Source organism: Hymenobacter cheonanensis (assembly GCF_030581075.1).
GTDB lineage: Bacteria > Bacteroidota > Bacteroidia > Cytophagales > Hymenobacteraceae > Hymenobacter.
Genome location: NZ_JAUQSW010000001.1, coordinates 225214 through 282377, shown reverse-complemented (window position 1 = coordinate 282377; position 57164 = coordinate 225214). Strand labels below are relative to the sequence as shown.

General features: G+C 62.9%; 47 protein-coding genes and 2 tRNA genes (2 of these 49 only partly in view). 18 read left to right on the top strand and 31 right to left on the bottom strand.

Features of this window, described 5'->3' with window-relative positions; translation table 11 throughout:
• From Q5H89_RS01265 to Q5H89_RS01205, 13 genes are all read right to left on the bottom strand, one after another.
• Positions 1 to 1868, bottom strand: the 5' portion of a protein-coding gene (locus Q5H89_RS01265; protein WP_305017471.1) for a baseplate J/gp47 family protein. 1807 nt of this gene lie to the left of the window's left edge; only the first 1868 of its 3675 coding nucleotides appear in the window; its start codon is at positions 1866 to 1868; its stop codon lies beyond the left edge, outside the window.
• A 12-nt stretch (positions 1869 to 1880) separates the two neighbouring features.
• Positions 1881 to 2312: a GPW/gp25 family protein gene (locus tag Q5H89_RS01260; RefSeq protein WP_305017470.1), complete on the bottom strand. Its 432-nt coding sequence runs from the start codon at positions 2310 to 2312 to the stop codon at positions 1881 to 1883.
• Positions 2313 to 2322: 10 nt separating this feature from the next.
• The gene (locus Q5H89_RS01255) at positions 2323 to 2625 is read right to left on the bottom strand and encodes a PAAR domain-containing protein (protein ID WP_305017469.1); all 303 of its coding nucleotides are present in this window, start codon (positions 2623 to 2625) and stop codon (positions 2323 to 2325) included.
• 29 nt (positions 2626 to 2654) lie between these two features.
• On the bottom strand, positions 2655 to 4718 hold the full coding sequence (locus tag Q5H89_RS01250; RefSeq protein ID WP_305017468.1) for a phage baseplate assembly protein V: 2064 nt from the start codon (positions 4716 to 4718) through the stop codon (positions 2655 to 2657).
• A 15-nt stretch (positions 4719 to 4733) separates the two neighbouring features.
• Positions 4734 to 5396 (bottom strand): CIS tube protein, encoded by a 663-nt coding sequence (locus Q5H89_RS01245; protein ID WP_305017467.1) that lies wholly within the window; start codon positions 5394 to 5396, stop codon positions 4734 to 4736.
• A 13-nt stretch (positions 5397 to 5409) separates the two neighbouring features.
• Positions 5410 to 5595, bottom strand: coding sequence for a DUF5908 family protein (locus Q5H89_RS01240; RefSeq protein WP_305017466.1), 186 nt, complete (start codon positions 5593 to 5595; stop codon positions 5410 to 5412).
• 12 nt (positions 5596 to 5607) lie between these two features.
• Positions 5608 to 6060, bottom strand: coding sequence for a phage tail protein (locus Q5H89_RS01235; RefSeq protein WP_305017465.1), 453 nt, complete (start codon positions 6058 to 6060; stop codon positions 5608 to 5610).
• A gap of 2 nt (positions 6061 to 6062) precedes the next feature.
• Entirely contained in the window at positions 6063 to 6527 is a 465-nt protein-coding gene (locus tag Q5H89_RS01230; RefSeq protein WP_305017464.1) for a phage tail protein, read from the bottom strand.
• 48 nt (positions 6528 to 6575) lie between these two features.
• On the bottom strand, positions 6576 to 8591 hold the full coding sequence (locus tag Q5H89_RS01225; RefSeq protein ID WP_305017463.1) for a phage tail sheath C-terminal domain-containing protein: 2016 nt from the start codon (positions 8589 to 8591) through the stop codon (positions 6576 to 6578).
• 59 nt (positions 8592 to 8650) lie between these two features.
• The gene (locus tag Q5H89_RS01220; RefSeq protein WP_305017462.1) at positions 8651 to 9649 is read right to left on the bottom strand and encodes a hypothetical protein; all 999 of its coding nucleotides are present in this window, start codon (positions 9647 to 9649) and stop codon (positions 8651 to 8653) included.
• Positions 9646 to 10236, bottom strand: coding sequence for a DUF4255 domain-containing protein (locus Q5H89_RS01215; RefSeq protein WP_305017461.1), 591 nt, complete (start codon positions 10234 to 10236; stop codon positions 9646 to 9648). The genes Q5H89_RS01220 and Q5H89_RS01215 overlap by 4 nt, the downstream gene beginning before the upstream one ends.
• A gap of 884 nt (positions 10237 to 11120) precedes the next feature.
• Complete coding sequence (locus Q5H89_RS01210) at positions 11121 to 11372, bottom strand: hypothetical protein (RefSeq protein ID WP_305017460.1); 252 nt, start codon at positions 11370 to 11372, stop codon at positions 11121 to 11123.
• Positions 11373 to 11462: 90 nt separating this feature from the next.
• Positions 11463 to 11534 (bottom strand) — tRNA-Glu (locus tag Q5H89_RS01205).
• Positions 11535 to 11794: 260 nt separating this feature from the next.
• Between Q5H89_RS01205 and gap the strand changes: the two genes are divergently transcribed.
• The 4 genes from gap (at position 11795) to Q5H89_RS01185 (ending at position 15107) form a co-directional block, all read left to right on the top strand.
• Complete coding sequence (gap, locus tag Q5H89_RS01200; protein ID WP_305017459.1) at positions 11795 to 12802, top strand: type I glyceraldehyde-3-phosphate dehydrogenase; 1008 nt, start codon at positions 11795 to 11797, stop codon at positions 12800 to 12802.
• A 155-nt stretch (positions 12803 to 12957) separates the two neighbouring features.
• Positions 12958 to 13833: a diacylglycerol/lipid kinase family protein gene (locus Q5H89_RS01195; RefSeq protein WP_305017458.1), complete on the top strand. Its 876-nt coding sequence runs from the start codon at positions 12958 to 12960 to the stop codon at positions 13831 to 13833.
• Between the two features lie 127 nt (positions 13834 to 13960).
• Positions 13961 to 14749 (top strand): DUF3050 domain-containing protein, encoded by a 789-nt coding sequence (locus Q5H89_RS01190; RefSeq protein WP_305017457.1) that lies wholly within the window; start codon positions 13961 to 13963, stop codon positions 14747 to 14749.
• Between the two features lie 13 nt (positions 14750 to 14762).
• Positions 14763 to 15107, top strand: a complete 345-nt coding sequence (locus tag Q5H89_RS01185) for a translation initiation factor (RefSeq protein WP_305017456.1) — start codon at positions 14763 to 14765, stop codon at positions 15105 to 15107.
• 222 nt (positions 15108 to 15329) lie between these two features.
• Here the strand turns inward: Q5H89_RS01185 and Q5H89_RS01180 are convergent, their stop codons facing one another.
• Together Q5H89_RS01180 and Q5H89_RS01175 are read right to left on the bottom strand one after the other, a co-directional pair.
• Complete coding sequence (locus tag Q5H89_RS01180; protein WP_305017455.1) at positions 15330 to 17975, bottom strand: GIN domain-containing protein; 2646 nt, start codon at positions 17973 to 17975, stop codon at positions 15330 to 15332.
• A gap of 76 nt (positions 17976 to 18051) precedes the next feature.
• The gene (locus Q5H89_RS01175) at positions 18052 to 18387 is read right to left on the bottom strand and encodes a PadR family transcriptional regulator (protein ID WP_305017454.1); all 336 of its coding nucleotides are present in this window, start codon (positions 18385 to 18387) and stop codon (positions 18052 to 18054) included.
• Between the two features lie 297 nt (positions 18388 to 18684).
• Between Q5H89_RS01175 and Q5H89_RS01170 the strand changes: the two genes are divergently transcribed.
• Both Q5H89_RS01170 and porU2 read left to right on the top strand, forming a co-directional pair.
• Entirely contained in the window at positions 18685 to 19818 is a 1134-nt protein-coding gene (locus tag Q5H89_RS01170) for a putative type IX sorting system protein PorV2 (RefSeq protein ID WP_305017453.1), read from the top strand.
• A gap of 48 nt (positions 19819 to 19866) precedes the next feature.
• Positions 19867 to 25164 (top strand): putative type IX secretion system sortase PorU2, encoded by a 5298-nt coding sequence (gene porU2 / locus Q5H89_RS01165; RefSeq protein WP_305017452.1) that lies wholly within the window; start codon positions 19867 to 19869, stop codon positions 25162 to 25164.
• A 72-nt stretch (positions 25165 to 25236) separates the two neighbouring features.
• Here porU2 and Q5H89_RS01160 read toward each other — a convergent pair whose 3' ends face one another.
• From Q5H89_RS01160 to Q5H89_RS01150, 3 genes are all read right to left on the bottom strand, one after another.
• Positions 25237 to 25734, bottom strand: a complete 498-nt coding sequence (locus Q5H89_RS01160) for a dihydrofolate reductase (RefSeq protein ID WP_305017451.1) — start codon at positions 25732 to 25734, stop codon at positions 25237 to 25239.
• 43 nt (positions 25735 to 25777) lie between these two features.
• Positions 25778 to 26722 (bottom strand): methionyl-tRNA formyltransferase, encoded by a 945-nt coding sequence (fmt, locus tag Q5H89_RS01155; RefSeq protein ID WP_305017450.1) that lies wholly within the window; start codon positions 26720 to 26722, stop codon positions 25778 to 25780.
• 283 nt (positions 26723 to 27005) lie between these two features.
• The gene (locus Q5H89_RS01150; RefSeq protein ID WP_305017449.1) at positions 27006 to 28211 is read right to left on the bottom strand and encodes an exo-beta-N-acetylmuramidase NamZ family protein; all 1206 of its coding nucleotides are present in this window, start codon (positions 28209 to 28211) and stop codon (positions 27006 to 27008) included.
• 82 nt (positions 28212 to 28293) lie between these two features.
• On the opposite strand from Q5H89_RS01150, the gene Q5H89_RS01145 reads away from it, so the two are divergent.
• The 4 genes from Q5H89_RS01145 (at position 28294) to Q5H89_RS01130 (ending at position 32955) form a co-directional block, all read left to right on the top strand.
• On the top strand, positions 28294 to 29508 hold the full coding sequence (locus Q5H89_RS01145) for an ABC transporter permease (protein ID WP_305017448.1): 1215 nt from the start codon (positions 28294 to 28296) through the stop codon (positions 29506 to 29508).
• 194 nt (positions 29509 to 29702) lie between these two features.
• Entirely contained in the window at positions 29703 to 30770 is a 1068-nt protein-coding gene (locus Q5H89_RS01140; RefSeq protein ID WP_305017447.1) for a Kelch repeat-containing protein, read from the top strand.
• Positions 30754 to 32118 (top strand): DUF4270 family protein, encoded by a 1365-nt coding sequence (locus Q5H89_RS01135; protein ID WP_305017446.1) that lies wholly within the window; start codon positions 30754 to 30756, stop codon positions 32116 to 32118. Before Q5H89_RS01140 ends, Q5H89_RS01135 begins: the two co-directional genes overlap by 17 nt.
• Before the next feature lie 129 nt (positions 32119 to 32247).
• Positions 32248 to 32955, top strand: coding sequence for a PD-(D/E)XK nuclease-like domain-containing protein (locus Q5H89_RS01130; protein WP_305017445.1), 708 nt, complete (start codon positions 32248 to 32250; stop codon positions 32953 to 32955).
• A 132-nt stretch (positions 32956 to 33087) separates the two neighbouring features.
• On the opposite strand, the gene Q5H89_RS01125 is transcribed toward Q5H89_RS01130, so the two are convergent.
• Positions 33088 to 34092: a hypothetical protein gene (locus Q5H89_RS01125; RefSeq protein WP_305017444.1), complete on the bottom strand. Its 1005-nt coding sequence runs from the start codon at positions 34090 to 34092 to the stop codon at positions 33088 to 33090.
• Positions 34093 to 34763: 671 nt separating this feature from the next.
• On the opposite strand from Q5H89_RS01125, the gene Q5H89_RS01120 reads away from it, so the two are divergent.
• The 4 genes from Q5H89_RS01120 to Q5H89_RS01105 all read left to right on the top strand — a co-directional run bounded on the left by Q5H89_RS01120 (position 34764) and on the right by Q5H89_RS01105 (position 42155).
• Positions 34764 to 36293 carry a TROVE domain-containing protein gene (locus Q5H89_RS01120; protein WP_305017443.1) on the top strand — a complete coding sequence of 510 codons (1530 nt, stop codon included), beginning with the start codon at positions 34764 to 34766 and terminating at the stop codon, positions 36291 to 36293.
• 324 nt (positions 36294 to 36617) lie between these two features.
• Positions 36618 to 37466, top strand: coding sequence for a TIGR02452 family protein (locus tag Q5H89_RS01115; protein WP_305017442.1), 849 nt, complete (start codon positions 36618 to 36620; stop codon positions 37464 to 37466).
• Between the two features lie 1589 nt (positions 37467 to 39055).
• Complete coding sequence (locus tag Q5H89_RS01110; protein WP_305017441.1) at positions 39056 to 40354, top strand: PcfJ domain-containing protein; 1299 nt, start codon at positions 39056 to 39058, stop codon at positions 40352 to 40354.
• 400 nt (positions 40355 to 40754) lie between these two features.
• On the top strand, positions 40755 to 42155 hold the full coding sequence (locus Q5H89_RS01105) for an RtcB family protein (RefSeq protein ID WP_305017440.1): 1401 nt from the start codon (positions 40755 to 40757) through the stop codon (positions 42153 to 42155).
• Between the two features lie 80 nt (positions 42156 to 42235).
• Here the strand turns inward: Q5H89_RS01105 and Q5H89_RS01100 are convergent, their stop codons facing one another.
• The 3 genes from Q5H89_RS01100 to Q5H89_RS01090 all read right to left on the bottom strand — a co-directional run bounded on the left by Q5H89_RS01100 (position 42236) and on the right by Q5H89_RS01090 (position 43907).
• Entirely contained in the window at positions 42236 to 42814 is a 579-nt protein-coding gene (locus Q5H89_RS01100) for an MOSC domain-containing protein (protein WP_305017439.1), read from the bottom strand.
• 98 nt (positions 42815 to 42912) lie between these two features.
• A complete protein-coding gene (locus Q5H89_RS01095) occupies positions 42913 to 43377 on the bottom strand; it encodes a hypothetical protein (protein WP_305017438.1) in 465 nt (154 codons plus the stop codon).
• A gap of 59 nt (positions 43378 to 43436) precedes the next feature.
• A complete protein-coding gene (locus Q5H89_RS01090; RefSeq protein ID WP_305017437.1) occupies positions 43437 to 43907 on the bottom strand; it encodes a low affinity iron permease family protein in 471 nt (156 codons plus the stop codon).
• A gap of 209 nt (positions 43908 to 44116) precedes the next feature.
• On the opposite strand from Q5H89_RS01090, the gene Q5H89_RS01085 reads away from it, so the two are divergent.
• Positions 44117 to 44198: transfer RNA gene (locus Q5H89_RS01085), tRNA-Leu, on the top strand.
• 63 nt (positions 44199 to 44261) lie between these two features.
• Here Q5H89_RS01085 and Q5H89_RS01080 read toward each other — a convergent pair.
• The 5 genes from Q5H89_RS01080 to Q5H89_RS01060 all read right to left on the bottom strand — a co-directional run bounded on the left by Q5H89_RS01080 (position 44262) and on the right by Q5H89_RS01060 (position 51320).
• A complete protein-coding gene (locus Q5H89_RS01080) occupies positions 44262 to 45833 on the bottom strand; it encodes an NFACT RNA binding domain-containing protein (protein ID WP_305017436.1) in 1572 nt (523 codons plus the stop codon).
• 27 nt (positions 45834 to 45860) lie between these two features.
• Positions 45861 to 46088, bottom strand: coding sequence for a hypothetical protein (locus Q5H89_RS01075; protein ID WP_305017435.1), 228 nt, complete (start codon positions 46086 to 46088; stop codon positions 45861 to 45863).
• 298 nt (positions 46089 to 46386) lie between these two features.
• Entirely contained in the window at positions 46387 to 47154 is a 768-nt protein-coding gene (locus tag Q5H89_RS01070) for an MBL fold metallo-hydrolase (RefSeq protein ID WP_305017434.1), read from the bottom strand.
• A gap of 110 nt (positions 47155 to 47264) precedes the next feature.
• A complete protein-coding gene (locus tag Q5H89_RS01065) occupies positions 47265 to 47651 on the bottom strand; it encodes a response regulator (protein ID WP_305017433.1) in 387 nt (128 codons plus the stop codon).
• A 93-nt stretch (positions 47652 to 47744) separates the two neighbouring features.
• A complete protein-coding gene (locus tag Q5H89_RS01060) occupies positions 47745 to 51320 on the bottom strand; it encodes a PAS domain S-box protein (protein ID WP_305017432.1) in 3576 nt (1191 codons plus the stop codon).
• A 102-nt stretch (positions 51321 to 51422) separates the two neighbouring features.
• On the opposite strand from Q5H89_RS01060, the gene Q5H89_RS01055 reads away from it, so the two are divergent.
• Together Q5H89_RS01055 and miaA are read left to right on the top strand one after the other, a co-directional pair.
• The gene (locus tag Q5H89_RS01055) at positions 51423 to 52556 is read left to right on the top strand and encodes a glycosyltransferase (RefSeq protein WP_305017431.1); all 1134 of its coding nucleotides are present in this window, start codon (positions 51423 to 51425) and stop codon (positions 52554 to 52556) included.
• Positions 52557 to 52564: 8 nt separating this feature from the next.
• Positions 52565 to 53500 (top strand): tRNA (adenosine(37)-N6)-dimethylallyltransferase MiaA, encoded by a 936-nt coding sequence (miaA, locus tag Q5H89_RS01050; RefSeq protein ID WP_305017430.1) that lies wholly within the window; start codon positions 52565 to 52567, stop codon positions 53498 to 53500.
• A gap of 63 nt (positions 53501 to 53563) precedes the next feature.
• On the opposite strand, the gene pfkA is transcribed toward miaA, so the two are convergent.
• A complete protein-coding gene (gene pfkA, locus Q5H89_RS01045; protein WP_305017429.1) occupies positions 53564 to 54535 on the bottom strand; it encodes a 6-phosphofructokinase in 972 nt (323 codons plus the stop codon).
• 222 nt (positions 54536 to 54757) lie between these two features.
• On the opposite strand from pfkA, the gene Q5H89_RS01040 reads away from it, so the two are divergent.
• Complete coding sequence (locus Q5H89_RS01040; protein WP_305017428.1) at positions 54758 to 55204, top strand: tellurite resistance TerB family protein; 447 nt, start codon at positions 54758 to 54760, stop codon at positions 55202 to 55204.
• Positions 55205 to 55321: 117 nt separating this feature from the next.
• Here the strand turns inward: Q5H89_RS01040 and Q5H89_RS01035 are convergent, their stop codons facing one another.
• The 3 genes in view from Q5H89_RS01035 to Q5H89_RS01025 are tightly spaced (at most 39 nt apart) and all read right to left on the bottom strand, a layout consistent with a single transcriptional unit that may run on beyond the window.
• Positions 55322 to 56509 (bottom strand): aspartate aminotransferase family protein, encoded by a 1188-nt coding sequence (locus tag Q5H89_RS01035; RefSeq protein ID WP_305017427.1) that lies wholly within the window; start codon positions 56507 to 56509, stop codon positions 55322 to 55324.
• 39 nt (positions 56510 to 56548) lie between these two features.
• Entirely contained in the window at positions 56549 to 57040 is a 492-nt protein-coding gene (locus tag Q5H89_RS01030; RefSeq protein WP_305017426.1) for a hypothetical protein, read from the bottom strand.
• Positions 57041 to 57056: 16 nt separating this feature from the next.
• Positions 57057 to 57164, bottom strand: partial view of a hypothetical protein gene (locus Q5H89_RS01025; protein WP_305017425.1) — the 3' end only. The gene runs 342 nt beyond the window's last position; 108 of the gene's 450 nt are visible here — the last part of the coding sequence; its start codon lies off the right edge, out of view — the gene reads right to left on this strand; it ends in the stop codon at positions 57057 to 57059.

The window sequence follows — 57164 nt, the reverse complement described above, 5'->3', positions numbered from 1 at the left end:
CCGGGTGGCAGGCTTTGCCAGGTCAGGGCCACGCTCAGGTGGGTCAGGTGCTTGTGAAGCAGTTCCGGTACGCCTATCAGCAGGTAGTCGCCGGGCAGGGCACTCGACCCGAAAGGATAAAACGGAGTTCGCGGGTCAAGCTGCCCCACCTGATTGCTCAGCTGCACGTCGTGCAGGTGCTCTACCATCACCTGCAAGTCAATGGCCACGGGTTGGAGCAGCACAAAGCTGGAATACCCATACGCCGGCGCCCCGGCCCGCAGCAGCAGCCGCAGCACGGGCTGGGTGGTGGCCAGCTCGTCGCCGTGCACCTGGGCCAGGTAGCCTACGCCGGCGGGCTGCGCGCGGTCGAGCAGCAGCGTCCAGGTAAGCGTATGCGCCTGCGCATCAATTTTTACTTCTGCTACGGCCAGGGGCAGCCAGCCGGCTGGCCCGGTCAATTGCGCCTCAAAAGCCGCCGTGGCCAGTGCCTCAACGGCGTAGCCCGGTGGGCTGGCTGCCTGCATTTCCTGCTGCCACTGCGCCAGGCTGGCCGCCGTGACTTTAAGGCAGAGCGTGAGGCGGCGGCTGCCCGCTTGCAGGCTCAGCAGGCGGGCGGCCACGGCAAAGCCGACCCGGGCGGGCTGGTTGCCGCCGTCACGAGCGGCGGGCGGCAGCTGGTCGCTCCCAAACAGCGGCCAGGGCGCCGGGGCCGGGGGGCCGGCCGCCGGGGGCGAGGCGTAGAGGCCCGTTACCGGCCCGGGGCCGGTAGGGGTTGGCGCGCGCGCGCCGAACACCGTGGCCAGCGCGGCAACCTTCCAGTTGGCGAGGGTGGCATCGGCCGTAGTGGCAAACACAATTCGTTGCCCGCCAGCATCCTTGCCCACCGTAGCCAGGGTGCCGGCGGGCAGCTTGTGCCGGGCCACGCCCTGCGTGAGCGTAAAAGACAGGTAGGTGCGGTCGGGCACCGGCAAGCGCCCCGTAGCCCGTAGCACCGTCCGGTAGTAGTAGTCCAGGTGCCGCTGGGGGATGTGGTTAAGCTCGGCCTGCGCGTGGGTATAGAGCTGCAAAAACGCGACCAGCAGGCTTTCTTCCGGGTGGTGGTCGCGGCGATGCTTAAGCTCGTGGGGCAGGGCTGACCGGGCCGCTTCGGCCAGCGCCACCAGCGCGGCCTGTAGTTGCCAGTACAAGTCAACCAGGGCGGCTACCATGGCTTCCCGCGTCAGTTCTTCCCGGCGCAGCTGCTCGGCATACTCCCGGTATTCCGCTTCCAGCAGGGCTTCCGCTACGTCTTCCAGGAACAGGCGGCGGCCCCGGCCAAATACCACGACTACCAGCCCCCGCGGCGGCGCCGCAGTACTTTGCTGGGCCAGTAGGCGCTCGAAGTGGGCCCCCCGGCGCAAGGCCGGCGCTACCGCCGCCACGCTAGCGGCCAGCAGGCCTTGCAGGTCGGGCTGCCGGGCGCCAGCTACCCAGGCTAGCCAGCTGGTGTACCACTCGTGCAGGGTGCTGGCCTGCTCGTGCAGCAGCTCTAGTAGCTGCGGCAGGGCCTGCTGCCGCTGGGCGGCAGTGGCGGCGGGGTCGTGCAGGGGCTGCAGCTGGGCTTCGGCCGCCGGCCCACCGCCCGGGTGGGCCGCTACCACGGCCAGTAGCAGCAGCCCCCGGTGCCGGGCCAGCGCCCAGGTGCCCGCGGCCGGGGCATTGGGCTCGGTGTAAAACTGCACCTTTTCGGAGAAGTGGGCCAGGTAGGCCAGAAGCTCGGGTAGCGTCCGGGCATCTAGTTTCAGGTGTTCGGGCAGCAGGTCGGCGGGCAGCCGCTCGGCCTGGGAAGTCCCCCCTTTGCGCCACTTTTCCGGGGGGCGGGGCGCGGTCAGCGGCGGCAATGGCATGGCAGGGAATAGTTACGCGGGCGCCGGGGCATCGCGCAGGTAGAACGGAAACACCTTGTTGTACTCGCTGTTAGTCGCGCGAATGACGTAGGTGAGCTGCAGGCGCAGAATGCCATCGGCCAGCTGCCCGGTATCAACTTGCACCGGGCTAGCCTTGATGCGCGGCTCGAAGCGGAGAATAGCCTTATTTACCACCTCCTGCAGGCGGGTAAGGGTAGTCCGGACCATATTCTCGAACAGGAACTGGCGCAGGGCGCAGCCATAGTCCGGGTTCATGATGCGCTCGCCGGGCTCGGTGTGAAACAGGATGTACAGGCTCTGCTCAACGTCCAGCTCCTCGCTCACCAGGGCCAGGGCCTTGGTAGCGGGGTCAAACTGCGGCGGAAAGGCCCAGCCCTGGCCGAGAAACGGCACCAGTAAGGAAGACGCGAGTAAATTGTCCATGGCCGCCCGGCTAGCCCCCAATCAATACCGTGGGCAAGCCCATCACAATCTCGCCCCCGTGCGCCGTGGCATCACCCATGCGCGCCGCCGGCAGGCCGCCAATCCACACCGTCAGCGAGCCTTGCTCCAGCATGTCCGGCTCCGGGGCGAGGCAAAACGCTTCGTTGTCGGCCACGGCCGCCGGCAGGCCCCCAATCAGCACCGTGGGCACGCCCGGGCCCAGGATAGGGCCGCCCACGTGGGGAATGGGGACGGGGCCCGGAGTTTCCAGCGGGCAGATGTGCAAGTCTCCGACTCGGGCGGCAGGGGGCATGGCAAGGATAAGCTAGGGAGTGACGTAAATTAATTGATGCGCACCAGGATGCCTTTCACTACGGTTTCGGCCGTAGACGATAGGGTAGAGGCGGCGTTGCTGGTGAGGGAAAGGATGCCCGTGGCATCCGCGCTGATGTCGAGGCCTTTCAGCCCCACTGCGGCACTGCCGTTGATGGTGACCATTTTAGCGCCCAGACTAATGCTCTCATCGGCCGTGATGGTGATGTTGGATTTGCTTACCAGGTCAATGCCATTATCCGAGAGCGTAATGGTATTGCCCTGCTGGTCTTTGAGCACGATGCCGGCGGCCGTGTCGCTGATAATCAAATGATTATTCTTGGGCGTCTTCAAGGTGATGCCGCCTTTCTGCTCATCAAATTCCAGCGTGAGCTTGCTGCGCGTAACGATGGCCTTGATGTTGTTGGCCGCTTCGGTTACGTAGGCGGGCGAGCGCTCCTTGCTGTAAAGCGACCCCAGGATGACGGGGGCGCGGATGTCATCGCCCAAAAAGCCCAGCACTACCTCGTCGCCCACTTCCGGGTAGAAATACATGCCCCCGCCGCTTGAGGCCGAGGGTTGGCCTAGCCGGGCCCACAGCACGGCGTTGTTGAGGGCCGCCACCTGCACCTGCACCTGGAAGTCGCCCTTGTTGTCCGTGCTGCGGTTCGAAGCCACAATCTTTCCTTCGGCCGCTTCGGCTTTTTCTTCCCCCTCTTCTTCGGCCTCGGCGGCTTCGGCCCCGTGGGGCAGGGCGGCTTCGGCCACCTCCGCCACGGCCAGGGCCTGGGCCATGGGGCCGGCATCGGCGGCGGCGGCGGCGGCCGTTTTAGCTTCTGCCACGGCTTCCTTGAGCGCTGCTGCCTGGTCTTTTAGCTCTTCCGCCTCTTCCACGGCCTGGGCGGCTTCGGCCGCGGCGGCGGCACTGGGCTGCAAGGCTTTCACTACCCCGGCGTACAGGCCCTGCACGCCCGAGGCAACGCTGTTGGCCCCCACGGGCGGCACCACGTCGGGGTGGCGCTCGGCAAACGGCTGCTCGTCGGTGCCTAGCGAGAGCTGGGTTTTCCAGTCGCCGCCCGCAATGGTGTGGGTCACCTTCGACACCAGGGCCCGCCCGCTAAACCGGGCCCCAATCCGGTCGAGCCGCACCATGCTGCCGGGCAGCACCGCGCTACTGCCCTGCATTTCCACGCTGCCTTTTACCATGGCAAGCATCCGCTTGGCCAGGTAGGCGTTGGCAATGGTCTGGAGCGACTCCTCGTCAACGTCGGCCGCCGTGCGAATGACATACGCCTCCTGGCTCAGGGCCTCGGCTAGCTGCCCGGGGTCGAGGTTGCCCAGCGTTTCCAGGTCGGGCGGTTCGGCCGTGACCGTGATGTCCTGCTGCAAGGCGGCCGACCACGACTGGGCCTGCACCGTTTTGAACTGGGTGCGGGCATCCATATCCAGCGAAAAGCTGTACACGTTGTCGCCGTACACCAGCGCCAGGGCATCGTCGTCCGAGGTGGAAAGCTGCACTGTGGTCAGCTGCCCATTGTCGTTGATGACGACCTGGCCGTTGGCCTCCGCCTGGGTCACGACAAAGTCCCAGTCGGTGCGGTTGTACTGCACCAGGTTTTCCTGCACCTCGCTGGTAGCGGCAATAGTGGCGCTCAGGTTGGCGTAGGTACCGATTATCTGCGTCAGCGTATCGCTCGTGGTTTGATTGCTGAAGGGCATGACCACCCGGCTGCCCGTCATTTTGACGGCCTCATCCTTGCACGACACCGTCAGCTGGATGCCCTGCGCCCCCTGCGAAGACACCGCGATGCCCACCACGAGCCCCCGAAAAAGCAAGTCATAGTTGTTGTCATACCCCGCCGAAATATCGATGGCAGTGCCGGGCCTGAAGGTATCGGCGTCGCATACCGGAAAAGCGCCGGTAGCAGGGTCGCCGTCAATGAGCGTGAGCGTGGCCGTGCTGATGGTGTTGAGGCCCTTATCAACAGTAATCGAGAGAATGCGGTAGATGCTGGCCGGGCCCACCAGCTCCTCGCCATCGGTCCGCACGCTGAACGACACCAGGCCACTGGCTAGTAGAGGAAAACTTGCCATGAATAACGACCCGTGTTACAGGTGCAGGTGCGGGAAGTGAATGACGGTGCCCTCCACCAGCTTGCTGAAATGCACCAGCTTGTTGAGCTTGGCCACTTGCAGGTAGTGGCTGGCATCGCCGTAGATGGCGTGGCAGAGCTGGGGCAAGGTATCGCCGGCTTTCACCAGGTAGCGCCGCAGCGAGGAGTCGCCCTGCTGGGAGCCCGCCAGCAGGGCCAGCGTTTTGGTATCGGTGAAGCTGACGAAGGCCAGGTCAACTTTGGCACGCACCGGCGTGCCATCGGGCCGAAAAAGCGAGTAGTTGACGTTGAACGTGGTGAGGCGGCCCTTAAACAGAAAGTCGCCCCAGGTCACCTCCACGTAGTAGGGGCTGCGCACCTCGCCGTGGTAGGCAAAGGCCAGGTTCCTGAGCGCCGCTATTTCCTTGCTCACTTCCACCAGCTTGCCGTCGATGGGCCGGGTGCCATCCAGCAGCAGGCTGAAATCCAGGTTGCCCTGGCTGGCATAGTTGAAGCGCGGGGTATCGCCGGCGCTCCCCGGCGGGTGGGGCGTGTCGTACGAGTTCTCGCTCTTGTGCACGAACGATTCCGGGTTGAGAAATACGGTGTACGGGCTGCCCGCTGCCTGCGTAAACTGGGCATCGGCGTAGGCCTGCAGCGACATTTTTAGGAGCGACATGGAAAAGAAGCAATTAGCGTTCGCGCCGCCGCTGCAACTCGGCCAGCACCTGGCGCACGCAGGTTTGGGTCAGGTCTTGCTGAAACTGCCGGAGCGCCTCGCCGGCCAGCGCAGCCGGTGGGGCTGGCGGCACGGCGCGCGCGGGCGCGTCGTCGAGCACGGTTACTTTAATGAGCAATTCCCGGATTTCGATGGGCATGAAGTGGTGAAGTTAGACCCGCTGGAAGGTAGCAAAAGCAAATTCGAGGGTTTCAATGGCCAGGGCGTTTTCCTGCGACTTGAAGTCGGACATACTCCACTTCACCGGCCAGGCCTCCAGAAACGACCAGCTGGCCAGCGGCGTGCCGCCGCCGTTGAGCAGGCTCAGCTGCACGGTGCGGGGCTGGATGGGCTTGGTAAAGTCGGTCGCCAGCGTGTCGGTGCACCAGGTGGCCAGCGCCGAGTTGCTGCTCACGAAGCCGCGCCGCAGCACCAGGTTGCTGTATTTTATCACGGTGGGCAGCCGGTGCTTGTACAGGTTCTGGCCCCCCTCCCGGATTTCCTCCAGCTCCCACTCCGCTGCCAGGCCCGCCGCTTCCTGGAACGAATTGTCCAGGCCGGAGGAGATGCCCGCAAACTGGAGCTGAAAGTGGAACCCGGGCGGGGGGTAGTACTCCTGCGCCATGCCTAGCCGTTGGCGATGGACAGGGTTTCGTAGGCCACCTCAATGGTTTCGATGGCCACCTCGTTGCCGTCGGCTTTGAGGTCGGTACCCTGAATCTTGGTGGGCCAGGCGTTGGTGAGCGTCCAGGTCATGGTGGGGGCGCCCGATTCGTCCAGCAGCTTGATAACGATGGTCTGACGCTGGATGGTGTTCATCTTCGTGGTGTTGTACCAGGCCCAGAACTTGTTGTCCTTGGCAAACACACCCTTTTTCAGCGTCACGTTGCCCACCTTTTTCAGGCCCGGCATCTTAATGGGCGAAAACTCCTTGCTATTGCCGTGGCGGTATTCTATCACCTGGGTTTCGGTATCCAGGCCGCTCACTTCGTGAAAATAGTTGCCGATGCCCCCGCCGAGGCCGTCTACCTGAAAGTAAAACTTAGGTAGAGGCCAGATATTGGGGCTTTGGGCGCTGCCGTCGTCTGCCATGATAAGGAAAGAAAAAAGGTAAAAAGTAGAGCGTAAGCCGAAGCGTGATTAAGAAACCTGCATTTGCTGCTTGAAGGTGAGCGTGATAAACTCGGCCGGCCGCACCAGGGCCACGAGCACGGTCACGTTCATGATGCCGTTGAGGATGTCGTCGGCCGTCATGGTGGTGCCCAGGCCCACCTGCACGCTGTAGGCATCGTCGGGCTTGGCCCCGGCTAGGGCGCCCTGCTTCCAAAGGTTGAACAGGAAGCTGTTAAGCATGCTCTTGAACGTAACCCAGGTGTTGGCATCATTAGGCTCGAACACGGTGTTGCGGGCCGCCAGCTTCATCGACTGCTCAATCATAATCATGGTGCGGCGCACGTTCACGTAGCGCCAGTCCTGGCTGTTGCCGTCGAGGGTGCGGGCGCCCCACACCAGGTTGCCCAGGCCCTTGAAAGCCCGGATGGCGTTGATGGATTTGCCCGTCATCGCATCCACGTTCAGGCCGGCCTGCTGGGCATCGCTGATGGCGACGGTGGGCTTAATCACCGCGTTCAGGCTTACGTTGGCCGGCGCCTTCCACACGCCCCGGCTGCTGTCTACGGCCGTGTACACGCCGGCCATAGCCGGAGCCACGGGCAAGGTGCCCAGGTAGGCCGCCATGGTGTCCAGCGTCAGCTTGTATTCCGGCGAAATAGCCTTGAGCTTGTTATTGAGGGCCAGGTCGGCCGCGACCGCCTTCGCTTGGGCTTCGGGGTCCTGCGACGGTGAGGCCGGCGGCGTGGTCGCAGTACCGAAAAGGATGGCGGGCAGCGGGGCATTGGTGGCTGGCTTAGGCGGAGGTACCAGGCTAGCCAGGGCAGCCAAGGCATTGGGCGTCAGATTTCGGAATGACAAATCAGTAGCTTCAACAACCGTCGTGTTTACCCAAGGGAAATAAGTAATGCCGTAGTTCAGGTAGTCTACTCCCACATTAGTCCGAAAGGTATCAATATCATCCAGCGTAGGGAGGCTGCCGGGGCCATCTCCCCCGTACACATCCAACAAGGCTACCCGCTTTTGCACATCCGCACAATGCTGGAGCATATGCTGCATGACGGAAGTATAGTCGTCGCTCGTAAGCCTAAGCGCATCCGGGCAGAGCAGCATCGTGGGGTCTTGCTCGGGCTCCAGCAGGTCGATGCCGTCTTCAAAAGCCTTAATGGTAGGCGTAGCATCGTACCCACCAATCGAGACGATGTAGCAGGGGCCGCCGCCATTCTGGTAAAACAGCTGGAGGGAGTTATAGAGGTAGAACAGCCCCGTTCCTTGTGGAGTTAGGGCAGCCGTGCGGCCCGAGGCGAAGGTCAGGGTCACCGCCGGCAACGCCGCAGGGTCGCTCGCAACTGTTCCGGCCGTGAAGGTGCCTTTCTGAATAGCAATTACTACGGGGGCTCCTGTGAGGGCAGCCGCTGTTACAGTAGCCCCGGTAACGGGCTGGCCACCACTGGGCGTGTAGCTAGCCCCCGTGATGGTGCCGCCCGTGAGGTCAGCCGTAACCGTCGAGCCCTGTACGGCAATATTGGCGAGGGTGCCGCCCGTCAGGGTGCCGGCCGTGATATCATTTCCCGTAATATCAGTAGTTCCGTTTTGGCCGGCTGTAAGCTTGCCCGTAATCGCTATCGTGACTGTGGCTCCTTGCAAAGCCGCTCCCGTCAAGGCCCCGGTAACGGGCGTGCCGGTGGGCGACGCATACGTAGCCCCCGTAAAGCTGCCTCCCGTGATGTCGGCAGTCGTCGTGCCCGTGGCAGAAGTTACGGCGAGGGTGCCGCCCGTCAGGGTGCCGGCCTGCAAGTCGCTCCCCACCACATCCAGCACCAAGTCGAACACCTGGGTAAACTTTCCCCCAAACTTATTCACAAAGTCCTGGAGCGACTCGACCCGGGTCGGCACGTTTGCCAGGGGCTTGCCTTTGTAAGACGCTTTCTCCGTGTACCCGACAAACGCTGGGATGGCCGTGGCGACTTCTACTACCGAATCGGGAAAAGCATTTTGCTCGACGATGGTTACGCCGGGGGTATGGTAAGGGGCCAGTTGTGCCATAAAAGGAGAAAGGAGGGAGAAGTTTTTAAATCAAAAAAATCTTGAAAGTAAGGCTAGAATTATAAATAGGCTACAATGCCCGAAATAAATATTTCCCCTTGCGCCGTCTGCTCGGTCCGAAGAGTGTTTGGGATGGCTTGTGGCAGCGCTGGTAGCACTACTTGCCCCGTACCAGGGGCACTCCGGCCTGAATGTAAGGCGAGTAGCTGATAAGGCAACATGGGATAGCGCTCAGCTAGAGGTATTGCCTGGCTAGCCCGCCACACCGGCGCCTCGCCGACTGCCACCGGCACCTGAGCAAAGGTGACGGCCGTGCCCGTTTTGATTTGCAGGCCGGCCGGCACCGGCGGGTTACGAGCCCGCAGCTGGTACTGCCAGTAGGTAGCCCGCGCCGCGAAGTTCAGGGTATAGGTGGTGTTAGGCTTTGCCCGCAGTACCGCCGCGCCGACTTCCAGCAGCGCCCAGGGCTGGGTAGCATACAAGTAGTCATCGGCATAAAACGCAAGCCTATCGGGGCCCACCTGCACTTGGTAAGCGCCGCTGCCCCAGCGGCTCAAGTCAAGCGGCACACTGGGCGCCCGTGCCGCCACCACCGGGGGGCTGGCCAGCAAACGGCTGGGCACCAGGCGCAGCAGCCGGGCAGTTCGGGCGGTAGGCGCCGCTGCCACCGGATGCGCAAAAACTAACGGCCGCAACGCCAGCCCCGCACTCGCTACTACCTGCCCGGCCCCCGGCTTGCGCGGAGAAGGCCCTAGCCGGTAAATGGGAGTGAGGCCCGGCTGGGGGGCTAAATTGGTGTAATTGAAGAAAACCTGGTTAGTGGGAATGAGGCTGAATAACAATGGAAAAACCGCGCTCTGCGCGGCCGCAGAAGGCCGCCCCGCCCCGGCTCCGAGCACAACAAAGCCGTTGGGCAGGGGCTTGAGCAGCCAGCCCACCCGCCGCAGGCGCTCCACCGTGGCGGGGGTGGGCTCGAGGGCCAGTTCCCGCAGGCAGCCATCGGCAAAGTAGTCGTGGTGCAACACCACCTCGAACAGCACGCCGTAAGTTATTTTCACAGCGCAGTTGCCGGTGCCGGACGCACGATACCCGTCACGTCCACCGTCGTGATGGCTGGGCTGGTACTCAGTACCACGCCGTCCTGAATGGTTATCATCTTGATTTTGTAAATAACCCCGGGCAGGTGCTTAGTCCCCAGCATTCCCCAGAGGTAGCTCCAATCCTGGTAGCTGGTTGTTTCCAGCTCCACAGTTAGCCGGCTAAAGGCGCTGTCCAGCAGCGGATAGGCCTGAGGAGTAAAGACCGAATGACCCTGAAAAAACGTCAGCGTGCTACCCAAAAACTTCAAAGCCTCCGTATAGTCGTTGAAGTTGGCCGCAAAAAGCACCCGCAAGTTCAGCTTGAGAGCGGGGTTTAGTTGCGAATGCACGCCGCTCCCGCTCCGGTCGGGTAGCAGGTTGCGCACGGTACTTTCGGGTTCCAGGTTAATGAGCGTGACACTCATCTGGTTTTGGATGTCTTCAGCTGCCGAGCCGCCCGCACTGACGTGGGCGGCAAGCGTCGCCTTCGCTTGCAGCAGCTGGTACTCTGATTTTAGGTAAGTATTTAGTTCGTTGGTAAGAAACGAAAGTGCTTGAAGAAGCATGGTTTACGCTAAATACAAAGAGGTGAGAGCCCAGGCTACTATCTTTGGCTAACTAGACTATTCCGCATAGCAGCATTCTCGTCTCAACGAAAGTAGCGCGTATCGACCGCTACGGGTGCTCCTCCCAAAAATACAGACAGAGCCAAGGGGAGTTGGCCGAGCTAAGCCGGCTAGACGTGGAGGGGGTTTAGGAGCGGGCTGCCAAGTGATTGGGAGCGTAGCAGCCGAGGTTGGCAGGCCGCCGTTCCGCGCTGTAGGAGGGGAGAAATTAATTAATTTCGGTTGAACTCTCGCTAAAAGATGGTCAAGCTAAGGCGCTCAGAACTTGGCAAGGGTTGAAGATAGGTTTCGAAGTGATGGGAGAAAGCTAGTCAGAGGCAGAAGGGCTGCCGCGCTAGTAGCCGCAGAATAAAGCACGTTCAATCCGGAGGAAGATGAGCACATCAGGGCGGGCGGCCACTGGAGCTAAAGGCCACGAAACGACTAAGTTTACCTGGAACCTAAGTGGGTTGGCGCCGCGCTAGGCTTGCTCGGCTGCTCGGGGCGCTGCGGCCCACGGGAAGAGGTGCCGAGTGAGCGTTTGTAATTCCAAGCGCCTGAAAAACAATCTCTTGGAGATGAGATAATTTGTTCGAAGGTTTCGGTAACTTTCTTATTTTCGACTACTTGATTTCCGGCTCTGTGGCCAGTATTGCGTTTTTTCTCAAGGAGCCCCCTACGCCTGTCATCGCCCGCGTATCCGTGGGCGGGACTAAGGGCAAGGTATACAGTATACACCGGATTTGGATTGAGCCCCGCAAGTAGATTCAGGCTGCCCGGCTGGTGCAGGCCCGGGCCGGGCAACTCAATGTCACCCTAGCTGCCCAGCGCGCTCAGCTTGAGGCCTACCTGCCCGACGCCCTAGCCGCCGGCCTCGTGCCCACGCCCGAGCAGCTACGCCAGGTGCTCGACCCCGCGCTGGCAGCCAGGTCCGCGCCCGTGGCGTTGGAGACACTTCCCGTTGTAGCGGCCGAGCCAGCGCCCGTTATGGAGATAGCCCAGCCGGTGGTTGAGGTGGTGGCTACCTGCGCCGCATTGACGAAGCCCGCCGAGCCCGAAGCACCAGCATTAATCTGCTCACTATCTTCGAGATACATCAAAACCATTCACTCGGAAATTGAATCCGACCCGAGGGTCCCCCGAGAAAGCAAAATGGCCTTCCTGATATCAGGAAGGCCATAGCTAAGTAGTCCGTAGGGGAATCGAACCCCTGTTGGTAGAATGAAAATCTACTGTCCTAACCCCTAGACGAACGGACCGTGGTGTGTTGTTCGTTTTGATGATGCAAAGGTACGGAAATTTTGGTTTGAACCAAATATTGGGCCTAAAAAAAGTGGCTGGAAACTAAAACTACGCTGATTTTCAGCTGAAAAAAAACTGCTGGTCTTACCATTTTGTTAAAGCTTTCGGGATGCAAGCTGGGTGCGAGTAGGCAAAACCGTCGAAAAGCGTACCTTCGCCCAATATTATTAGCGGAGCCACTGCGGTGGCCCGTCCTACTTCCATTTTTTCCAACATCATGGCAAAAATTAAAGTCGCCATCAACGGCTTTGGCCGTATTGGCCGCCTCACCTTCAAGTCGCTGCTTGGGCGCGACAACGTGGAGATTGTGGCCATCAACGACCTGACTGACAACAAAACGCTAGCCCACCTGCTGAAGTACGACTCCGTACACGGCCGCTTCGATGGCACGGTGAGCTACGATGATAACAGCCTGACCGTGAACGGCCAGCATATTGCCGCCCTCGCCGAGCGCGACCCCAAGCTGCTTCCCTGGAAGGCTATGGGCGTGGACATTGTGCTTGAGAGCACGGGCCGCTTCGTGGATGAGGCCGGCGCGGGCCAGCATATCACGGCGGGTGCCAAAAAGGTAGTTATCTCGGCCCCGGCTACGGGCAACATCCCGACCGTAGTACTGGGCGTGAATGAAGACACGCTGACCGGCGACGAAACCATCATCTCGAACGCCAGCTGCACCACCAACTGCCTGGCCCCGATGGCTAAGGTGCTGGACGACGTATTTGGCATCGAGAAAGGCTACATCACCACGGTGCACGCCTACACTTCGGACCAAAACCTGCAGGATGCGCCGCACAAGGACCTGCGCCGCGCCCGCGCCGCGGCCTACAGCATCATCCCCACCAGCACGGGTGCTGCCAAGGCCGTCGGCCTGGTGCTGCCCACGCTGAAGGGCAAGCTCGACGGCATCGCCATGCGCGTGCCCGTGCCGGATGGCTCGCTGACCGACCTGACCGTAATTCTGAAGAAAGAAGCCACCAAGCAGCAAATCAACGATGCGCTGAAAGCAGCTTCGGAAGGTGCCATGAAAGGCATCCTGGAGTACACCACCGACCCGATTGTGAGCATCGACATCGTGGGCAACCCCCACTCGTGCATCTTCGACTCGGAGCTGACCTCGACCAACGGCACCCTGGCCAAGGTAGTGGGCTGGTACGACAACGAAACCGGCTACTCGACCCGCACTGCCGACCTCATCCAGAAGCTGGGTGAGAAGATGAACGGGTAATTATTAGTGGTTAGTGGTTGATTAGCAAGGAGTAAGGACCGAGTAGTGGCTATTATTCCTTGCTAATCAACCACTAATAGTTAGAAAAGGCCTGCCTGCTAGGCAGGCCTTTTTGTTTTTTGTGGAAAGAGCCGCCGTTGGGCGGCACCTTAGCTATGCCGCGTACTTGCTTTATTTTCAACCCGATGGCGGGTACCGGGCGGCGGGCCGATTTTCCGGCGCTGCTGCAGCGGCACTTTGGCGGGCTAGCGGGCAGCGACTACCTGCTGCGGCCCACCGAGGGGCCGGGCCATGCCACCGAGCTGGCCCGCGAAGCGGCGCAGGCGGGCTGCCGGGTGGTGGTGGCCGTGGGCGGCGATGGCACCGTGAACGAAGTGGGGCAGGGGCTGCTGGGCCAAACCGGGGCGGCGCTGGGCATTGTGCCGCGCGGCTCGGGCAATGGGTTGGCCCGGCACCTGCGGGTGCCGCTAGCCCTGCCGGCCGCGCTGCGGCGGCTGCGCCAGCCCACGTTCAGCCGCATGGATGTGGGCACGATTAATGGCCGGCCATTTTTTTGCACGGCCGGGCTAGGGTTCGATGCGCACGTGAGCCAGCATTTTGCGCAGGCCGGTACCCGGGGGGTGAGCACGTATTTGCGGGTGACGCTGCACGAGTATGGCAACTTCAAGCCGGTGCCGGTGCAGGTCGAAACCAACGGCCAGACCCTGGCCACCGACTGCTACGTGCTAGCCTTTGCCAACGCCTCGCAGTATGGCAACAACGCCTACATCGCCCCGCAGGCTAACCTGCAGGATGGCCTGCTCGATATGTGCCTTATCGATGCGCTGCCGCCCTGGCGGGCCGTGCAGGTAGTGCTGGGCATGGCCCTGGGCACGCTGCCGCGCACGGGCGGGGCTACCTACCGCCACACCCAGCACGCCATAGTGCGGGCCGCCGCGCCGCTGGGCTACCACGCCGATGGCGACTACCTGGGCCACGCCACCGAGTTTGAGCTGGGGCTGCGGCCGCTAGCCCTGGAAGTGGCCGTGTAGGTCAATCCGGCGGCGCGCCAGGCTACGTAAACCCGACTAGAGGATTAAAAACGCCGCTCGCTGCGAAGCCAAAGCAGCCCAAGATTGTTAGCGTAGCGGGCTAGTTACTTTCTTATTACTTCCGAAGATGTCTCAAGATTTTGTTCAGCAGCTGCAGGCGCAGTTGCAGCCGGCGCGCCAGCGCATGGTCGACCACGCCGTGTATCGCCGCCTCGAAACGCTGGCCGACCTGCGCGTATTCATGGAGCACCACGTGTACGCGGTCTGGGATTTTATGTCCCTGCTAAAAGCCCTGCAGCGCGAGCTAACGTGCGTGGAGTTGCCCTGGGTGCCCAAGGGCAACCCCGCCACGCGCCGCCTCATCAATGATATTGTGCTGGAAGAGGAAACCGACCTCGACCCCGAAGGCCAGCCCACCAGCCACTTCGAGCTGTACCTGCGGGCCATGCGCGAGGCCGGCGCCGACACCGCCCCCGCCGAGCGCCTGCTCGCCGCCCTGGCCGAGGGCGCCAGCGTGCCCGCCGCGCTGGCCGCCGCCCAGGCCCCGGCCAGCGTGCAGGAGTTTGTGAAGCACACCTTTGGCGTGATTGCCGGCGGGCAGCCGCACGCCATTGCCGCCGCCTTCACCTTCGGGCGCGAGGATGTGATTCCGGACATGTTCCGCAGCCTTATTGCCGACCTGGGGCAGCGCTTCCCGGGCCAGCTCGATACGTTTACCTACTACCTCAACCGCCATATCGAGCTTGATGAGGACCACCACGCCCCGCTAGCCCACCAGATGGTGCGCGACCTCTGCGGCACCGACCCAGCCCGCTGGCAGCAGGCCGGCGACATTGCCCAGCAGGGCATGGCCGCCCGCATAGCCCTCTGGGATGGTATTGCGGCTGCGCTAGCCCAGGAAAAAACAGTGGCCTAATCACTTCACTATCATGGCAAAAGACCAGGCGCGCCGGCAGGGCGTGGTGTACTCCACCAATCCCGATTTTTCGTACCAGTCCGATGAGGCGGCCGAGGCCGCTACGCTGCCGCCCCAGCAGCAGCAGCTGCGCGTGCAGCTCGATAAAAAGCAGCGCGGCGGCAAGCAGGTCACGCTTATCACGGGCTTCGTGGGCCGCGACGAAGACTTGCAAACCCTCGGCAAGCTGCTCAAGGCCAAGTGCGGCGTGGGCGGCAGTGCCAAGGAGGGCGAAATCGTGGTGCAGGGAGATTTTCGGGCCAAGGTGCTGGAAATCCTTCTGAAGGAAGGCTATAAGGCCAAGCAGATTGGCGGCTAGCTTGGCCATGAAGTAAGCTGTTTAGGAAATCTAATAAGCGTCATGCTGAGCTTGCCGAAGCATCTCTACTGCGCCGTTCAACGATACGGTAGAGATGCTTCGACAAGCTCAGCATGACAGTCTCGTTTGATTTTAAAGATTTCCTAAATTATTCTCACTGCAAAAAAAGGCCGCGCTAACATGCTAGCGCGGCCTTTTTATTGGGCAATAAGTATTAATGTATTAGTCGTTTATCTGCTCCAGCGTGCTGCCGCTGCTCAGGTCTTTCTGCACGTTGCCGGGGTTGCCGGTGTAGCGGGCGGTGCTGCCGCTGCTCAGGTCGGCCTTCAGCTCTTCGGTGGCGTGCACGCGGGCCTGCGAGGCGCTGCTCAGGTCGAGGTCAACGCGGGTGGCGCGCAGGCCCAGGGCTTCGACCTGGCTGGCGCTGGAGCCGTCGATGCTCAGCTCCTCGGCCGCCCCGCTCAGGTCGACGCGGCTGGCGCTGCTGGCCGTGACTTCGAGGTGCGGCACGTTCACGTTGAGACGCGTGGAGGAGGCGCTGGACGCTTCCAGGCGCAGGTCCTCGCCCTGAAAGCCGCTTACGTCGGCCTGGCAGGCGCCGCTCAGCTCTAGGTGCCGCAGGGTGGGCAGCGTTATCTGCACCAAGATGGGGTTTTTGTTCATGTCGAAGGCCGAGAACAGGCTCCCGCCGGCGCGGTTGCGCACCACCAGGCGGTCGCCGCGCACATCGAGGCGCACATCGGCGAGGTCGGCGGTGCGGCCGGCGGCCTCTACTTTGTAGCTGTCGCCCTGGCGCACCACTACCCGGAACGCGCCGTGCACTTCTACTTCGTTGAAATCGTGGCCGCCGTCCAGGGTCTTGCGGCCGGTGCCGTAGTGGCTAGGGTCGGTGTTGAAGCGGGCCTCGTCGCCGATGATGCTCACGCGGGGCTCGTCGCCGTCGGTGTTCACGCGTACCTTCGTGCGGGTGCCATCTACGTCCACGTTTACCTCCGCGTCGTTGTCGTCGTCGTCGGCCGAGGCAGGGCAATCGAGGCAGGTAAACTTGCCCTCGCGGGTGAAGCGGGCCCGGTATGGCCGGTCGCTGCTAGGGCGGTGGCCGCTGGTAAAGTCATCATCATCAAGGTGCTCGATGAAGAGGGGCGTGAGGCGGTAAACCTTATTCAGGGGCAGGTGCAGGGTCAGGGTCAGTTTCTGGTCGCGGTAGGGGGCGCTGCTTTTCAGCGTCGTGCCCTGGTCGAAGATGATGGTCGAGTCGCGCTGCGTGATGTTGTAGTTGATGGTTTGCTGCGCGGTGAGGCGGGCCGCCTCTTCAGTGCGGCCCCTAGCCTGAAACTCTTCCTCCACAAAAGGAGTGGCGCCGCTATCGGCCGGGGCCAGGCTCATTCTTACCCACTGAAAACGGTCCTCGATGTTGCGCGAATCCAGCACAATGCCGGGGCCCGCAATGTTGCTCAGGCGCACGGTAGTGGTGTAGGTGTCCTTGGCCTGAAAATTGCGGGCTACCTGCAGGCCGGCCGCCGCGCTGCCCACTATGCCCAGCACCCACAGCCCAAGCAGCGACAGCCCCACGGTGCGGCTCAAGAGCCAGCGGCGCATAATCAGGCGCAAGCCCAGCAGTATCAGGGCGAAGGCCAGAATGCCCGACACCAGGAAGGCGGCAATGGCGCCCCAGGGCGGCAGGTTGCGCACGGTGGCCCCGAAGCTGTCGTCGAACATGAAGCCGTTGCTGGTGTGCTCTACGGCCGTGAACGGAATGATGCTCAGGGCCGCGCCCAGCAGCATAAGCAGCGTAATCAGCCCGGTGCTGCCCCAGAAAATCAGCAGGCCACCCACTATCCAGCGGATAACGCTGCCCAAAAAATTGGCGGCGGGCTTGGCACTGCGGGCCGCGCTTTCGAGGTAGGTGCCGAGCGGGCGGTTGGGCGTAGCAGTGCCTTCGCCATCGAAGGCGTTGGAGCGCAGGTTGTTATCGATACCCGAGAGCGTGACGGCGTCGCCGCGCATCTGCATTTTCTCCGACACGGTGCGGGCCTCGGGCACCACGGCCCACAGCACCAGGTAGATAAGGAAGGTAGAGCCGCCCAGGAACAGGCCAATCAGAAACAGCACCCGCACCAGCACCACGTCGGTTTGGAAGTAAGCGGCTAGCCCCGCCGATACCCCGCCGACCTTGCCGTTGTCGGTATCGCGAAACAGCTTGCGGCCGGTGAGCTTGCCGCCAAAGTCCAGCGTATCGATGGGCGCCGGGGCGTCGTCGCGCTTGGGCAAGGCTATCCACAGCACGAGGTAAGCGATGATGGCCAGGCCGCCAAAGTCGAAGCGGTGGCGGAACATGCCGGTGCCGGGAATGTGGTCGTACACCCCAAACACGTTGGGCAGCAGCACCAGGGCCAGGAAAATGAGGCGCACCAGCAGCGGGTTTACCCGGAAATACTGGGCTAGCCCGGCGGCCACGCCCGCAATCTTGCGGTGGGCCAGGTCGCGGTAGAGGCGGCGGGGCTCGGTGTCGGCCGGGCTGGGGGCGGGGCCGCCGGCAAAGGCCTGCCCAGCGCCCGGCCCGGCGCTGGCCGGCTCGGTGTAGGCGTCCTCGTCCTCGTCGGGCGAGGTGTTGAAATCGCTCACGCGACCCATCTTGGCCGTCATCTCTTCTACGTCTTGCAGGGTGATAACCTGCTTATTCACCGAGAGGCGGGCCGAAAACAGCTCGGCAATGCGGCCCTCGATGTCGGCCACGATTTCTTCGTGGCCCTGGTAGCTGGCGAAGTGGGCCTTTACCTCGTGCAGGTAGCGGCTAAGCACTTCATAGCCATCATCTTCGAGGTGGAAGATGATGCCCTGCAAGTTGATGCTGATGTTCTTTTTCATGGGAGGGGCCGCAGGCGCGAAGCGCGGCAGGTTGAAATCGGAGAAAGAAAGTTTAGCGGGTAAAAGCAGGGCCCGGCTAGGGGCGGGGCGGCTGGCGAATGATGCCGACGGAGAGGGCCATTTCTTCCCAGGTCTGGCGCAGCTCCTCCAAAAAGCTGCGGCCGGCCGTGGTGAGCGTGTAGTACTTGCGGGGCGGGCCGGAGGTCGACTCCTTCCACACGTAGTCGAGCAGGGCGGCATTCTTGAGGCGCGTGAGCAAGGGGTAGAGGGTGCCCTCCACCACTATCATGCGGGCCGCGGTAAGCTCCTCCAGCATGTCGCTGGCGTAGGCCTCCCCGCGGCCGATTATCTCCAGGATGCAGAATTCGAGGATGCCTTTGCGCATCTGCACCTGGGTGTTCTCTAGTTTCATGGGCGGTATGGGCTAGTAGTAGGTGAGGAACGGTACAAATGTACAACGAGTACTTTGTATTACATAATACTCGGTGTACATTTTTTTGTTGCCTTGGCGCAAATTTTTTTTGCACCTAAAGAGGTCACGTATTTCTTTCTTCCTATTTCGGTGCGCCCAGCATCCAAAAACAAAGAGCCAACTGCGCGATAATCAGCTAACTGGCTGGCGGGCGTGGAGCTTAGGCGCGCCATTGCGCACTATCTGGCAGTAACTTGCGTTGCTGCTCCAATTTATTCTGCCGCCTATTATTCAACTATGCTACAACTCTCCGCTTGCCGCCCCTGGGCGGTTTTACTGGGTGTGAGCGCCGCGCTGGGGCTAGCTGCGCCCGCTGCCCGCGCCCAAACCAACACCCCTAAGTACAGCAACGAGTTTTTGAACCTAGGCGCCGGCGCCCGCTCGCTGGGCATGGGCAAAACCCAGGTGAGCCTGGCCGACGATGCCACGGCCGGCTACTGGAACCCGGCGGCGCTCACCAACATCCGCACCAAGTACGACGGCGTGCTGATGCACTCCGAGTTGTTTTCGGGGGTAGTGAAGAACGACTACGCTGCCTTCGCCATGCCGCTTGATGAGAAGAGCGCCATCGGCGTGACGCTGCTGCGCCTGGGCGTGGACAACATTGCCGATACGCGGGCGCTGGTGAACGAATACGGCTACATTCAGTACGACCGTATTACGTACTTCTCGGTGGCCGACTACGCCCTGCTGCTGAGCTACGCCCGCAAGCTGGGGCCCGAGGGCCTGAGCGTGGGCGGCAGCGGCAAGCTCATTTACCGCAACGTGGGCTCGTATGCCAACGCCTACGGCTTTGGGGTCGATGTGGGCGTGCAGTACAACCACAAGGGCTGGCGCCTGGGCCTGATGGCCAGGGACATCACCACCACCTTCAACGCCTGGAGCATCGACGCCGACAAGTTCAAGGCCAATACCATCCCCGGCGAGGCCATTCCGACCAACACGACCGAGATAACCCTGCCGCGCCTGGTGCTAGGGGCGGGGCGGCAGTTTACGCTGCCCGCGCAGTTTACGGCCCTGGTGGCCGCCGACCTGGAAGCCACCACCGATGGCCAGCGCAACACCCTCATCTCGGCCAAGCCCGTGAGCGTGGACCCGCGCGTGGGCGTCGAAATCGGCTACCGCAACCTGGCCTTTTTGCGCGGCGGCGTGGGCAACTATCAGAAGATTACCACCTTCGATATGTCGCAGCAGTGGAAGGGCCAGTACAGCCTGGGGGCGGGCGTGGCCTTTAGTGGCCTGCGCGTGGACCTGGCGCTCTCGCGCCTGGCGGTCGAAAAGCTCGGCTCTACCTCCCAAACCAACTCGCTCATCGTGAGCCTGGGCTACGGCCTGGGCAGCCGCCAGGGCGGCCTGCCCAGCATTCGCTAGGGCCAGGGAGCTTATTCGTGCATAAATACTAGTTAGTTGACTGCTACTATGATAAATAAAATTTACGCTACCAGTTGGTGGAGTACGCTGGGCCGGTGGGCGAGCGGGCGTGCCGTGGGGCTGGCGGTGCTGGCCTGCCTGCTGGGCACTACCCTGGCGCAGGCCCAATCGGGCACCTACGGCAACGAGTGGATAGTGCCCGGCCAGCCTTACTACAAGGTAAAGGTGTGGCGCGAGGGCCTCTACCGCCTCGACTACGCCTACCTCAGCCAGCTGGGCGCGGGCGCGGTGGCCCCCAGCCAGCTGCAGGTGTGGCGGCGCGGCAAGGAAGTGGCCGTGTACCAGGGCGGCAACTCGGCCACGCTCGATAACAGCACCTTTGTGGAGTTCTACGGCCAGCGCAACGACGCCGCGCTCGACAAGGAATTTTACAAAAATCCCGCCGACCAGGTCAATCCTTACTACAGCTTTTACACCGATACGGCGGCCTATTTCGTAACCTGGGGCACCCGCGCCGGCAAGCGCATGGCCCAGCCGGTGGCGGCCGGCGGCACGCCGCACGGCTGGCGCCTGCAATCCTCGCTGGTGCTGAAAACGGGCAACTATACCGAGGCGCCCACCGAAACCTCCTTCACCTTTTTGCCGTGGATAGAGCCCGGCGAAGGCTTTTTTGAAGGATTCTACTATAACCCGACGCCGGTACTGGTCGACTCGCTGCGCGCTATCTCGACGGCGGCCGGCGCGCCCGCCCCGCGCGCCGAGGCGGTAGTGCTAGGGGGCAGCCGCGTTGATAATCACTCTACTACGGTGAGCGTGGTAGCGCCGGGCAGCAGCACGCCCCGGCTGCTGGGCACGCTGCTGTACAAGCGCTTCGACCATGCGTATGGGCGCTACACCTTGCTGCCCAGCGATATAAGCAGCCAGGGCAGCGTAACGCTGAGCTTCGGCCAGGGCCCGCTGCCGCCGCAGTCGCTCGTCGATGTATTCCGCTTGTCGTGGATGCGCGTGACAGCCCCGCAGCAAAACGTGTGGTTCAGCAATCGCCGGGCGGTGGTCTTTCAAAACGACTCGCTGCTAGCCGGCCAGGCTACCTACGAGGTTGATAACGTGCCGGCTACGGTAAGCGGCTTCGATATTCAGGACCCCTGGAACGTGCAGCGCATTGCGGGCACCGACGCCGCCACCCTGGGTAGCACGGGCCGGCGCTACGTGTTTCCGAGCGCCACCGGCCAGCAAACGCGCCGCCTGCTGCTGGCCGATGAGGCCCAGCCGCTGGTGCCGCCCGCCGCCCGCCGGGTCAACTTCCGGGGTATCGACCCGGCCAAGCCCAACTTTGTCATCATCACGCATCCGCAGCTGATGAAAGCGGCGGGCACGGTGCCCAACGTGGCGCGCGCCTACGCCAACTACCGTGCCTCGGCCGCGGGCGGCGCCTACGATACCCTGATGGTGACCGCGCCGCAGCTCTACGACCAGTTTCACTACGGCGAGCGCTCGGTAATTGCCCTGCGCCACTTTGCGCTGTGGCTGGCGGCGCGCGCGCCGGCCAACCAGACCAAGTACCTGCTGCTGCTGGGCAAGGGCATCTCGCCCGGCTCGCCGGTTAGCTCGGCCATAGACCCCAACACTACCTCGGGGGCCTCCGGCAGCGGATTTTACACCTACCAATCGACGCGGGTGCAGGGCGAAAGCGGCCTGGACCTGGTGCCGGTTTCGACGCGCTCGACGTCCGATATCTTCCTGTCGAGCGACTGGCCGCACGACAACTACGTGCCGGCCCTGCCCACGGGCCGCATTGTGGCCAGCACGCCCGCCGAGGCGCTGGCTTACCTCACTAAGCTGCAGGAGTACGAGGCGCAAATAGACCCCAACCAGCTCAACCCCGAGCCCTGGCACAAGAATATGGTGCACCTGAGTGGTGGGCACGACCAGCTGGAAATCAATACCTTCCGCTCGTACCTCGACCGCTATAAGCTGCGTGTAGAGCACCCGCTGCTGGGCGGCAGCGTCACCACCTACCAGCGGGTATATGACCCCACCAACCTGCCAGCCAACAAGAATATCTCGACGGATGTAAACGCGGGGCTAGCCCTGATTACGTACTTCGGCCACGGCTCGACTACCCAGTTCGACCTCAACATTGGCGATATTAATGATGTAACGCAGGGCTACAACAACGCCAAAAAGTATCCGGTGATGATGTACAACGGCTGCTCGGCAGGGGCGGCGTTCTACAACGCCCGCACGTTTGCCTCCGACTGGGTCCTGGCCCCTGGCAAGGGCTCGATTGGCATTATGGCCGAAAGCGGGCTCTCGTATGCCGACCTGCTCGACCCCTCGCAGGATTTGACCCACCAACTGCTCTTCAACGACCCCGAGTGGTTTGGGCGGCCCATTGCCGAGGTGCGCCGCGAGGTAATCCGGCGCCTGCAGGTGCGGCCGGCGTATGCGCCCGTAGCCGGCAACCTGCGCGCCACCGAGCAGCTGCTGTGCACCATCTGGCAGGGCGACCCCGCCCTGCGCATGTACGCCCCGGCCAAGCCCGATTTTGTGGCCAGCGCCGCTGCGCTTTCGCTCAGCCCCATTGCCCCCGACGTGGCCGTGACGGCCGCCTCCTCCAAGTTTACCTTCAACATTGGGGTGAGCAACCCGCTGCGCATCACCCGCGACCCAGTCGAGATTCGCGTCACGCGCACCTATCCTACGGCTACCGGCCTGTCCAAGGAAGTCTATCTTTACGACAGTGACAGCGGCAATAAGCCCTTCCCGCAGGCTTTCCGGCGCGATACGGTGTACACCATTACGCTCACCAACCCCACGAGCGATTTTTCGGGCGACAATCAGTTTACGGTGGAGCTTGACTACCGCAATAAGGTGGCCGAGCTGAATGAAGGCAATAACACGGCGACGCTCACGTATTCTTTCCTGAAGCGCGGCCTCACGCTGCTCACGCCCACCGAGTTTGCCATCATCACCAGCACCAAGCCGCGCCTGGTGGCCCAGAGCAACGACCCCAACGGCCCGGTGCGCAACTACGATTTTCAGGTCGACTCGGTGGCTACCTTCAACAGCCCGGCGTTGCAATCAACCACCATCTCGGCCGGCGTAACGCCTACCTGGACGCCGCCCAAAGCCCTCGCTACCAAGGCCGACTCTACGGTATGGTACTGGCGCGTGCGCTTTACCACGGCCGTGGCCCCGGAAGATAACGGCTGGCAGGTAAGCTCGTTCCGCATCATCCCGACGGCCCTGAGCGGTGGCTGGTCGCAGAGCCACAACGGGCAGTTCAACCGCGACGACCTGCGGGGCGTGGCCGTGGCCGCCCCTAGCAACCGCTGGAGCTTTGCCGCCCAGCAGCAGGCCCTTACGCTGCGCACGGCTGGCGGCGGGGCGCCCGGCAGCAGCTACACGTTTGCCGTGAGCGGCTACGGCATCAACACGGGCAGCTCAACAGTCGATGTCAGCAACTGCGGCGTGAAATCGCCCAACCTGCTGCTGGCCGTCTTCGACCCGCGCACGCTGAAGCAAACCACCGTGAGCGGCTCGTACTCGGTGTGCGGGCCGGCCAGCCAGCCGTTCTACTACTTTGGCGCCGACCCCACGAGCGGTGCCGATACCCTCGATAACCTCAACAACAGCGCCGCCCGCCGGGCGCAGCTGCTCGCCTTTTTGGGCCAGGTGCCCGAGGGCGCCTACGTGGCCCTGGTGAGCGAAAACCGCCTGCGCTACGCCGACCCCGGCCTGGCCGCCACCCTGCGCCAGGTAGCCACCCTGCTAGGCAGCAAGCTGGTGCCAACGCTCAAAAACGGCGAGCCCTGGGCCCTGGTGGCCCAAAAGAAGGCGAGCGGCAGCGTGCTGCTGGCCGAAGCCGGCCCCGACCGCACGCTGAGCACGCCTACTTACCTGCAAAGCATCACGCTGGCGGCCTCGCTGAGCGCGCCGAGCCAGGCGGGCAGCGTCACGAGCACGCTCATTGGGCCGGCCGTGAAGTGGCAGACGCTGTTCGACGTTATCAAGCCCGAGACCTCGACGGCTAGCTACACGCTTTCGCTGGTGGGCATCGATGCCAGCAACAAGGCCACGGTGCTGCAACCCGACATCAAGGCCAAGAGCCTGGATTTGACCGGCTACTCGGCCACCACTTACCCCTACATGCAGCTCCAGCTAGCCCTGCGCGACTCCGTGAACCGGGTGCCGCCGCAGCTTAAGCAATGGCTCATCACCTTCAAGGGCAAGCCCGAGGGCATTGTGCGCCGCGACTTGGTGGCCGCCGCCGTGTACGATTCGGCGAGCCTGAAGGCGCAGGCTACTACCGGCACCGGCTTCATCAGGTTCCCGGTCAAGTTTGACAACATCTCGCAGGAAGCCTTCGCCAGCCGCCTCCAAACGCAGGTGCAGCTGGTGAACGCCAGCACCAACCTGCCGGTGCGCACCCTGCCGCTGCTCACGGCCACCCGCGATTTGCTGCCCGGCGACAGCGTGCTGACCGTGAACGTGAGCATTGACATGCGCGGCCTCTTCGGTAAGTTTTACGTGCGGGTAGTAGTCAACCCGCAGCTGCAGCCCGAGCTGTATTACTTCAACAACGAGCTGAGAACGGCCACCTTCACGGTGCGCGACTCCAACGTGCCGCCCACCCTCGACGTGGCTATCGATGGCCGTCACATTCTCGATGGCGAGCTGGTGGCGCCGCGCCCGGTCGTCACCATTCAGCTCAAGGACGAGGACAAGCTGCGCCTCATTACTGATGCCTCGTTCTTCACCATTTTCCTGAAGCGGCCGGATGGCACCACCATTCCCGTGAACGTGAACGGAGCCGATGTGCACTTCAGCGTCGATAACACCTCGGGCAGCCTGGCCCGCCTGGATTACCAGCCCGGCCTGAGCACGCCGCTACCCAATGGCACCTACACGCTGAGCGTGCAGGGCCGTGATGCCTCCAATGCCGCCGCCGGCACCGTGAGCTACCAGGTGAAGTTTACGGTGATAAATGAGTCGAAAATCTCCAACGTGTACCCGTACCCGAACCCCGTCACGAGCAAGGCCAAGTTTGTGTTCACGGTGACGGGCCAGGAGCTGCCGCGCAACATGAAAATTCAGATTATGACCCTCACGGGCCGCGTGGTGCGCGAGATTTTTATGAGCGAGCTAGGCCCCCTGCACATCGGCAACAACATTACCGACTACGCCTGGGATGGTACCGACCAGTACGGCGACCGCCTGGCCAACGGCACCTACCTCTACCGCGTGGCCGTCGACGACCCGAACAACGACTTCAAGAAATTCAGCACGGCCGGCGACCAGGCCTTCAAAAACGACTGGGGCAAGCTCGTGCTGCTGCGCTAGCCCTCTGGGTTTCTGAGTTAAGCAAAAAGGCCGTTCTGCTCAGCAGAACGGCCTTTTTTATGGTTGCTGCGCCTAGCGGCGGCGTAGCGTTACGAAGCTGTAGGCGAGGCTATTCTTATCGTCGGGGGCGTGGCGGGTGCGGGTTTCCTCGCGCCAGGCGGTGGGCGAAAGGGCAGGGAAAAAGGTATCGCCGTCGGGCACGGTGGTGTGCACCTCGGTGAGATACACCACGTCGGTGGCGGGCAGCGCCTCGCGGTAGATTTCGCCGCCGCCAATCACGCAGATTTCCTCGCCGCCGGGCTGCTGGGCGGCCAGCGCCAGGGCCTCGGGTAGCGAGTGGGCGAGCAGCACGCCAGCCGGCGCCGGCCAGCCTGGCTGGCCCGTAACCACAATAGTGGTGCGGCCCGGTAGTGCCCGGCCAATGCTCTCAAACGTGCGCCGGCCCATCACAATGGGGTGGCCTAGCGTACGCTTTTTGAAGTGCTGCAAATCGGCAGGCAGGTGCCAGGGCAGCTGCCCCTGGCGGCCGATAACATTGTTTTCGGCCGCAGCCACCACGATAGAAACCATAAAAAGAGGCGTAAAAAGGAATAATAATGCTCAGGGTAGCTTTTTAGTCCGCGCTGCTGCCCAGCTCCAGCTTGGTGCCGCGCAAGAACTCTTCTGTGCTCAGGCGTTTTTTGCCCTCCAGCTGCACTTCGAGCAGGGCTAGCCAGCCGGTGGGCGTGGCCACGCGCAGGCTGTGGCGGCCATCGGTGGCCCAGGTGCCGGCGGGGGCGGGGCGGCCGGGCATAGCGGCGGCGCGGTACACTTTCAGGCCCCGGCCGTCGGGCAGGGTGGTGTAGGCGGCGGGGGCGGGGGCCAGGCCGCGCACCTGGTTCACAAGCTCCTCAACGGGGCGCGTGAAGTCGAGCCGGCCGGTTTCCTTGGTGAGCTTGGGGGCGGGGCGCAGGCTAGCGGAGTTGGCTTGCGGGGTGCTGGGGGCGGCCCCGGCCGCAATGGCCACCACGGTGCGGGCGGCCAGCGCCGCGCCGGCCACTTTCAGCTTGTCGTATAAGGAGCCAAAGTCGTCGCCCGGGTCGATGGCGATTTTATCCTGCATAATGAGGTCGCCGGTATCAATCTCGTGGCGCAGAAAAAAGCTGCTCACGCCCGTTTCCTGGTCGCCGTGCATGAGGGCCCAGTTGATGGGCGCCGCCCCGCGGTACTGCGGCAGCAGCGAGGCATGGATGTTGACCGAGCCCAGGCGCGGCATGTTCCACACCGCCTCGGGCAGCATCCGGAAGGCTACTACCACCTGTAAGTCGGCCGCGTAGCTCCGCAATTCTGCCTGAAAAGCCAGGTCTTTGAGGTTGGTAGGCTGCAACACCGGCAGGCCGTGGGCCAGGGCCGCCTGCTTCACGGCCGAGGCTTGCAGCTGGCGCCCGCGCCCGGCGGGCCGGTCGGGCCCGGTAATAACGGCCACTACTTCGGCTTCGGGCAGGGCCAGCAGGGTTTCGAGGGTGGGCACCGCAAAATCGGGCGTGCCCATAAAAACGATACGGAGGGGAAGGGGCATGGCGGTTAAAGGCATCGGGTGGGCGCAACCAGACTTAGGTGGGATGAAACTTGAATTTATCCGTGCGAAACTTGGATTATGGTCGTTGGCGCAGGGCTTGGGAGCCTCAGCGCTGAACTTAGGCTACTTGCACCAAGGCTTGTAACGGTTGGGGCGGGGCCTGGATGGCTGACACCAGAAGTGGCAGGTGTGCAGCGAGGCTTAGGAAGGCTGGCACTAGGCTTGGTCTGCCCGGCGCCGGGCTTGGGCAAGCTCGCGCCAGGCCTGAAAAAATGCGCGGTTTTCAGCGTTCCGGATACAGCAGGTATTTCTTGCGCAGCTGCCTGAACCGCGCCAGCCCCGGCGCCCAGCTAGCCCTTATGCTGGCCTCCGAGCGCCCGGCCACCACCTGCGCTCGCAGCGAGTCGGTGCCGGCCAGCTGCTCGAAGTACTTGGTAAAGAAGTGCTCCTTATCGGTGCTCTGGCGGTAAAAATCGAGCAGGTAGCGCACCGTGAAAAACTGGCTGGGCTCGCCGGCAGCGGGCTGGTGCAGGTCGAGGCCGTAGCAGAGCTGGCCGCCCAGCGGCGGGGTGGGCGAGCCCGCGTTGGGCCGGGGCGTAAACTGGTAGGGCCGCGTGGCCGGCTGGCTAGGGCTGCCTATGACCTCAAACGGCCGGTCGGTGCCGCGCCCCACGCTCACGTTGGTGCCCTCAAAGAGGCACACGCTGGGGTAAAGCGCCACCGCCCGCGCCGTGGGCAGGTTGGGGGAGGGGCGCACGGGCAGCGCGTAGGGCGTGGCGTGGGTGTAGCCGCCCGCCAGGGGCACCACCTGCAAGCGGCAGGGCTGGCCGCCGGCCAGCCACTTTTCGCCGTTTATCATCCGGGCCAGCTCGCCCACCGTGAGGCCGTGGCAGATGGGCAGCGGGTCGAGGCCCACGAATGAGCGGTGCCTGGGCTCCAGCACCGGGCCATCGACGAGGGCGCCGTTGGGGTTGGGCCGGTCGAGCACGATTAAGGCCTTGCCCTGCTCGGCCGCCGCCTCCATTATATAGTGCAGCGTGCTGATGAAGGTGTAGAAGCGCGTGCCCACATCCTGAATGTCAAATACCAGCACGTCCACATCGGCCAGCATTTCGGGCGTGGGCTTTTTGGTTTTGCCATACACCGAGCGCACCGGCACGCCGGTGCGGGCATCGCGCCCGTCGGTAATGGTGGCCCCGTCGGCTGCCTCGCCCCGGAAGCCGTGCTCGGGCGCGAAAATGGCCGTCAGGTGCACACCCAGCGCCTTCAGGGTATCGACCAGGTACGCCTGGCCCACCCGCGAGGTTTGGTTCACGACCAGGCCCACGCGCTTGCCTTGCAGCGCGGGTAAGTAAGCCCCTAGCTGCGCGGCCCCCACCTGCAAGGCGCGGGGGGGGCGGGCGGCGGCCTGCGCCCGGCCCGGGCCTGCGGTGGGGCTAGCCCCGCACCCGGCGGCCAGGCCTGCCGTCATAAATATCCACTTCATCATAGCCCAAAAGTACCTTGCTGCGTAAGAAGCGCGCTCCTGCCCGGCTTGCAACCCCCGGCGCGGGCGTAGCTTTACGCCACTTGTGAATATCGCCCGCTACATATCGCGCCGCATGGACGGGGCCGACTCCGGCTCCTTTACCCACTCCGTTACGCGCATTGCCACGGTGAGCATTGCCTTGGGCATTGCCGTGATGATAGTCTCGTTTTCCATTCTGCAGGGCTTCCGCGAGCAGATTCAGGACAAGATATTCTCCTTCGGCGCGCACTTGCAGCTCTCGCGCTACGACACCAACAACTCGCTTGAGGTAGCGCCCATCTCCGAGCCCGAGCTGCGCCGCCAGCTGGCGCGCTACCCGCAAGTGGCTTCGGTGCAGCCCTTTGCCCGCAAAACGGCCATCATCAAAACCGCCGACGAAGTGCTGGGCGTGGTGCTGAAGGGGGTTTCGGAAAAGCACGGCCCTAGCAGTATGCGCCAGAATATGGTGGCCGGCAAGTTTATCACCTTTGCCGACTCGGCGGCCAGCAACGACATCATCATCTCGCGCAAGATTGCCGACAAGCTGCGCCTCGCTGTCGATAGCTCGGCGGTGTTCTACTTCATTCAGCAGCCGCCGCGCATCCGCAAGTTTCGGGTGGCGGGCATTTATCAGACTGGCCTCGACGAGTTTGACGAAGTGTACGTGCTCGGCGACCTGCGCCAGATTCAGGAGCTTAATGCCTGGCCCGATTCCCTGGTGGGCGGCCTCGAAGTGCGCCTGCGCGATTTCAAGCGCCTCAACCCCACCTTCGACCAGTTTTACGAGCAGCTGCCCTACGAGGTGCGCATCGAAAAAATCACCGACCAGTACGCCCAGCTCTTCGACTGGCTGCAGCTGCTGAACCGCAACGTGATTATTTTCCTCATCCTGATAATTTTTGTGGCTACCTTCAACATGGTCGCCACCATCTTTATCATGATTCTGGAGCGCACCAAGATGATTGGCATCCTGAAAGCCGTGGGCGCTACCGACAATCAGATTCGGGGCATGTTCTTCTTCCGGGGGCTATCCATTACCTTCAAGGGGCTAGTAATCGGCAACCTTTTTGCGCTGGGCGTGTGCTGGTTACAGTATCACTTCCGCATCATTCCGCTCGACCCCGAGAACTACTACATGGACCGCGTGCCCGTGGCCTGGGACCCCTTCGTTATCCTGCTGCTCAACGTGGCTACGCTCAGCGCGGCGGTGCTGTCGGTGCTCATTCCGACCTACATGATTGCCCGCATCAAGCCCATGGTAGCCATTCGGTTTGACTAAGAATGGCAGCCCGCAGCGGCGGCCGTTTTGGGGAACTACGCGGTAAAACCCCGGCGTTGAGCGACGAAACCGGGCATTATTAGCGAACCGGGCGTAATTTAGCCGGGCCAAATGGGCTAGTCAAAAATAAAAGCCGGGTGCAACCTGTTACCTGCTCGGTACGCTCTCTTGGGTACAATAACCTTCCTTTTTTCATGAAAAATTTTCCTCGGCTAGCCGGCCGTTTGCTGGCCCTGCTGCTGGTGCTGGGCGGCCTCGGCCTGAGCAGCTGCCACAAAGACGACACCACCACCGTGTACGGCAACTGGGTTAAGGGTAACTCATTTCCGGGCACCGTGCGGAGCAACGCCGTAAGCTTCGTCGTGAACGGGGTGGCCTACGTGGGCACGGGCATCGATGCCAACAGCGTGAAATACAACGACTTCTTTTCGTTTAACCCGGCTACCGGCAGCTGGCTGCGCCTCACGCCCTTTCCGGGCATTGCGCGCTACAACGCCGCGGCTTTTGCGGTAGGCAGCTTTGGCTACGTGGGCACGGGCTACGATGGCACCAACTACCTGCGCGATTTCTGGAAGTTTGACCCTTCGCAAAACACCACCACCACTACCGGCGGCGTAACGACGACCACCGTGGGCAAGTGGACGCAGATTCTCGACTTCCCGGTGAACCCCGGCACCGCCGGCCGCTACGGCGCCGTGGCCGGTAGCGTAGGCAGCTACGGCTACGTAGGCTGCGGCTTCGATGGCAACAACCAGAAGGATTTCTACCGCTACGACCCCACGGCCAATACCTGGAGCACCTTCGCCGGCTTCCCCGGCGACAAGCGCATCAACGCAGTGGCCTTCACGGTGAACAATGTGATGTACGTGGGCACCGGCATCAACAACGGCCAGTACACCACCGACTTCTACGCCTACGACCCCGCCAAGGACACCTGGACGGCCAAGCGCCAGCTGGCCAACATCAGCAACTCGACCGATTCGTATGACTATAGCAAAGTGGCGCGTTCGCAGGCCGTGGCCTTCACGATAGGCAACTACGGCTACATCACCACTGGCAGCAATGGCGCGGTAACCACCACTACGTACCAGTACGACCCCACGCAGGATACCTGGACGGCCATGAACCCCTACCTGGGCACGGGCCGCAACGCCGCCGTGGGCTTCGGCATTGGCAGCTTTGCCTACGTAGGCACCGGCTACTCGGGCAGCACCCGCTTCGACGATTTCTGGACGTTTGACCCGAATGTCACGCAGCAATAAGGCATCTGCGCCGCTGGCCATCTGGGGCCGGCTGCTGGCAATGCTGGGCCTGGTGGTGCTGGCGGCCAGCTGCACCAATACCGTGAGCGATATTGGCGTCGGGCTGCCCGACGTCAATACCGACACGGGGGCGTTTCTCATTGATACCCTCACGGTGCGGTCGTCCACGGTGCTGCGCGACTCCGTGCCCAGCTCCAACTCGTCTTACCTGTACGTAGGGCAGTATACCGACCCCCAGGTAGGCAGGCTCTCGGCCAGGAGCGCGTTTCGGCTAGGGCTGCCGGGCGGGTATGCCCCCGACCCCACGGCTGTTTTCGACTCGATTACGCTCATTCTGAAGCCCAACAGCTACCGCTACGGCGACACGACCAAGACGCAGGCGCTGGTAGAAGTGCACAAGCTGAGCCGTAACACGCCTATTTCGACCACGAAATATTCGTACACCTCGGCTCGCCTCACGCCGCTGGGCTACGATTCGACGCACGTTGACAGCCTGCTGAACCGCAACCACGTGGCGCCGCGCGGCCGGGCTAGGCCCAGCATCCGAACTCTGCGCTTGCCGCTCGACGGCGCTTTTGGCCGGCAGCTGCTGGCCCTGGGCAAAGCCGGCCGCCTGAGCACGCAGGATGACCTGGATGCGTACCTGCCGGGCCTCGTTATTACGCCGGCCGCCGGCGACGAGGGCACCATTATTGGCCTCGACGCGACAGCGACCGACGCGGCGATGAACCTGTACTATCACCTGCCCACCGACCCGACCACCGTTATCACCAGCTCGTTTTCGCTGGTCGACGGCGCCCGGCACTTCTTCCAGATACGGGCTAATCGGAGCGCGCCGGGCACGGCTATTAGAAACCTGCCGAAGACTTCGCTGGGCACGGTGAGTTCTGCGCTCACGGGCAACCAGACGGTTATTCAGGGCGCGCTGGGGCTGCAAACCCGCCTGGAGTTTCCGCACCTCACGGACCTGCGGCAGTTTGGCAACAACCTGACCGTGACCAGCGCCGTGATAACGGCCTCGGTGCCCACGGCCACACTCACGCCGTATGCCCCGGTGCCGCCGCCGCTCAGCATCTACTATACCGACGCCAGCAACCATCCCACGGCGCTTTACCAATCCGGTATTACCTATACCACGGGCATTTCCACGCTCACGGGTATCGAGCAGGGTACTTATACCTGGTCAGTAATTGATTATTGCAAGGCCGTGCTGGCCAACACAATTCCTAACAATGGCCTCCTGGTAGCATCGGGCACGCCCGATGTGCCTAGCCGGGTAATCATCGGCGATTCGCGCAGCACCCTCAACAAGCTGACGTTCCGCCTCTACTTCATCCGCGTGCAGTAAGTAGAAAACTGCCACCTGGTAAAAGCCCCGAAGCCTGGCTTCGGGGCTTTTTGCATCTGAATTCTACCGGGCCAATCAGGGTTGCTTCCCGTTGAGGAGACTTTTTAGCGAAATAACTGTTAGCCTAGCGTGACCCATCAGCCCCCGACGCCCGCCCCCCGCCCCGACCTGCTGCGGGTATCCTACGACGACTACCGCGCCCTGCCCGCCATTGCCAATTCCGACTTGTCGCGCCTGCGCGATGCGCTTAACGGCCGGCCACCCCGCCTCGATTCGGGCTCGGGCGCACTCAGCTTTGGTACTGCATTTCACACGGCCCTGCTGGAGCCCGGCGATTACCAGCCCGGGCAGCCGGGTCTCAACGATACCTTGGTGTGGTGGCTGGTGGAGGGCGTCAAGCTGAATAAGGAGCTAAGCCGCCTGCTCGAAAACGGTGTTGCCGAGCGTAGCGCGCTCTTTACCGAGCCCGTTACCGATACGCTCTGCAAGCTGCGCGCCGACCTCGTGCTCGACCAGCCCGGCCAGCCCTATACCGTTATTGACTTTAAAACGACCATGGCCCGCGATGCCGAGCACTTTCGCTGGCAGTGCTCGGCCTACGACTACGACCGTCAGGCTGCCTTCTACACCGATGCGCTGCGCGCCGAGCGCTTTCTACTGGTAGGGGTGCAAAAAGTCGAACCCTTCGGCGTGTTCCCGCTCGAAGTACCCACCGATATGCTGGCCGAGGGCCGCCGCAAATACCTGCACCTGCTGCGGCTATTGCGGGCCCCGGCCACCGCGCCCGCCTACCGGGCTGAGGCCGTGCAAGCCGCCGTAGCGGCGCTAGGGCTGTAGAATTGATTACGGAGCTAGGGCTTACGGGCGGCAAGTAGCAGCAGCAAGTATTAAAGAGCGTCGGGGCCAGGCAGCGCTATACGCGCAACCTGGCCCCGACGCTCTTTAATACTTGTAGGCCCTAGCAGTTGGCTATATCCCGGCTGCGCCAATCGCCGCCAACTCGCGCAACACCTGGCGCAGGCTGGCCGGCTCCCGCAGCTGCCGCGCCAACTGATGGAGATAATCGGTTTCGGCCCGCAGGCTGCGCTTTATCTCGCGCAGGCGGGTGCGCTGCTGCTTCTCGGTGCCGCTCCAGGGCGCTTGGGCATCGGGCTGGCGGGCCGTTGCCAATTGCTCGGTCAGTTGCTGCTGCTGCTGCGCCAGCGCTTCGGTGTAGCGCAGCAGCAGGGCCTCGGCTTCGGCGCTGGGGGGCGTTGGACCATCGGTAGTGGCTAGCAGAGATAAGAGGGCAGCCAGGTCGCCGGCTGCGTAGGCGGCCGTTATGCGCTGCATCAGGGCAGTTTGGGCTTGCTGGGCTGCTGCATCGGCCTGGGCCGCGCGGTCGGGGTGGTGCAGGCGGGCTAGCTGGCGGTAGGCCGCCTTGGTATTTTGAAGCAGCGCTTGGTTTTCGGTGGCCGCGGCCTGCGCCTGCCCGGCCCGGGCCTGCTGGCGCTGTTGCAGGCGGCGGGCCCGGGCAGCGGCCGCTGCCTGCTCGTGGGGCGGTGGCGAGGGGCTGGCAACTGCCACGGGCAAAGTTTCTTCTTCCTCAAGCGGCGGCAGGGGCGGCGCGTAGCGAGCCAGTATCGCCGCTTCATCTTCACCAAACCGCTCTTGCAGGCTGCGGGCGTTGTGCACCAGCAGCTCCGTTACCTGGGTTTCTTCGGCGCGGCTGAGGTAGCCATCGGTTAGGGCAATTTCCAGCGGCTCGTACAGGGCGCGGCGCGCGGCCACGGCCGCCGCCGCTACGGGACCTACCTGCTGCCAGTAGGCCTGGCGGGTGGCGGCCTGGCTCGCCCGCAAGCGGTGCATCTGTTCGCGCAAATCATCTACGGCCTGCATGGCCTGCCGATAGGCTAGCTGGGCGGGCGAAGCCGGCTGGCTAGCCACGCGCTCGGGCAGCGCCTGGCGTTGGGGTAAAGCGGAAGGGATAGTCACAGCCGGTAAAAATAAGGCATATCTTAAATGCGCTAGTCCGGTGCTTATAGCTAATGGCACAGTAATAATCAGTGAGCAATTACCCTTTTTAAAGTATTGCTTTTTAATTGATTTCGCATTGCTAAAAAATATTTTAAAAATAATTGAGCAATTAGTTGCGTAAGTAAAATAAACTTCCCACCTTTGTCACACTAAACCACCACAGCCATGTATCACCTAACACTCAGCCGCCGGAATTCGGATAAGATGCAGCCAGAAAGGCTGCCGCTGCTCGGTATATGTGCCTGCTTCTAGCCCTGGCTAGAGTTGTCGCTGCCCGAGCCCTCAAGCTCGGGTTTTTTTGTGTTTAGCCGGTTTGTCAGCCGTTTAGCCTTCTCGCCCGATGCCCTTTATCCGCCCCAGTTACTCGTTGCAGCAGCTCCTGAGCCAGCCCATTAGCGGTTGGGGTAAGCGGCACGGCCACCCTTTTTCTTTGCAAGCAATGCGCCAGTAAGTACCGGCTGCAACGCGCACTGAAAAAGCCTGGCCCCTACAAGCCGGGCTTTTTTGTGCAATTAGCAATCGAATAAAAATAATTTTTATTCGCCGGAAAAGCATTGCCTTTGCAATTCAAAACTAATTGTTCGCGGAATTAATTTTTTGCCTATTCACCATCTTTACTCCCACCCGCCATGCGCTTCAATTTCAATTTTCGCAAAGCGCCGCCTGCGCCGGTTCGCAACCACGAAGGGGCGCCGGCCTACGTGCTCACCCCGGCCCTGGAGCTGTACGCGGCCGTAGCTACGGCGGCCCTCAGCGACCAGTTCTACGAAAAGGCCGACACCCGGCTAGCCCGCCTGCGCGAGCTGGTGGCCAAGAACGAGCCGGCCTTCGTGGCCCGGCTGGCCGTGTATGCCCGCGAGCAGCTTTACCTGCGCTCGGTGCCGCTGGTGCTGGCCGTGGAGCTGGCGCGCATCCACCGCGGCGATAGCCTGGTGAGCCGCCTGGTGGCGCGGGTGGTGCAGAGGGCCGATGAAATTCCGGAGTTGCTGGCCTTCTACGCCCAGGCCAACGGCCGCAGCGGGATTAAAACCCTGGGCCGGCTTTCCAAGCAAATGCAGCACGGCTTGGCCTTGGCCTTCAATAAGTTCGACGCTTATCAGCTGGCTAAGTACAACCGCGAGGGGGCCGTGCGCCTGCGCGATGCCTTATTCCTGGTGCACCCCAAGCCGCGCGATGAGGGCCAGCAGGCCGTATTCGACCAATTGGTGGCCGGCACCCTGCCCACGCCCTACACCTGGGAAACCGAGTTGTCGGCCGCCGGGCAGGTGGCCTACGCCACGGCCGCCGAGCGCCAGGCGGCCGTGGCCCGCACCTGGGAAACCCTGGTGCTGAGCGGCCGCCTGGGCTACATGGCCTTGCTGCGCAACCTGCGCAACTTGCTGGAAGCCAGCGTGAGTGCCGACGTGCTAGCCCACGCCTGCGCCACCCTGGCCGACCCCGGCCAGGTGGCCCGCGCCAAGCAGCTGCCCTTCCGCTTTCTGGCTGCCTACCGCGAGGTGCTGGCTTTGAACGCAGGGGCGGGGGCGCCGGTGCTGGCGGCGCTCGAAACGGCCATTTCGGCCAGCGTGCGCAACCTGCGCGGGTTCGATGGCAACACCCGCGTGGTGGTGGCGTGCGACGTGTCGGGCTCGATGCAGCAACCCATCTCGCCGCGCAGCAAAGTGCTGCTCTACGACGTGGGCCTGGTGCTGGGCATGTTGCTGCAAAGCCGCTGCCAGCACGTGGTAACCGGCATGTTTGGCAACACCTGGAAGCGGGTGCCCTTGCCCCAGGGCCAGGTGCTGCGCAACGTGCAGGAGCTGTACCGCCGCGAGGGTGAGGTGGGCTACGCCACCAACGGCCACCTCGTTATCCAGGACCTGCGCCAGCGTGGGGAAGTCGTCGATAAAGTGATGATTTTCACCGACTGCCAGCTCTGGGACGGCACCGGCCGCGACCGCACCCTAGCCCAGGAATGGGCTGCCTACCGCGCCAACGTGGCTCCGCAGGCCCGCCTGTATCTCTTCGACCTGGCCGGCCACGGCACCACCCCGCTCGACGTGCGCGCCGAGCACGGCGTGGCCCTCATCGCAGGCTGGTCCGATAAGGTATTCGACGTGCTGGCGGCCCTCGAAAATGGCGGCAGCGCCCTCACCGAAATTCAGAAAATCGAGCTGTAACCCAAGCTGCCCGGCCGGGCAATCAAGCGGAACCCCCGGCCATTACAGTTTGCTCAAGAAATCGGTGCCGTGGCTAGGGCCTACTTCGTTTCAAGGGCCGACTGGGGATAAGTGCCCCGTCGGAAAACGGCCGAAAGGTCGGTAGCCCTAGCGCTTGTCGCCCGATTTTTTACAGAGGTTGAATCCTCCCTTTCATCATGTTGCGCAAAGCGAAGCATTGCGCGTGGCGCAGCAATTTCTTGCGCTAGCAACGAAGCGAGCAAGACGCTCCGCGCAGTATGAATAAAGGGTTGGCAGCTAATTCATTACAAAGAAATAATTCTCATGAACCGCGACTACCGCCAGCAACTGGCCCGCGATACCCTGGCCGCCCTGGCGCGCGGCAGCTACGAAGGCCCTGGCGGCCCCGTCAATTTTGCCAAAGCCCAGCGCGCCGCCGAAGCCGGCAGCCACCTTTACCGCCCGGCCGATGCCGCCGACCTCCTGCGCGAGCTTACCTGGCCGGCCGGCCCGCTGGCCGAGGTGCGCGTGTACGGGGCCACCACCCTGGAAGCCGCCGCGCAGCTGGCGGCGGAATACGGCAGGGTAGGGGTGCTGAATTTTGCCTCGGCCCGCCACCCCGGCGGGGGCTTTCTGGGGGGCAGCCAGGCGCAGGAAGAAAGCCTGGCCCGTTCCTCGGGGCTGTACCCGTGCCTCACGCAATTCGCGGAGATGTATGCGGCCAACAGCCAGCCCACGAGCACGGCGCTCTACAGCGATTACCTCATTTACTCGCCTGGCGTGCCCGTACTGCGGCACGATAACGGCCAGTGGCTAGCCCGGCCGCTGCTGCTCGACATCCTCACGGCCCCGGCCGTGAATGCCGGGGCGCTAGCGCGTAATGCGCCCCACCTGCTGCCGCAACTGGTGCCCACCATGCGCCAGCGGCTGCGGCTGGTGCTGGCCGCCGCCGCCCGCCACGGCGCCGAGGCGCTGGTGCTAGGGGCCTGGGGCTGCGGCGTGTTTGCCAACGACCCGGGGCAAATAGCCCAGCTCTTTGCCGAGGCGCTGGCCGAGCCGGCCATTCGGGGGCGCTTCCGGCGCATCGACTTCGCCATTTTTGACCCTAAGCCGCCGCACGCGGTGCTGCAAGCCTTCGAGCGGGCACTGGGTACCAAAGAACTGGCAACATAATTGTACCACCCTTTTAACGCGCATTTTATGCCGCATCTCTTAGGCAAACGGCTGACCCCTTAATGGCAGCCGCTGGCCGGAACGGACTACCGCCGGGGCGACAGTGCTTCGGCGGCCCGTTCCAAACCTGGGCTAGCCCCTTCCGCTTGCAGGTGCCGTAGGCCGGCGCTACTTCGTGGGTAAGTTTTCGGGCGTGGCTTCGGGCACGTCGTGCGGGTTCGAGCCCCGCCGGGGGCTGCGGCCACCGGACGAAAACATTGCGCCAGCCGCTCGTTGCCCTGTTTTTTAGGTATTGCCGGGTGTCGTAACTAGGCGTTACTTCGGGTTGTGAGTTCGATTCTTATCGCCCCGACACCAGTACCACAATAGGAGCCTAGCTCAACGGTAGCGCAGCAGTAGCCAGTGACGTATTGCCCCGGCAGCCTGAGGAGGGAGCCCGCCAAAAAACCTTTCTGACATGAAAACAACTTCTTTACGCTAAGCATTGACAATCAACTCGTCGGGTGCCGTAGCGCCGCCATACTTCGCACCCCTGGGGGCCGGTGGCGGGTGCAACTCCCGAAGTGGCTGCCCACAACGGCAGCCGCGCTGCAACGTGGATGAAGCCGGTTCGCTGGCGATGCGTCTGTTGCCCCGATAGAATTGATTTGCAGCTGCTAGCCCTTCACTTTTACTGCCATACAACGAGTGCCGTAGGTGGGTCATACTTCGGAAGTTGCGCCGCATAGGCGTGCAGGTTCGAATCCTGCCCGCGCCCGGGTTTGCCCGGGCCGGTGGCGAAACTGGTAGACGCACAATTTTAAAAGGCCCGCCGCCCGTTGCCTCGTTGCTGTTACGTGTTTGGGTGCCGTAGCCCGGCCATACTTCGCGCTTTTAACGCCCAGGTCGCAGGTTTGAATCCTGCCAGCAACTGCTTCGGCAGCCGCTGTAGCTCAGTCTGATAGAGCAGGATATAGAAGGCCGGGCGTTTGTTGCCCCAAGCTATGCTTGAAAACCCGGTGCCGTAGGAAGGCGCTCCTTCGTCTGGTGAAATCTGACTGTTAATCAGAGTTGGGGTTCGACTCCCCGTGCCAACGCCTCGGCTTTGGCGCTGCGCCGACCGCCTGTTGCCCGGGTTGAATTATTAGAATTGCCTATTAACCAAGCTGGTGCCGTAGCTGCGCCTTACTTCGTTTGGGACGACGGGATTGCGGGTTCGAATCCCGCTCGCTGGACTGATTACCAACTACTTCCAGCGGTAGCTTAACATGGCAAAGCACGTATTGGCGGGCGCCGCGCCTGTTGCCCGGCTTAGGTTAAAGGCCAATTGGGTGTCGTAGAGGGGCGTTACTTCTTAAATCTTGTAGCAACTCAACTGCTACCGCGGGTTCGAATCCTGCCCGCGCCCGCCGCCAGGCGGCGCGGTGGCTGAGTGGCCGAAAGCACGATTCCGTACCGGACCGCCCCTTGCCTGTTACCCCGGTTTGCCCGGTCTATTTCCTCACTTCAACACGCATCACCATGCAAAAAGATATCATCGCCCCTCCCTTCGCAGACATGAGTATTTCACCCCCTAGCTCGGCGGGCCCCCGTGGCCGCGCCGGTTGTGTATGGCCAATCGCAACAAACCCCTGCCGGCCCAGGTGCGCACCGCGCAGCTGGCCGACGCCGCCTTAGCGCGGCACCTAAACTGGCAAAAATGGCCCACGGCCCGCCAGCTAGCCTACCTTTTTTCGGCCGATGCGGCCACCGATATTGCCACCCGCACCGAGCCCCACTCGGTACTGGCCGCGCTGCATCGGCACTGCGTAGCCACCCGCTCTACCAACGAGCAGTGGCGCATTCGCCACTTTCTGAGCCAGTTGGCGCCCTGCCGCACGGCGTTGCTGCACCGGCCCGAGCTGGTGCCGGCGTTGGCGCACATCGGCCTGCACTTCGCCAGCCGGGTGCGCGAGCTGAATGCCTGGCAGCCGCCCTCCAAAAATGCGTTTTACCAGCTTGCCAGCCTGCTGCGGCACTTGTTTGACCAGTACGGCGACGTGCCGGCCTGGGTGCTGGGCGGCTGGGGCAGCGACCCCGACCGCCACGCGGGCCTCGACCTCACGCGGCTAGCCCTGCACCTCGGCCGGGGCCAGGCCATACGCCGCTTCGACGGGTGGCCGGTGGCTCTCACCAAGCGCCAAGAGCACGCGTTGCGGCAGGCGCCGGCGGGCTGCACCTTTCAGGAGGCCTACCGCTACGCCCAGCTGGCCGAGCGCGACGCCACCGAGTGGCTGGGCGTGGTCCTCGACTCGCGCCTGGGTCGCGAGGCCATCGGCCCCGACGACGGGCTGTGGCTGGCGGTGCTCGACCTCTTCCGGGCCGAGCCCGATGTAGACCCCTGGCAGTTTGGCCCTGTGTGCGACTGGATTCATTTTCGGCGGCGCGTGGGCAGTCCCGCCGAGCCGGCCCAGCCGGGCTTTTCGCTACGGGGCCGCAGCCTGGCTTCCTTGCTGGCGCACACGGCCCGCTGGCACCGCACGCTGGGCAAAATCAGCCGCAACCCGCAGTATATGAAGCTGCTCGAAAGCACCTGGCCCGGCCTGCCGGTGCCCGACTTTGCGGGCGGCGAGGGCGGCTGGGTGCAGGTGCGGCAGCTGCGCGATTACCCCGCGCTGCTCGAAGAAGGCCAGCGCATGCACCACTGCGTGGCTAGCTACGTGTATATGTGCCAGCGGGGCCGCGGGGGCATTTTCTCGCTCACCTTCAACGGCGCCCGCATGCTTACACTGCAGCTAACGCCCGCCCGCCAGCTGGTGCAGGTGCGCGGCCGCTACAACCGCCGGGCCTCGCCCGAGGAGCAGCGCTGGGTGCAGCAGTGGCTAGCCGAAGCCCGTCTCACGGTGTCGGCCTACGCCTGGGAAAACTGAGGCCTCTTTTGCAATTAAACATTGAACGCGCCAACTCACATGCTGTCATGCTGAGCGTAGTGAAGCATCTCGCTCGCCCCGTTGCCAGAGCCTTGATTACTGCGCCACGCAAGATGCTTCACTACGCTCAGCATGACGAAATAATGGTGAAATTCAAGCATAAAGCGGTGCCGTAGCGCGGGCTTACTTCGTCTGAAACCCGAACCAACCCTGGCCCGCGCGCTTATCGCCCGCTTTGCCCGAAGCTGCCGGATGCCGTAGGGCGGCGCTACTTCGACCTGTCACGTTGCCACCGTGCGCCGCTCGTCCATTGCTCCGGCAGCTTCTTTTTTAATGGGTGCTCCAGCTGTTGCCAGCAGGTAGTATCCCTTGATAATCAACATCTTACTCACCAAACCCAATGGCTTCTATTTTACGAGGCAACGACTTGCGGCAGCTCGGCTTTCCCGAGGGCCGCGCTATCGGGCTGGCGCTGGCGCAATTGCAGCGCAAAGAACACAAGCGCCTGCCCCAAACCGAGCAGCTTGCCCTGCTCAAAACCATCCTGACCAACCCCCAAGACTACCTCACCGACCTGGCCTGGAGCCACACCGCCGCCGCGCTGCTGCCGCCCCCGTCGCGGCACGTGGCGCTGGTGCCGCGCAAGGAATACGCCACGTTCGGGGCCGAGTACATTGAGCCGGGCGCCATCCACCAGATGGAAGTGGCCATGAAGTTGCCCGTGACGGTGGCCGGCGCCCTCATGCCCGATGCCCACCACGGCTACGGCCTGCCCATCGGCGGGGTGCTAGCCACCGATAACGCGGTGATTCCCTACGCCGTGGGCGTGGACATTGGCTGCCGCATGGCCCTGTCAGTGTTCGACCTGCCGGCCAAGTACCTGGGGCAGCGCACCCAGGAGCTGCGCACTGTGCTGCTCGCCAACACCCGCTTCGGCAGCGGCCGGGGCTGGGAGCGCGGGCAGCGCCTGGCCCACGAGGTGCTGGAGCGCGACGAGTTCACGGCGGTCCCGTTTCTCAAAAACAAGCACGCCGCGGCCTACGAGCAAATCGGTACGTCGGGCTCAGGCAACCACTTCGTGGAATTCGGGCTGGTTGAAATCACTGACCCGGCCAACGAGCTGGGCCTGCCGCTGGGTCAGTACGTGGGCGTGCTCTCGCACTCGGGCTCGCGGGGTCTGGGCGCCAGCGTGGCGCAGCACTACACCGGCCTTGCCCGCGACGTGTGCAAGCTGCCCGCCGAAGCCGCCTACCTCGCCTGGCTAGGCCTCGACACCGAAGCCGGCCAGGAGTACTGGGCCGCCATGACCCTGGCCGGCGACTACGCCTCGGCCTGCCACGAGCAGATACACCGCCGCCTAGCCAAAGCGCTGGGCGAAAAACCCCTGGCCAAAGTCGAAAACCACCACAACTTCGCCTGGAAGGAGCGCCTGGCCGATGGCCGCGAGGTCATCACGCACCGCAAGGGCGCCACGCCGGCCGGCGCGGGCGTGCTCGGCATCATCCCCGGCTCTATGACGGCCCCCGGCTTTATCGTGCGGGGTCGCGGCGTGCCGGCGTCGTTGGCCTCGGCCTCGCACGGGGCGGGCCGGCTTATGTCGCGCACCCGCGCCAAGGCCGAGCTAGGCGAAGCCGAAGTGCGCCGCCACCTCGCCGACTACGGCGTGGAGCTGATTGGTGGGGGCCTCGACGAGGCGCCGATGGCTTATAAAGACATCCACACCGTGATGGCCAGCCAACGCGAGCTAGTGGATGTGCTAGGCTCTTTCACGCCCAAAATAGTGCGGATGGACGGCGCCTAAAAAAAGTTCCATTCTCTAAATCCGCTGAGCTTAACAACTACGTAAAGTAGGCAGGCTCGTCAGAGCCGTGTTTTCATAGCTCAGGAAAGCCCGTTGCCTTTGGCTGCGGGTTTTTTATTTTCCGGAATATCGGCAGCTGGCGGACCCGGCAGCACCCGCACCACATCGCCCACCCGCAGGCGGCCGCCCTGGGCAATGTGCGCCGTGAGGCCGCCGTGACCGCGCATGGCGTTGTAGCCGCCGGGGCCCAGCTCTTCCTCCATGCGCGAGCAGGGGTGGCACTCGCCGGTAATATCCAAAATGACTTCCTCGCCGATTTGAATCTGGCGGCCTTTGAGGGCCAATAAGTTGAGGCCACTCACCACCAGGTTGCGCCGCAGGCGGTCCGGCGCCACCGGCTCGGGCAAGCCCAGAAAGCCCGCCACCGCTCCCAGGTGCTCGTGCTGGATAAGCGTAAGCTGGCGCTTGCCGCCCGGCTTGGGGCTAGCATGGTCGCCGGCCAGGTGCCGGTCGGTAATTACCTCGGCCTCGGGCACTGCCTCCAGGGCCGCCCGGCGCAGCGGGCGCAGGCCTATCCACTCCAGGCGGCCTTCCTGGGGTAGGGTAGCCAGCAGCCGGGCCACCGTCGATTTATCATCGCCAAAAAAAGGAAAAGCCATACCGGGCAATTTAGAAGTTGAGGAAGAAAGCTGAGTAGAAATGTAACCAAGTCAAGAGTTGGCTGCCTGGCGGGGCCACATTTCTACGCGCATATTTTTCACAGTTCGTCGGGCGTGCCGAAGCCTTCGCGGATTTCGGGGTGGCTAATCTGGCCGCCCAAGTTGCCGGCGCGCGCCAGCAGCCCAAAGCTCAGCACGGCCCCTAGCAGCGTGCCCCACGCCAGGCGCCGCGCCCAGGCGTGGCCCTGGCTCAGCTGCACCACGCACAGCAGCGCCAGCGTGGCCGTGGCGGCTAGCACCCAGTAGCCCAGCCGCGCCGCCTGCGCGTGGTTGTGAATAAGCGCCTGGCTCACGCGCGGCATGTCCTTCACTACCCGCGCCGCGCCGGGGCCGGTGAGCTGAGCCGGTAGCCCCAGCACCACGGCCAGCACAAGCGCCCACAGGCCCGCGCGCAGCACCGCATCTTGCCGCCCTAGCAGGCCCGCCGCCAGCAGCAAAGCCCCGGCCAGGGCTCCGAAAATGGGTACGTGGTTGAAAAGCAGGTGCCAGTGGGCTTGGTTCATGGGGCGCGGCGCTAGGGGAGGGCAAAGGTAGCCGCTGCCCCAAGGCCAGCCAGCCAAGGCTAGTCGTTGCGGTGGGCCGCCAGCTTTTCGTGGTGGTTGTCTTCGGCTTCTTCCACCGAGTGGGTTTCGCCCAAGTCGTTGTCGGCCCGCGCCTTATCGGCCAGCAGGCAGTAAAACTGGTGGATAAGCCGGATTTCTTCCTCCGAAAAATCCTGGGCGTTGATGAGGCGGTTGCTGGCGCCCTTGGTGGCCGCAATCAGCTCATTAAGCTTGAGGTGCAGCACTAGTGAGTCTTTATTCTGGGCGCGCTGAATAAGGAAAACCATCAGGAAAGTGATGATAGTGGTGCCCGTATTAATGACCAGCTGCCAGGTTTCGGAATAGTGAAAAAGCGGCCCCGTGATGGCCCACAGCAGCACAATGCCCACCGCCCCCACAAATACGGTGGTAGTGCCCGAGTACTTCGTGGTTTTTTCGGCAAAGCGGCCAAAGAAGGAGGCCTTATCAGCAGGCTGAGATGAAGCAGACATAAAAAAAACAGAAAAAAACAGAGCTAGCCCAACGGCTAATATCTTGCCAAGTAAGCAGGTAGCGCGTGTACGCGTACTGAAGCCCCGGATTTTTTACGTGAAACGCTGCGCAGGATTTGAAAAAATGGCGCGGCGTAGTACATTTGCACCCGCTTCGCCCCTCAGCGAAGCCGGCCCCCGGGCCGCTCCAAGCTGCCGATTGCCTTTCTGCGCACGTGGTGAAACTGGTAGACACGCCATCTTGAGGGGGTGGTGCCTTCGGGTGTGGGAGTTCGAATCTCCCCGCGCGCACGCTGAAAGAAAAAAGCCCGCTATGCAGCGGGCTTTTTTTATGCCAGTTGGCGAATACCTGGCTTATTTCTCAAATGGGTTGCCCGGCACTACCAGCACCACCCGCTCGCGCTCCACTATTACCTGGCCGGGCAGGGCACCTTTGGGCTTGCGCACAAACTTTTTGGGCGTCACCGTAACCGGGCACAGCGAGTCGTGCTGGCGGCGCGAGTACCAGCCGGCCAGCTGGGCGGCGTGCTCCACCACAGGCTCGGGCACCACCTGCCCGGCCCGGTGCCGAATAACGACGTGCGAGCCGCTCACATCCTTGGCGTGCAGCCAGAGGTCGTCCTTATGGGCATATTTCTGCGTCAGCAGGTCGTTGTTCTGGGCATTGCGCCCCACCAGAATGGTAAAGCCGTGGTCCTCAAATACCTTGAATGGCAACTCGCTGGCAGCTTTGGCCGACTCGGGGTTGGGGTCGAGGGCGTGCAGCTTGCGCCAGGTGCGCAGGCCGCGCAGCTCGGCCAGGGCTGGTGCGGCATCCAGCTCCTCCAGCAGCTCCAGCGCTTGCAGGGCTTCGGCCTCGCGCGCGGCAATGCGCGCCTGCAGCTGCCGCTCTTCTATTTGCTGATTCTTGGCTTTGCGGTATAGGTTTTCGGCCGTGCGCTGGGGCTTTTCGAGCGGCTTCAGCTTGAGAACGACCGGCTCATTAGTGTAGAAATCAACAACTTCGAGCTGCGCTGCACCCGGCGCAATGGCGTGTAGGTTAGCCATAATAAGGTCGGCGCGGTGGCGGTAGCCCGCTTCGTGGGCCAGCGCGTGCAGGCGCTGGCTAGCCAGGTGGGCGCTGGTGCCGGCCTCGTCGGCCCGGCGCGTGAGCAGCTGCCGCAGCTGGCGGCGCTCGGTTTCGAGGGCGCGGCGGGCCAGCGCCAGCGGCACAAAGCGCCGCAACGCGCCAATCGGGTCGGTGCCAGGCAGCGTTTCGAGAATTTCGCCCAGCGGCACCAGGCTCAGGCGGGTGCGGCCATCGAGGTAGATGACGTAGTAGTACGCGGGGTTTTCCAGCTCGGCTTGCAACTCGTGGGCTAGCCGCTGCTTTGCCTCGGCCGGGGCGGGGTCGTAGCCGCGGTGTTCGCGCAGGTAGCGGGCCGGCAGGTCGGCCAGGGCCGGGGACAGCTTGCCAGTGGGGCCAATGGCCGGCGCCGGCGCATCGGCCGGCAGAGGTGCCAGGTCGGCATCGGCCGTGTAGCGCTGGTGAAAGAGCTGGGCCGCCGCGCCCGGCGCGGGTCGAAAAATGGCATTCGGCCGCGGGCCGTAGAGCTTGAAGGTGAGGCTGGCCGCGGCTTCTATAAAATTGATTTGCAGTACTCTGTCCTGCGGCCAGACTTCTACACCAGCCACCGTGCGGCCTAGCAGCTCGGGCAGTAGGTCGACCGAATTTTGGCGGGCGCGGTGGAAGGTTTCGGGCAAAGCCAGCGCCGGAAAAGCGGCGCCCAGCTGCGCTTTCAGCCAAAACTCGGCGCCCGTTTCACTCAGCAAGCCAACGACTAGCTCGTCTTTTTCCTGCGAGAAGCAGCTCGCTACGCGGTAGCCGCGCAGCTGCGCGGCGAGGGCCGGGGCCAGCTGGCGCAGGAAATAATAATTGGTATGCATAAAAATAGCTCCAGCAAGTATACCGGGTTAGTTCCCCAGCTTTTTTAAGGCGAGCGCAGTTTGGAAATGGCGCTCGGCGCGGCGAATGCTCAACCAAGCGTCCGTTAAAAAAAGTAGCCCAAACAAGCTGGCAATGCCAAGTACGACGTGTGATACAGGCGGTGGAGAAATTACCAAGCTCACCATCAACAAGAAGCTCAGTACAAAAAAGCCGCCTAGCAGCCCAGGTAGCGACGGGCGGATAATGAGCTGCACGCAAGTGCCAGCTAGGGGCAAGGCCGCCTCGCTTGCCGCCCGCCAATGGCCGTAAATGACCGGCCCGTTCGACCGGCCCCGGGGCATCCGGGCTCGGAAGGTGTGCGCAGCCAGCTGCACCTCGCCCCAGCAAGGCAAGCGGCGAATGCCCAGCCACCAGAGCAGGCCCGCCGGGCGCGGCAGCACCGTGTGCTCGAGCCGCCGCACCAGCGCCGTGGGGGGCAGCGGGGAGCTATACTGCCGCCGTAGGTAAACCACTAGGTGCATATTATAAGCGACTGGCCTTCAAGGCACAACCTTATATCTCTACCACCAAGCCATCATAAGCCAGCCGCAGCCAGGGCGGCAGGGTAGCCTCTACCTCGCGGTGGCGGCCTAGCTGGTGGCTGATGTGGGTGAGGTAAGCCCGGCGCGGCTTTAGTTCCTCCAGAATGGCCACGGCCTCGCCCAGCGTGAAGTGGGAGAGGTGAGGCTCGTGCCGCAGGGCGTTGAGTACAATGGTGTCGCAGCCTTGCAGCTGGGCTAGCGTGCTATCGGGCAAGAAGTTAGCGTCGGTCAGATAAGCTAGCCCGCCCAGGCGGAAGCCCAGCACGGGCAGCCTGTGGTGCAGGGCCCGCAAGGGCTGCACGGCCAGGCCCAGCACGTCGAAGGGCTGCTGGTCGTCCAGTATCGGGTGCAGGCCCACCTGCGGCACGCCGGGGTATTTGTGCTCGGCAAACACGTAGGCGTACTCGCGCTTGAGCTGCTCGATAACCCGGGACTCGGCAAAAACCGGCATTTCCTGCTGCTGCCGGAAGTTGAAAGCACGCACATCGTCGAGGCCGGCGGTGTGGTCCTTGTGCTCGTGCGTAAACAGGATGCCGTCGAGCCGGCTGATATGCGCCCGCAGCATCTGCTGCCGAAAATCGGGGCCGGTATCCACCACCAGGCTGCGCCCCTCCACGGCCAGGTGCACCGATACGCGCAAGCGCTGGTCGCGGTGGTCGAGCGAGCGGCATACCGGGCAGGTGCAGCCTATCATCGGCACCCCCGACGAAGTGCCCGTACCCAGAAAAGTCAGCTTCATAAAATTTACTTATCAATTATGAATTAGAAATTATGAATTAGCGGGCGGTTTGGGGCGCCGTGCCCGAAAGAAAATTCATAATTCATAATTTCTAATCCATAATTAAAAGTTTACCCCACGTATTGGCGCACCACGCGCACCAGGGCGTCAAAATCCAGGGGCTTGGGCAGGTAATCCGTAATGCCAGCCTCCCGAAACTGCTCCATCGAGTAGTTGTTGGCGTTGCCGGTAATGGCGATAACGGGCAGCTGGTTGATGCGCGGGTCGGCGTGGGCCCTTATGTCGCGGGTGCACTCAATGCCGTTGCGCACGGGAATATTAATGTCCATCAGTACCCCATCAACAGGCTGGCTCTCAAGCTGCTTGATAACTTCACCGCCGTTTTTGGCCAGCACAATGCGGTATTTTTGCTGTTCCAGAATCTTACGGGTCAGGCTAAGAATGACTGAGCTATCCTCGGCAATAAGGATGGTTTTGGGGGTAGCGGTGGGAGTCATGTGGAAGAGATGGATGAAAAAATGCAGCTAAAAATGAAAGTAAAAAAAAGGCAGGCCGGAGCCGCTGACAAGCGGCCCCGGCTACCACTAGGGCTAACCCGGTGTGAGCAGGCTGGGATAATGGGCAATGAAAAGAGCGAATAATTTATTAAGCTCGGGCAGGCCACTGTCAATTACCTGAGTTTGCTGTTTTTTGATGGCTTTCTCCAAAGCTAAGGCCTGCGTAGCCAGCTTGGTGAGCCCTAGCGTGCCGGCCGTGCCCTTGAGCTGGTGCAGCAACGGGTGGAGCTTGTCTAACTCGGTAGCCTGCCAATGCTCATTTATCTGGGCCATCAGGGCGGTAGTTTCCTCAATAAACTCGCCATAAAGCTCAGCCGTGAACTCCTCGCCGCCCAATTGCAGCAGCTGCTTCAGCACCTCGGGGTCCACGATGGCCGGGGCGGGCTCGGGGGTCACCTCGGCGGGCTTGGGAGCGACTGCCGGGGCGGCTATCCAGCGGGCCAGCGTTTGGGCCAGCTGCTGTTGCTTCACGGGCTTGGCCAGGTAGTCGTCGAGGCCCGCTTCTACAAAGCGGGCCGCATCGTCGGGCATAGAATAGGCCGTCATGGCCACGATGGGTGGGCTAGCCGCCCCCAGCTGCGCCTTAATGGCCCGGGTGGCGGCAATGCCATCGAGGCCCGGCATCTGGATGTCCATGAAAATAAGCTGGTAGGCCGCGCCCGGCGCCGTAGCCCGGGTAATGGCCTCGTAGCCATCGCTGGCAATATCGACCTCGCAATTAAGCTTGCCCAGCAGGCGGGCGGCCACTTTCTGATTGATGGTGTTGTCATCGACCAGCAGCACCCGCGGCGCGGGGCCCGGGCGGGCCCCCACCAGCGGGGCAGGCTCGGGGGGCGCCACCAGCGCCGCCGTAGCCGCCGAGGTGGGCACCTGGCAGCGGATGGTAAACCAGAAAATACTGCCCTCGCCCGAGTCCGACACCACACCGATGGTACCCCCCAGCAGCTCGGCCAGCTCCTTGCTGATGGCCAGCCCCAGGCCCGTACCGCCGTAGGCCTTGCTAGGGGTGGTGTCTAGCTGGGTGAAGCTGGTGAAGAGGCGCGCCGCATCGGTGGCCGAAATGCCGATGCCCGAGTCTTGCACCGCGAAGCGCAGCGTGTAAAAATCGCCCTCCGCCCGCGCTGCCGATACCACCACGCTCACGGTGCCCTGCGCCGTAAACTTGATGGCGTTGGCAATGAGGTTGGCCAGGATTTGCAGCAGGCGCGTTTCGTCGGTGATGATGGAGGCCGGGGTGCCGGGCGCCAAATGGCAGGTAAAGCGCAGGTTTTTCTGGTTGGCGCGGTACAGAAACAGGGCCCGCAGGCGGTCGAGCAACGGCTCGAGGGCTAGCGGGGCCTCGTTGAGACGCATCTTGCCGGCCTGGATTTTCGACAAGTCCAGAATGTCATTCAAAATGGTCATCAGCGCCTCCGAGCTGGTGCCCAGCGTGTCGACGTAGTCGGCCTGCTCGCCGCTCAGCTGGGTTTGGCCCAGCAGGTCTATCATGCCGATAATACCGTTCATGGGCGTGCGCAGCTCGTGGCTCATGTTGGCCAGAAACTGCGTTTTAGCCTCCGAAGCGGCTTCAGCTTCCTCCTTGGCCAGGCGCAAATCGTCCTGGATACGGCGGATTTCGGTGATGTCGCGCGCAATGCCCTCGGTGCCAAACCGCGTGCGGCGGGCATTAATGAGTACGCTCACCGGGTAGCCCTCCTGGTGGCGCAGCTGGGTTTCGAAGTTGCGCAGCTCGCCCTGCTTCAGCAGCTTTTGGCGCAGTATCTGGTGCTGCTCGGGCTGCCAGTAAAAGTCCTCTATGCGGTAGCTAAGCGCCTCCAACGGGCTGTAGCCCAGTACTTCGCGCAGCGAAGGACTGAGAATGGTGAAGCGCCCCTCGCGGTCGGTGCGGTAGTACACATCTTGAAACGACTCAAAGATGGAGCGAAACTTTTCCTCTTGCGCGGCTAGGGCCAGCTGCGAGTTTTTGCTGGCCGTAATGTCCTGCGCCTGCGCCGTAATCTCCTCAAACGAGCCATCGTTGAGGTAGATAGGGGCCAGGTTGATGCTGAGCCAAAGGCTAGGTGACCGGGGCTGGCGCAGCTGGGCCTCGAACTGCTGGGGCTCGCCGCGGGCCGCGGCCAGGTAGCTGCGCCGAAATAGCTCGCGCGTGGCCTCGTCGGCCAGCGAAATGTCAGTTTCCAGCACGTTGAGCCCCGGCGTGGGCAGCGCGCCATTGCGGCGCTGGTAAAAGGTAGCGTAGTTGCGGTTGAACGACACGAGGTTGCCGCGCCGGTCCACGTTCCATATCAGCTGCGAGCCGCTTTCAAAAATGGCACTCAGGCGCGCGTTCTGGCGGGCCACGTATTCCTCCTGGCGCTTGCGGTCGATGGCCAGCGCCACCTGCCCCGAAATGAAGTGCAGAATGTCGAGGTCGGCGGGCGTGTACAAATCCACGCGGTCGTATTCCTGCACCGTGAGCACCCCGATGGTGCGGTCGCCCACGCTCAGCGGGGAGGCTAGCAGCACGGCGGGCAGCCGCCCGAAGGCCGTCATCTCGCCAGTGCGCATGAGGCGTAGCAAATCGGCCTGCGTGAAGAACATGGGCTGGCCCTGCTCAATCACGTATTCGGTAATGCCGAGCGAGAATGGGCGGCCGTCGCCCTGCTCAAAATAGGCGTGCTGGTCGACGTAGTACACAAATTGCAGCTGCGTGCGGGCGTCGTCGCAGAGCGCAATAAAGATGTTATTCGTCTCAATAACCTTGCCCAGCTCGCGGTGAATGGCGCCGTAGAGCGCCGGCAGGTCGTGGGCCGAAATGGCCAGGTTGGCAATGCTGTAGTAGACCTTTTGCAGGCGCTCGGCCTTGATGCGGTCGGTAATGTCGTGCAGCACGGCCCGGGCGCTGGGCAGGCGGCCCGGCTGCTGCTCGCTGCTCACCGAGCCAATGAGGTGCACGGGGCGGCCGGCCTTGGTCAGTAGTACAGTCTCTAACTTATTGAGAGCCTGGCCTTCGTAGAGGCGGCGCAACTGGTAGAGCAGCTTGGCGCGGTAGTAGGGGTGCACCACATCGGTGAGCGGGCGGCCTAGCAATTCCTCTTCGGTATAGCCCAGCTTTTCCTGCCCGGCCCGGTTCACGAAGAGCAGCAGGTTGGTGGCGCTCAGGTGCAGAATAAGGTCGTGCGAGCTGTCAAAAAACTCGCGCAAGTAGGCCGGCTCGGGCAGCAGGGCCGGGGCGCGGCCGGGCTCATCGTGGTTCAGGGCGTGGCCCACGGCCCACATACCCGTAAGGTGCCCTTTGGGGTCGCGCACCAGCTGCGACTGCCACTGCAACATCAAACTTTCGCCTGTGCGGGTTGTCAGCTCCATTTCGTAGTATTCTTGGTGCGGCGCTTCATCGCGCAATATGCGTAGCAGATGCGCCTGGCGCTCGGCTTGGTGCGCCGGGGGCGTGAGCAGCCGGTGGTAGGCCTGCCCCAGCAGCTGCGAGCGCTCGTAGCCGCTGAGCCGCACAAAAACATCGTTGACTTCCACGATGCGCCCGCCGCCGTCGAAAACCACGTAGGCAAGCTGCAACTGGTCGAACATGTGGGCGGTAGCCGGCAAATGCGGCCCCGGAGAGTGAACGGGCATAGAGTGCGACAAACGGGTTGCCGGGGCTGAGGTTGCGGCTGGCGGCGCGGCAGAAGTAGTTTTGGCCGGAATTTACGGCGGCTGCGCCGTTTTACCTAGTTCGTGTCCATTTCAGCCCCCCGCCTGGTTTTCGCCGTTACCACCGACCTGAGCTACGACCAGCGGATGCAGCGCATTTGCGGCAGCCTGGCGCGGGCCGGCTATGAGGTGCTGCTCGTGGGCTGGCAGCGCCCCGCTTCGGTGCCGCTGGGGCCACAGCCGTATGAACAGCACCGGCTGCGCGGGTGGTTTCAGCGGGGTAAGCTTTTTTACCTCGAGTATAACCTGCGGCTGCTGCTGTACCTGCTGCGCCAGCGCGCCGCCGCCTGGGCTTGCGCCGACCTTGATGCCGCGCTGCCCACCTGGCTGCGCGCCCGGCTAGGGGGCCAGCCCTTCGTGTACGATGCCCACGAGCTGTTTACGGAGGTGCCCGAAGTAGTGGCCCGGCCCCGCGTGCAGCGCCTCTGGCAGTGGGTAGAGAATTTTATTGTGCCCCGCGCCCGGCTGCGCTACACGGTGGGCCCGGCCCTGGCCGGCCTGTTTGAGGCCAAGCACCCCGGCTGCCCGTTTGGCGTGGTGCGCAACGTGCCGAGTGGGGCCGCGCCGGCGGCAGCTCCACTCGGGCCGCTGCCCGGCGGCCCGGTGCTGCTTTACCAGGGCGCGCTCAATGTGGGCCGGGGCCTGGCCGAGCTGCTGGCGGCCATGCCGCAGGTGTCGGCGCGGCTTGTCATTTGCGGCGAGGGCGATTGCTCGGCGGCTTTGCGCCAGCAGGCGGCGCAGCTAGGGCTGCTGGCCTCGGGGCAGGTCGAGTTTACGGGCTACGTGCTGCCTGATGAGCTGCGCCACCTCACGGCCCAGGCCACGGTGGGTATTATGCTGCTCGAAAACACGGGGCTCAGCTACTATTATTCCCTGGCTAATAAGTTTTTCGATTACGTGCAGGCCGGCATCCCGCAGCTCTGCATCGCCTTTCCCGAATACCGCGCCCTGAACGCCCGGCACGAGGTAGCCGAACTGGTGCCCGACCTGGCCCCCGCCACCCTGGCGGCAGCCCTGGCGCGGCTGCTGCCCGGCGGCCAGCCCGGCGCCCGCTACCAGCAGCTGGCGGCCAACTGCCGCACAGCCCGCGCCGAGTGGAACTGGCAGCAGGAAGAAAAAGTGTTACTCCGTCTTTACCACACCCTGCTAGGCAGGTAAGTTTACGCATGTTGCCCCCCAATCTCCTGGCCCGGCTAGCCCCCACCGCCGCCGACCCGCGCCCCGTGCTCCTCACCGTGGCCGGCCCCACTGCCGTGGGCAAAACGGCCCTCACCGTGGCCCTGGCCCGGCAGCTAGGCACCGAGATTATCTCGGCCGACTCGCGCCAGTTCTTCCGCGAGATGAGCATCGGCACGGCCAAGCCCACGCCCGATGAAATGCAGGGCGTGCCGCACCATTTCGTTGATTCGCATAGCATTACGGAAGACTACAGCGCCGGCCGATTTGCCGCCGAGGCCGAGGCGCGGCTGGTCGAGCTGTTTCGGCGCCACGCCGTGGTTATTGCTACTGGTGGCTCGGGGCTGTATTTGCAGGCGCTCACCGATGGCCTCGATGAGCTGCCCGCCGTGCCGGCCGCCGTGCGCCAGCAGCTGCAACACGAGTTGGCCACGCAGGGGCTAGCCCCGTTGGTAGCCGAGCTGGCCGCTACCGACCCGCTCGCGCACAGCCGCCTCGACCTCCAAAACCACCAGCGGGTGCTGCGGGCCCTCGAAATTACGCGCGGCACGGGGCAGCCGTTTTCGAGCTTTCACCTGGGGCCGGCGGCCGTGGCGGCCAAGGCGGCGGCCAGGCCCTTTCGGGTGGTGAAAGTGGCCTTGGCCCGCGACCGCGAAGAGCTGTACCATCGCATCGACCAGCGGGTGCTGCAAATGCTCGACCTGGGCCTAGTGGCCGAAGTGGAACAGTTGGTGCCCTACCGGGCGCACAATGCCTTGCAAACCGTGGGCTACCAGGAAATCTTCGGCTACCTCGACGGGGCGTATGACTATGCCGAGGCCGTGCGCCTGTTGCAGCGCAATACCCGCCACTACGCCAAGCACCAGTTCACCTGGCTGCGCCGCGACGCGGGCTACGAGTGGGTCGATTTGAGTTATGAATTATGAATTAGAAGTTATGAGTTGGGTCGATTATCAACTCATAACTTTTAACTCATAACTCATAATTAATTAAACGGAGAGTATCTCCACCATCCGCATAAAGCTCTGGTTGATGACCTTACGCTTGTTGATAGTGTCATCAAACGGGGTGTACATGAGCTTGCGGTCGACGATGCCGGCCATCACGTTTTTCATGCCGTTTAGCAGGCCTTCAACGGCTGCGATGCCGAGCTGCGAGGCTAGCAGGCGGTCGGAGGCCGTGGGCGAGCCGCCGCGCTGAATATGGCCCACGATGGTTACGCGGGTGTCGAGCTGCGGAATGGCTTCCTTCACGCGCTTGGCTACTTTGTGCACGTTGCCTTCTTCCTCGCCCTCGGCCACAATCACGATAAACGAGGTTTTGTGGCGCGCATAGCTGCTTTGCAGCGATTCGATGACGGCCTCCACGCTCATGGCCGTTTCGGGCACCATCACAATTTCGGCCCCGCCGCCGATGGCGCACGGAATGGCGATGTAGCCCGAGTCACGGCCCATTACCTCCACAAAAAAGCAGCGGTCGTGCGAGTCGGCCGTGTCGCGAATCTTGTCGATGGCCTCCAGGGCCGTGTTCACGGCCGTGTCGTAGCCAATGGTGTAGTCGGTGCCGTAGAGGTCGTTGTCGATGGTGCCCGGCGCGCCCACCGTCGGGATGCCAAACTCCTTCTCAAAGATGGTGGCACCCGTGAAAGTGCCGTTGCCACCAATGGCCACTAGCCCTTCAATGCCGTGGTTGGTAAGCTGGTCGAAGGCCTCCTGGCGGCCCTCCTTGGTCATGAATTTCTGCGAGCGGGCCGATTTCAGAATCGTGCCGCCGCGCTGCACCGTATTCGACACCGAGGCCGAGTCCATGCGCACAAATTCGCCCTTAATCATGCCGCTGTAGCCCCGCATAATGCCATAGACCTCAATGCCGTGGTACACGCCCGCCCGCACCACTGCCCGCAGGCAGGCATTCATGCCCGGCGCATCGCCGCCACTGGTAAAAACTCCAATTCTCTTCATGGTAAAAGTCCGCTAAAGCGCCCACTGCCCAGGCAGGGTTGGCCGTAAGCCCGCAAAGGTCGGCAGCCGGGGGCACTTGCCGAAACGGACGCAGAAATTTAACCCCGACATTTTTGCCGCCATTACGTAGAAGTACAAAAAAGCGCGAAGCAGACTCTTGGTAATTAGGCGTTTCTTGCCTACTTTTCGCTATCTCACCGCCCACCTCTAACCCGCACTCCTATGTTTGGTTTTTTCGAAAACGAGCAGGCTAAAAAAATAAAAGGCCACCTCTGCAACCTCGCCGCCCTGGCCAAAGCCGATGGCCACGTGGACGACCGGGAGATGAATTTTATCATCACCGTAGGCAAAAAAAACGGCGTGTCGGCTACCGAGGTGCGCAAGCTAGTAGCCGGCCAAACCAACTGCCTGGCCGACCTGCCCGGCACCGATTCCGAGCGCTTCGACCAGATTTTTGACCTCGTGGATATGATGCTGGCCGACGGTATTGTGGACGAAACCGAGATGGATTTCTGCATCATGATGGCCGAGAAGCTGGGCTTCCGCCACGCCATCGTGGGCGTGCTCGTGCGCAAGATTTCGCAGGGCGTGAAAGACGCCGTGCCCCGCGAGCGCATCAAAGAGGAAAGCCTTTCCTTCTTGAATTACAACGACTTGCCGGTGCGCTAGGCAAAAGCCTCGCGCCCGTTACGTCAGGCCGCACGCCGTGAAGCATCTCGCCCGCACCGTTAGGTTAATGTCCTACGGGTGCGGGCGAGATGCTTCACTACGTTCAGCATGAGGATTTTAATGAGGGCTAATAGCCCGCAGCAAGCCCGCCACGGCCGCGTCAATCTCCGCCTCCGTAATCGTGAGCGGCGGCGCGATGCGCAGCGAGTTATCGCAGAACAAAAACCAGTCGGTAAGAATACCTTCCCCGGCTAGTGCCCGGTCGATGATGGGCTTGAGCACTTCGAAAGAATCGAATTCCACAGCCATCAGCAACCCGCAATTGCGCACCTCCCGAATGGCGGGGTGCATCAGTTGCGCCCGTAGGCGCTGGGCCTTAGCCGCCACGCCGGCCAGCAGGTTCTCTTCCTGAATAACCTGCAAGGTGGCTAGCGAGGCCGCGCAGCTCACCGGGTGCCCGCCAAAGGTGGTGCAGTGCCCCAGAATAGGGTTGGTCTGGAAGCCCACCATGATTTCGGGCGACGAGATGAATGCCCCAATCGGCATGCCGCCGCCCATGCCCTTGGCGCACACCAGAATATCGGGTACCACGCCAAACTGCTCGAAGGCCCACTGCGTGCCCGTGCGCCCGAAGCCGCACTGAATCTCGTCGAGAACGAGCAGCGCGCCCACTTCGGTGCAGCGCTGGCGCACGGCGGGCAGGTAGCCGGGCCGCGGCAGGCGCACGCCGGCTTCGCCCTGCACGGTTTCGAGCACCACGGCGGCGGTGTTTTCGGTGATGAGGGCCAGGTCGGCCAGCTCGTTGTAGCGCAGGTGCGTTACGTCGGGCAGCAGCGGCCGGTAGCTGTTTTTGAAGCCCTCGGAGCCCGTGATGGACAGCGCGCCGTGCGTGGAGCCGTGGTAGGAGTTGTAGGCCGATACCAGGCCCGTGCGGCCGGTGTGGCGCTTGGCTAGCTTCAGGGCGCCCTCGATGGCCTCGGCCCCCGAGTTGGTGAAATACACCGTGTCGAGTGGGGCGGGCAGGGTGGCGGCCAGCGCGTGGGCTAGCCGGGCGGGCGGGGCCTGCACCAGCTCGCCATACACCATCAGGTGTAGGTACTTATCTAATTGGTCGTGAATGGCTTGGAGCACGCGCGGGTGGCGGTGTCCCACGTTGCTGACGCCGATGCCGGAAATCAAATCCAGAATCGGGCGGCCTTCGGGGGTGTACATGTACACGCCTTCGGCCCGCTCAATTTCCAGCAAAAGCGGAAACTCCGAGGTTTGGGCCTGGTGGCGCAGAAAAAGCTGGCGGGGGGTAAGCATAGCGCCCGCAAAGGTACCGCCGCTAGGGCCGGGGCGGGGCTACTGGTCGTCGGCCGGCGAGCCGGCAGCCGGGCCATTACCCGCCACCCGCTTGAGTACTTCCTTGGTAAAATCGCGCTCGGCCTGGTACAATTGGGCCACTTGCCGCAGGCTCAACACTTTCTGAACCTTGTCAAAATAGTCTTTTTCCAGATTAAGCTGCTGCTGCCGGATGGCAAAATCCTGGTTGAAGTTGTCGCGCAGCTGCGCATCGTTTAAAGAGAGGCTAGCGGCGTCGCGGCGCAGCAAGCGGGCCGAGCGGTTGAGTTCGCGGCGCTTACCAATAAAGTCATTATAGAGCGGCCAGAAGCGCTGGGCCTGGTCCTGGGTCAGCGTCAGGCGCGACGTGATAAAGGCAATCTTGGCATTATCGAGCTGGCTGATGCGCGCGCCCGGCTGCCCCAGCCGGCCCCGTAGCTGGGCCTGCGCCGGCTGGCTGGCGGCCAGCGCCAAGCAAAACAGACCAAAGAAAAAGAAGCGTAAAAGGTTCATGAGTAAGTAGCTAGGCTTAGAGAAGCCCGGCCTCATCGGCGGGCTGCGCATCGAGCGCCTCGGTAAGCTCGGTAGAAGATGGCTGCAAATACTGGGCAGTGAGGCCCAGGCGGCGGGTCGGCAG

Bases quoted from the DNA above. Each gene is read 5' to 3' on its own strand.
- Q5H89_RS01260 (WP_305017470.1), bottom strand. From the start codon at position 2,312: ATGGACAATTTACTCGCGTCTTCCTTACTGGTGCCGTTTCTCGGCCAG.
- Q5H89_RS01255 (WP_305017469.1), bottom strand. From the start codon at position 2,625: ATGCCCCCTGCCGCCCGAGTCGGAGACTTGCACATCTGCCCGCTGGAA.
- Q5H89_RS01250 (WP_305017468.1), bottom strand. From the start codon at position 4,718: ATGGCAAGTTTTCCTCTACTAGCCAGTGGCCTGGTGTCGTTCAGCGTG.
- Q5H89_RS01245 (WP_305017467.1), bottom strand. From the start codon at position 5,396: ATGTCGCTCCTAAAAATGTCGCTGCAGGCCTACGCCGATGCCCAGTTT.
- Q5H89_RS01240 (WP_305017466.1), bottom strand. From the start codon at position 5,595: ATGCCCATCGAAATCCGGGAATTGCTCATTAAAGTAACCGTGCTCGAC.
- Q5H89_RS01235 (WP_305017465.1), bottom strand. From the start codon at position 6,060: ATGGCGCAGGAGTACTACCCCCCGCCCGGGTTCCACTTTCAGCTCCAG.
- Q5H89_RS01230 (WP_305017464.1), bottom strand. From the start codon at position 6,527: ATGGCAGACGACGGCAGCGCCCAAAGCCCCAATATCTGGCCTCTACCT.
- Q5H89_RS01225 (WP_305017463.1), bottom strand. From the start codon at position 8,591: ATGGCACAACTGGCCCCTTACCATACCCCCGGCGTAACCATCGTCGAG.
- Q5H89_RS01215 (WP_305017461.1), bottom strand. From the start codon at position 10,236: ATGCTTCTTCAAGCACTTTCGTTTCTTACCAACGAACTAAATACTTAC.
- Q5H89_RS01210 (WP_305017460.1), bottom strand. From the start codon at position 11,372: ATGTATCTCGAAGATAGTGAGCAGATTAATGCTGGTGCTTCGGGCTCG.
- gap (WP_305017459.1), top strand. From the start codon at position 11,795: ATGGCAAAAATTAAAGTCGCCATCAACGGCTTTGGCCGTATTGGCCGC.
- Q5H89_RS01195 (WP_305017458.1), top strand. From the start codon at position 12,958: ATGCCGCGTACTTGCTTTATTTTCAACCCGATGGCGGGTACCGGGCGG.
- Q5H89_RS01190 (WP_305017457.1), top strand. From the start codon at position 13,961: ATGTCTCAAGATTTTGTTCAGCAGCTGCAGGCGCAGTTGCAGCCGGCG.
- Q5H89_RS01185 (WP_305017456.1), top strand. From the start codon at position 14,763: ATGGCAAAAGACCAGGCGCGCCGGCAGGGCGTGGTGTACTCCACCAAT.
- Q5H89_RS01180 (WP_305017455.1), bottom strand. From the start codon at position 17,975: ATGAAAAAGAACATCAGCATCAACTTGCAGGGCATCATCTTCCACCTC.
- Q5H89_RS01175 (WP_305017454.1), bottom strand. From the start codon at position 18,387: ATGAAACTAGAGAACACCCAGGTGCAGATGCGCAAAGGCATCCTCGAA.
- Q5H89_RS01170 (WP_305017453.1), top strand. From the start codon at position 18,685: ATGCTACAACTCTCCGCTTGCCGCCCCTGGGCGGTTTTACTGGGTGTG.
- porU2 (WP_305017452.1), top strand. From the start codon at position 19,867: ATGATAAATAAAATTTACGCTACCAGTTGGTGGAGTACGCTGGGCCGG.
- Q5H89_RS01160 (WP_305017451.1), bottom strand. From the start codon at position 25,734: ATGGTTTCTATCGTGGTGGCTGCGGCCGAAAACAATGTTATCGGCCGC.
- fmt (WP_305017450.1), bottom strand. From the start codon at position 26,722: ATGCCCCTTCCCCTCCGTATCGTTTTTATGGGCACGCCCGATTTTGCG.
- Q5H89_RS01150 (WP_305017449.1), bottom strand. From the start codon at position 28,211: ATGATGAAGTGGATATTTATGACGGCAGGCCTGGCCGCCGGGTGCGGG.
- Q5H89_RS01140 (WP_305017447.1), top strand. From the start codon at position 29,703: ATGAAAAATTTTCCTCGGCTAGCCGGCCGTTTGCTGGCCCTGCTGCTG.
- Q5H89_RS01135 (WP_305017446.1), top strand. From the start codon at position 30,754: ATGTCACGCAGCAATAAGGCATCTGCGCCGCTGGCCATCTGGGGCCGG.
- Q5H89_RS01120 (WP_305017443.1), top strand. From the start codon at position 34,764: ATGCGCTTCAATTTCAATTTTCGCAAAGCGCCGCCTGCGCCGGTTCGC.
- Q5H89_RS01115 (WP_305017442.1), top strand. From the start codon at position 36,618: ATGAACCGCGACTACCGCCAGCAACTGGCCCGCGATACCCTGGCCGCC.
- Q5H89_RS01110 (WP_305017441.1), top strand. From the start codon at position 39,056: ATGGCCAATCGCAACAAACCCCTGCCGGCCCAGGTGCGCACCGCGCAG.
- Q5H89_RS01105 (WP_305017440.1), top strand. From the start codon at position 40,755: ATGGCTTCTATTTTACGAGGCAACGACTTGCGGCAGCTCGGCTTTCCC.
- Q5H89_RS01100 (WP_305017439.1), bottom strand. From the start codon at position 42,814: ATGGCTTTTCCTTTTTTTGGCGATGATAAATCGACGGTGGCCCGGCTG.
- Q5H89_RS01095 (WP_305017438.1), bottom strand. From the start codon at position 43,377: ATGAACCAAGCCCACTGGCACCTGCTTTTCAACCACGTACCCATTTTC.
- Q5H89_RS01090 (WP_305017437.1), bottom strand. From the start codon at position 43,907: ATGTCTGCTTCATCTCAGCCTGCTGATAAGGCCTCCTTCTTTGGCCGC.
- Q5H89_RS01080 (WP_305017436.1), bottom strand. From the start codon at position 45,833: ATGCATACCAATTATTATTTCCTGCGCCAGCTGGCCCCGGCCCTCGCC.
- Q5H89_RS01070 (WP_305017434.1), bottom strand. From the start codon at position 47,154: ATGAAGCTGACTTTTCTGGGTACGGGCACTTCGTCGGGGGTGCCGATG.
- Q5H89_RS01065 (WP_305017433.1), bottom strand. From the start codon at position 47,651: ATGACTCCCACCGCTACCCCCAAAACCATCCTTATTGCCGAGGATAGC.
- Q5H89_RS01060 (WP_305017432.1), bottom strand. From the start codon at position 51,320: ATGCCCGTTCACTCTCCGGGGCCGCATTTGCCGGCTACCGCCCACATG.
- miaA (WP_305017430.1), top strand. From the start codon at position 52,565: ATGTTGCCCCCCAATCTCCTGGCCCGGCTAGCCCCCACCGCCGCCGAC.
- pfkA (WP_305017429.1), bottom strand. From the start codon at position 54,535: ATGAAGAGAATTGGAGTTTTTACCAGTGGCGGCGATGCGCCGGGCATG.
- Q5H89_RS01040 (WP_305017428.1), top strand. From the start codon at position 54,758: ATGTTTGGTTTTTTCGAAAACGAGCAGGCTAAAAAAATAAAAGGCCAC.
- Q5H89_RS01035 (WP_305017427.1), bottom strand. From the start codon at position 56,509: ATGCTTACCCCCCGCCAGCTTTTTCTGCGCCACCAGGCCCAAACCTCG.
- Q5H89_RS01030 (WP_305017426.1), bottom strand. From the start codon at position 57,040: ATGAACCTTTTACGCTTCTTTTTCTTTGGTCTGTTTTGCTTGGCGCTG.